This window comes from Streptomyces sp. Z423-1 (assembly GCF_013009255.1).
GTDB lineage: Bacteria > Actinomycetota > Actinomycetes > Streptomycetales > Streptomycetaceae > Streptomyces > Streptomyces gossypiisoli.
In genome coordinates this window covers 5,843,455-5,897,171 of record NZ_CP053109.1, presented here as the reverse complement: position 1 = coordinate 5,897,171, position 53,717 = coordinate 5,843,455, and the positions used below count along the sequence as shown (strand labels likewise).

At 68.0% G+C, this 53,717-nt stretch carries 63 protein-coding genes, 1 tRNA gene, 2 pseudogenes and 1 riboswitch; of the genes and pseudogenes, 33 read left to right on the top strand and 33 right to left on the bottom strand.

Annotation, left to right across the window (positions count from 1 at the left end; all coding sequences use genetic code 11):
• Positions 1 to 117: 117 nt before the first annotated feature.
• A complete protein-coding gene (locus HJD23_RS26455) occupies positions 118 to 585 on the bottom strand; it encodes a hypothetical protein (protein WP_171114064.1) in 468 nt (155 codons plus the stop codon).
• Positions 586 to 974: 389 nt separating this feature from the next.
• On the bottom strand, positions 975 to 1,478 hold the full coding sequence (locus tag HJD23_RS26450) for a YDG/SRA domain-containing protein (protein ID WP_171114065.1): 504 nt from the start codon (positions 1,476 to 1,478) through the stop codon (positions 975 to 977).
• A gap of 157 nt (positions 1,479 to 1,635) precedes the next feature.
• On the opposite strand from HJD23_RS26450, the gene HJD23_RS26445 reads away from it, so the two are divergent.
• Positions 1,636 to 4,797, top strand: a complete 3,162-nt coding sequence (locus HJD23_RS26445) for a DEAD/DEAH box helicase (RefSeq protein ID WP_171114066.1) — start codon at positions 1,636 to 1,638, stop codon at positions 4,795 to 4,797.
• Here HJD23_RS26445 and HJD23_RS26440 read toward each other — a convergent pair.
• The gene (locus HJD23_RS26440) at positions 4,730 to 5,275 is read right to left on the bottom strand and encodes an ATP-binding protein (RefSeq protein ID WP_240980816.1); all 546 of its coding nucleotides are present in this window, start codon (positions 5,273 to 5,275) and stop codon (positions 4,730 to 4,732) included. The genes HJD23_RS26445 and HJD23_RS26440 overlap by 68 nt on opposite strands.
• A gap of 200 nt (positions 5,276 to 5,475) precedes the next feature.
• Between HJD23_RS26440 and HJD23_RS26435 the strand changes: the two genes are divergently transcribed.
• The 13 genes from HJD23_RS26435 to HJD23_RS26375 all read left to right on the top strand — a co-directional run bounded on the left by HJD23_RS26435 (position 5,476) and on the right by HJD23_RS26375 (position 14,801).
• Positions 5,476 to 6,321: a helix-turn-helix transcriptional regulator gene (locus tag HJD23_RS26435; protein ID WP_171114067.1), complete on the top strand. Its 846-nt coding sequence runs from the start codon at positions 5,476 to 5,478 to the stop codon at positions 6,319 to 6,321.
• A complete protein-coding gene (locus HJD23_RS26430; RefSeq protein ID WP_171114068.1) occupies positions 6,321 to 6,551 on the top strand; it encodes a DUF397 domain-containing protein in 231 nt (76 codons plus the stop codon). Before HJD23_RS26435 ends, HJD23_RS26430 begins: the two co-directional genes overlap by 1 nt.
• Positions 6,552 to 6,999: 448 nt before the next feature.
• On the top strand, positions 7,000 to 7,206 hold the full coding sequence (locus HJD23_RS26425) for a hypothetical protein (RefSeq protein WP_171114069.1): 207 nt from the start codon (positions 7,000 to 7,002) through the stop codon (positions 7,204 to 7,206).
• On the top strand, positions 7,190 to 7,711 hold the full coding sequence (locus tag HJD23_RS26420) for a DUF6879 family protein (protein ID WP_171114070.1): 522 nt from the start codon (positions 7,190 to 7,192) through the stop codon (positions 7,709 to 7,711). The genes HJD23_RS26425 and HJD23_RS26420 overlap by 17 nt, the downstream gene beginning before the upstream one ends.
• The gene (locus HJD23_RS26415) at positions 7,701 to 8,534 is read left to right on the top strand and encodes a helix-turn-helix transcriptional regulator (protein ID WP_171114071.1); all 834 of its coding nucleotides are present in this window, start codon (positions 7,701 to 7,703) and stop codon (positions 8,532 to 8,534) included. Before HJD23_RS26420 ends, HJD23_RS26415 begins: the two co-directional genes overlap by 11 nt.
• A gap of 491 nt (positions 8,535 to 9,025) precedes the next feature.
• Positions 9,026 to 10,057, top strand: coding sequence for a radical SAM protein (locus HJD23_RS26410; RefSeq protein ID WP_240980815.1), 1,032 nt, complete (start codon positions 9,026 to 9,028; stop codon positions 10,055 to 10,057).
• Positions 10,054 to 10,698 carry a thymidylate kinase gene (locus tag HJD23_RS26405; RefSeq protein WP_171114073.1) on the top strand — a complete coding sequence of 215 codons (645 nt, stop codon included), beginning with the start codon at positions 10,054 to 10,056 and terminating at the stop codon, positions 10,696 to 10,698. Before HJD23_RS26410 ends, HJD23_RS26405 begins: the two co-directional genes overlap by 4 nt.
• A gap of 19 nt (positions 10,699 to 10,717) precedes the next feature.
• Entirely contained in the window at positions 10,718 to 11,188 is a 471-nt protein-coding gene (locus HJD23_RS26400) for a hypothetical protein (protein ID WP_171114074.1), read from the top strand.
• Positions 11,185 to 11,976, top strand: coding sequence for an STM4013/SEN3800 family hydrolase (locus HJD23_RS26395; protein ID WP_171114075.1), 792 nt, complete (start codon positions 11,185 to 11,187; stop codon positions 11,974 to 11,976). Before HJD23_RS26400 ends, HJD23_RS26395 begins: the two co-directional genes overlap by 4 nt.
• A gap of 32 nt (positions 11,977 to 12,008) precedes the next feature.
• Positions 12,009 to 12,446 carry an NUDIX hydrolase gene (locus HJD23_RS26390; protein ID WP_171114076.1) on the top strand — a complete coding sequence of 146 codons (438 nt, stop codon included), beginning with the start codon at positions 12,009 to 12,011 and terminating at the stop codon, positions 12,444 to 12,446.
• A gap of 216 nt (positions 12,447 to 12,662) precedes the next feature.
• The gene (locus HJD23_RS26385) at positions 12,663 to 12,926 is read left to right on the top strand and encodes a hypothetical protein (protein WP_171111901.1); all 264 of its coding nucleotides are present in this window, start codon (positions 12,663 to 12,665) and stop codon (positions 12,924 to 12,926) included.
• Complete coding sequence (gene tgmC / locus HJD23_RS26380) at positions 12,904 to 14,103, top strand: ATP-grasp peptide maturase system methyltransferase (protein WP_171114077.1); 1,200 nt, start codon at positions 12,904 to 12,906, stop codon at positions 14,101 to 14,103. Before HJD23_RS26385 ends, tgmC begins: the two co-directional genes overlap by 23 nt.
• Before the next feature lie 92 nt (positions 14,104 to 14,195).
• Positions 14,196 to 14,801: a DUF5753 domain-containing protein gene (locus tag HJD23_RS26375; RefSeq protein WP_171114078.1), complete on the top strand. Its 606-nt coding sequence runs from the start codon at positions 14,196 to 14,198 to the stop codon at positions 14,799 to 14,801.
• A gap of 28 nt (positions 14,802 to 14,829) precedes the next feature.
• Here the strand turns inward: HJD23_RS26375 and HJD23_RS26370 are convergent, their stop codons facing one another.
• Positions 14,830 to 15,714: an aldo/keto reductase gene (locus HJD23_RS26370; RefSeq protein WP_171114079.1), complete on the bottom strand. Its 885-nt coding sequence runs from the start codon at positions 15,712 to 15,714 to the stop codon at positions 14,830 to 14,832.
• A gap of 14 nt (positions 15,715 to 15,728) precedes the next feature.
• Positions 15,729 to 16,670 carry an NAD-dependent epimerase/dehydratase family protein gene (locus tag HJD23_RS26365; protein WP_171114080.1) on the bottom strand — a complete coding sequence of 314 codons (942 nt, stop codon included), beginning with the start codon at positions 16,668 to 16,670 and terminating at the stop codon, positions 15,729 to 15,731.
• A 70-nt stretch (positions 16,671 to 16,740) separates the two neighbouring features.
• Here HJD23_RS26365 and HJD23_RS26360 point away from each other — a divergent pair, with 70 nt between their 5' ends.
• Positions 16,741 to 17,652: a LysR family transcriptional regulator gene (locus HJD23_RS26360; protein WP_171114081.1), complete on the top strand. Its 912-nt coding sequence runs from the start codon at positions 16,741 to 16,743 to the stop codon at positions 17,650 to 17,652.
• A 133-nt stretch (positions 17,653 to 17,785) separates the two neighbouring features.
• Here HJD23_RS26360 and HJD23_RS26355 read toward each other — a convergent pair whose 3' ends face one another.
• The 3 genes from HJD23_RS26355 to HJD23_RS26345 all read right to left on the bottom strand — a co-directional run bounded on the left by HJD23_RS26355 (position 17,786) and on the right by HJD23_RS26345 (position 19,732).
• Positions 17,786 to 18,466 carry an NAD(P)H-dependent oxidoreductase gene (locus tag HJD23_RS26355; RefSeq protein WP_171114082.1) on the bottom strand — a complete coding sequence of 227 codons (681 nt, stop codon included), beginning with the start codon at positions 18,464 to 18,466 and terminating at the stop codon, positions 17,786 to 17,788.
• Positions 18,467 to 18,500: 34 nt separating this feature from the next.
• Positions 18,501 to 18,833: a metalloregulator ArsR/SmtB family transcription factor gene (locus HJD23_RS26350; RefSeq protein WP_171114083.1), complete on the bottom strand. Its 333-nt coding sequence runs from the start codon at positions 18,831 to 18,833 to the stop codon at positions 18,501 to 18,503.
• 80 nt (positions 18,834 to 18,913) lie between these two features.
• Entirely contained in the window at positions 18,914 to 19,732 is an 819-nt protein-coding gene (locus HJD23_RS26345) for a hypothetical protein (protein ID WP_171114084.1), read from the bottom strand.
• Positions 19,733 to 19,943: 211 nt separating this feature from the next.
• Here HJD23_RS26345 and HJD23_RS26340 point away from each other — a divergent pair, with 211 nt between their 5' ends.
• From HJD23_RS26340 to HJD23_RS26315, 6 genes and pseudogenes are all read left to right on the top strand, one after another.
• On the top strand, positions 19,944 to 20,360 hold the full coding sequence (locus tag HJD23_RS26340) for a cytidine deaminase (RefSeq protein WP_171114085.1): 417 nt from the start codon (positions 19,944 to 19,946) through the stop codon (positions 20,358 to 20,360).
• A 251-nt stretch (positions 20,361 to 20,611) separates the two neighbouring features.
• Complete coding sequence (locus HJD23_RS26335; protein ID WP_171114086.1) at positions 20,612 to 21,049, top strand: cupin domain-containing protein; 438 nt, start codon at positions 20,612 to 20,614, stop codon at positions 21,047 to 21,049.
• A gap of 35 nt (positions 21,050 to 21,084) precedes the next feature.
• Positions 21,085 to 21,195: pseudogene (locus HJD23_RS44095) on the top strand (VOC family protein); the annotation flags it as partial.
• 83 nt (positions 21,196 to 21,278) lie between these two features.
• The gene (locus tag HJD23_RS26325; protein ID WP_171114087.1) at positions 21,279 to 21,617 is read left to right on the top strand and encodes a hypothetical protein; all 339 of its coding nucleotides are present in this window, start codon (positions 21,279 to 21,281) and stop codon (positions 21,615 to 21,617) included.
• A gap of 508 nt (positions 21,618 to 22,125) precedes the next feature.
• A complete protein-coding gene (locus HJD23_RS26320; protein WP_171114088.1) occupies positions 22,126 to 22,476 on the top strand; it encodes a hypothetical protein in 351 nt (116 codons plus the stop codon).
• A gap of 191 nt (positions 22,477 to 22,667) precedes the next feature.
• Positions 22,668 to 23,096: a DUF4440 domain-containing protein gene (locus HJD23_RS26315; RefSeq protein WP_171114089.1), complete on the top strand. Its 429-nt coding sequence runs from the start codon at positions 22,668 to 22,670 to the stop codon at positions 23,094 to 23,096.
• Between the two features lie 51 nt (positions 23,097 to 23,147).
• Here the strand turns inward: HJD23_RS26315 and HJD23_RS26310 are convergent, their stop codons facing one another.
• A complete protein-coding gene (locus tag HJD23_RS26310) occupies positions 23,148 to 23,639 on the bottom strand; it encodes a cupin domain-containing protein (protein WP_171114090.1) in 492 nt (163 codons plus the stop codon).
• A gap of 178 nt (positions 23,640 to 23,817) precedes the next feature.
• On the opposite strand from HJD23_RS26310, the gene HJD23_RS26305 reads away from it, so the two are divergent.
• On the top strand, positions 23,818 to 24,597 hold the full coding sequence (locus HJD23_RS26305) for an SDR family oxidoreductase (RefSeq protein WP_171114091.1): 780 nt from the start codon (positions 23,818 to 23,820) through the stop codon (positions 24,595 to 24,597).
• Positions 24,598 to 24,647: 50 nt separating this feature from the next.
• On the opposite strand, the gene HJD23_RS26300 is transcribed toward HJD23_RS26305, so the two are convergent.
• Together HJD23_RS26300 and HJD23_RS26295 are read right to left on the bottom strand one after the other, a co-directional pair.
• Positions 24,648 to 25,085 carry a DUF2267 domain-containing protein gene (locus HJD23_RS26300; RefSeq protein WP_171118755.1) on the bottom strand — a complete coding sequence of 146 codons (438 nt, stop codon included), beginning with the start codon at positions 25,083 to 25,085 and terminating at the stop codon, positions 24,648 to 24,650.
• A 148-nt stretch (positions 25,086 to 25,233) separates the two neighbouring features.
• Positions 25,234 to 25,653 (bottom strand): Hsp20/alpha crystallin family protein, encoded by a 420-nt coding sequence (locus tag HJD23_RS26295; protein ID WP_171118757.1) that lies wholly within the window; start codon positions 25,651 to 25,653, stop codon positions 25,234 to 25,236.
• Positions 25,654 to 25,814: 161 nt separating this feature from the next.
• On the opposite strand from HJD23_RS26295, the gene HJD23_RS26290 reads away from it, so the two are divergent.
• The gene (locus HJD23_RS26290) at positions 25,815 to 26,117 is read left to right on the top strand and encodes a hypothetical protein (RefSeq protein ID WP_171114092.1); all 303 of its coding nucleotides are present in this window, start codon (positions 25,815 to 25,817) and stop codon (positions 26,115 to 26,117) included.
• 72 nt (positions 26,118 to 26,189) lie between these two features.
• Here HJD23_RS26290 and HJD23_RS26285 read toward each other — a convergent pair whose 3' ends face one another.
• Positions 26,190 to 27,137, bottom strand: a complete 948-nt coding sequence (locus HJD23_RS26285; RefSeq protein ID WP_171114093.1) for a helix-turn-helix domain-containing protein — start codon at positions 27,135 to 27,137, stop codon at positions 26,190 to 26,192.
• 154 nt (positions 27,138 to 27,291) lie between these two features.
• On the opposite strand from HJD23_RS26285, the gene HJD23_RS26280 reads away from it, so the two are divergent.
• Positions 27,292 to 27,741 (top strand): hypothetical protein, encoded by a 450-nt coding sequence (locus HJD23_RS26280; protein WP_171114094.1) that lies wholly within the window; start codon positions 27,292 to 27,294, stop codon positions 27,739 to 27,741.
• A 3-nt stretch (positions 27,742 to 27,744) separates the two neighbouring features.
• Here the strand turns inward: HJD23_RS26280 and HJD23_RS26275 are convergent, their stop codons facing one another.
• On the bottom strand, positions 27,745 to 28,116 hold the full coding sequence (locus tag HJD23_RS26275) for a VOC family protein (RefSeq protein ID WP_171114095.1): 372 nt from the start codon (positions 28,114 to 28,116) through the stop codon (positions 27,745 to 27,747).
• A 182-nt stretch (positions 28,117 to 28,298) separates the two neighbouring features.
• On the opposite strand from HJD23_RS26275, the gene HJD23_RS26270 reads away from it, so the two are divergent.
• Positions 28,299 to 29,780, top strand: a complete 1,482-nt coding sequence (locus HJD23_RS26270; RefSeq protein WP_171118758.1) for an alginate lyase family protein — start codon at positions 28,299 to 28,301, stop codon at positions 29,778 to 29,780.
• A gap of 85 nt (positions 29,781 to 29,865) precedes the next feature.
• Here the strand turns inward: HJD23_RS26270 and HJD23_RS26265 are convergent, their stop codons facing one another.
• Positions 29,866 to 31,257 carry a DUF445 domain-containing protein gene (locus HJD23_RS26265; RefSeq protein ID WP_171114096.1) on the bottom strand — a complete coding sequence of 464 codons (1,392 nt, stop codon included), beginning with the start codon at positions 31,255 to 31,257 and terminating at the stop codon, positions 29,866 to 29,868.
• 183 nt (positions 31,258 to 31,440) lie between these two features.
• Here HJD23_RS26265 and HJD23_RS26260 point away from each other — a divergent pair, with 183 nt between their 5' ends.
• Positions 31,441 to 32,805, top strand: coding sequence for an SGNH/GDSL hydrolase family protein (locus HJD23_RS26260; RefSeq protein ID WP_171114097.1), 1,365 nt, complete (start codon positions 31,441 to 31,443; stop codon positions 32,803 to 32,805).
• A gap of 73 nt (positions 32,806 to 32,878) precedes the next feature.
• Here the strand turns inward: HJD23_RS26260 and HJD23_RS26255 are convergent, their stop codons facing one another.
• The 4 genes from HJD23_RS26255 to HJD23_RS26240 are packed head-to-tail and all read right to left on the bottom strand — an operon-like array spanning position 32,879 to position 36,261.
• A complete protein-coding gene (locus HJD23_RS26255) occupies positions 32,879 to 33,607 on the bottom strand; it encodes a DUF1707 domain-containing protein (RefSeq protein ID WP_171114098.1) in 729 nt (242 codons plus the stop codon).
• Between the two features lie 33 nt (positions 33,608 to 33,640).
• Positions 33,641 to 34,618, bottom strand: coding sequence for an ABC transporter ATP-binding protein (locus HJD23_RS26250; RefSeq protein ID WP_171114099.1), 978 nt, complete (start codon positions 34,616 to 34,618; stop codon positions 33,641 to 33,643).
• A 10-nt stretch (positions 34,619 to 34,628) separates the two neighbouring features.
• A complete protein-coding gene (locus tag HJD23_RS26245; protein ID WP_240980814.1) occupies positions 34,629 to 35,468 on the bottom strand; it encodes an ABC transporter permease in 840 nt (279 codons plus the stop codon).
• On the bottom strand, positions 35,461 to 36,261 hold the full coding sequence (locus HJD23_RS26240; protein ID WP_171114100.1) for an ABC-2 family transporter protein: 801 nt from the start codon (positions 36,259 to 36,261) through the stop codon (positions 35,461 to 35,463). The genes HJD23_RS26245 and HJD23_RS26240 overlap by 8 nt, the downstream gene beginning before the upstream one ends.
• Before the next feature lie 186 nt (positions 36,262 to 36,447).
• Between HJD23_RS26240 and HJD23_RS26235 the strand changes: the two genes are divergently transcribed.
• Positions 36,448 to 38,811: a transglycosylase domain-containing protein gene (locus tag HJD23_RS26235; RefSeq protein ID WP_171114101.1), complete on the top strand. Its 2,364-nt coding sequence runs from the start codon at positions 36,448 to 36,450 to the stop codon at positions 38,809 to 38,811.
• Between the two features lie 7 nt (positions 38,812 to 38,818).
• Here the strand turns inward: HJD23_RS26235 and HJD23_RS26230 are convergent, their stop codons facing one another.
• The 3 genes from HJD23_RS26230 to HJD23_RS26220 all read right to left on the bottom strand — a co-directional run bounded on the left by HJD23_RS26230 (position 38,819) and on the right by HJD23_RS26220 (position 40,024).
• Positions 38,819 to 39,139 (bottom strand): SMR family transporter, encoded by a 321-nt coding sequence (locus tag HJD23_RS26230; protein ID WP_141314984.1) that lies wholly within the window; start codon positions 39,137 to 39,139, stop codon positions 38,819 to 38,821.
• 35 nt (positions 39,140 to 39,174) lie between these two features.
• Positions 39,175 to 39,237: riboswitch (guanidine-III (ykkC-III) riboswitch) on the bottom strand.
• 57 nt (positions 39,238 to 39,294) lie between these two features.
• Positions 39,295 to 39,651, bottom strand: coding sequence for a co-chaperone GroES (locus HJD23_RS26225; RefSeq protein ID WP_141314982.1), 357 nt, complete (start codon positions 39,649 to 39,651; stop codon positions 39,295 to 39,297).
• Positions 39,652 to 39,694: 43 nt separating this feature from the next.
• Complete coding sequence (locus tag HJD23_RS26220) at positions 39,695 to 40,024, bottom strand: DUF3618 domain-containing protein (RefSeq protein ID WP_171114102.1); 330 nt, start codon at positions 40,022 to 40,024, stop codon at positions 39,695 to 39,697.
• A gap of 94 nt (positions 40,025 to 40,118) precedes the next feature.
• Between HJD23_RS26220 and bcp the strand changes: the two genes are divergently transcribed.
• Positions 40,119 to 40,586, top strand: a complete 468-nt coding sequence (gene bcp / locus HJD23_RS26215; RefSeq protein WP_171114103.1) for a thioredoxin-dependent thiol peroxidase — start codon at positions 40,119 to 40,121, stop codon at positions 40,584 to 40,586.
• 39 nt (positions 40,587 to 40,625) lie between these two features.
• A tRNA-Leu gene (locus tag HJD23_RS26210) sits at positions 40,626 to 40,712 on the top strand.
• A 13-nt stretch (positions 40,713 to 40,725) separates the two neighbouring features.
• Here the strand turns inward: HJD23_RS26210 and rdgB are convergent.
• The 4 genes from rdgB to HJD23_RS26190 form a co-directional block, all read right to left on the bottom strand.
• On the bottom strand, positions 40,726 to 41,328 hold the full coding sequence (gene rdgB, locus HJD23_RS26205) for an RdgB/HAM1 family non-canonical purine NTP pyrophosphatase (RefSeq protein ID WP_171114104.1): 603 nt from the start codon (positions 41,326 to 41,328) through the stop codon (positions 40,726 to 40,728).
• Positions 41,329 to 41,360: 32 nt separating this feature from the next.
• On the bottom strand, positions 41,361 to 41,762 hold the full coding sequence (locus tag HJD23_RS26200; RefSeq protein ID WP_171114105.1) for a hypothetical protein: 402 nt from the start codon (positions 41,760 to 41,762) through the stop codon (positions 41,361 to 41,363).
• Positions 41,763 to 41,919: 157 nt separating this feature from the next.
• Positions 41,920 to 42,657, bottom strand: coding sequence for a ribonuclease PH (rph, locus tag HJD23_RS26195; protein ID WP_171114106.1), 738 nt, complete (start codon positions 42,655 to 42,657; stop codon positions 41,920 to 41,922).
• Between the two features lie 85 nt (positions 42,658 to 42,742).
• Positions 42,743 to 42,991, bottom strand: coding sequence for a PTS glucose/sucrose transporter subunit IIB (locus HJD23_RS26190; protein WP_277347811.1), 249 nt, complete (start codon positions 42,989 to 42,991; stop codon positions 42,743 to 42,745).
• 188 nt (positions 42,992 to 43,179) lie between these two features.
• Here HJD23_RS26190 and HJD23_RS26185 point away from each other — a divergent pair.
• Positions 43,180 to 44,467: pseudogene (locus tag HJD23_RS26185) on the top strand (PTS transporter subunit EIIC).
• Positions 44,468 to 44,604: 137 nt separating this feature from the next.
• Entirely contained in the window at positions 44,605 to 45,870 is a 1,266-nt protein-coding gene (locus HJD23_RS26180; protein WP_171114108.1) for a PTS transporter subunit EIIC, read from the top strand.
• A gap of 69 nt (positions 45,871 to 45,939) precedes the next feature.
• On the opposite strand, the gene HJD23_RS26175 is transcribed toward HJD23_RS26180, so the two are convergent.
• Positions 45,940 to 46,692: an MBL fold metallo-hydrolase gene (locus HJD23_RS26175; RefSeq protein ID WP_171114109.1), complete on the bottom strand. Its 753-nt coding sequence runs from the start codon at positions 46,690 to 46,692 to the stop codon at positions 45,940 to 45,942.
• A 204-nt stretch (positions 46,693 to 46,896) separates the two neighbouring features.
• On the opposite strand from HJD23_RS26175, the gene HJD23_RS26170 reads away from it, so the two are divergent.
• Positions 46,897 to 47,343 carry a type II toxin-antitoxin system PemK/MazF family toxin gene (locus HJD23_RS26170; protein WP_171114110.1) on the top strand — a complete coding sequence of 149 codons (447 nt, stop codon included), beginning with the start codon at positions 46,897 to 46,899 and terminating at the stop codon, positions 47,341 to 47,343.
• Positions 47,344 to 47,370: 27 nt separating this feature from the next.
• On the opposite strand, the gene HJD23_RS26165 is transcribed toward HJD23_RS26170, so the two are convergent.
• From HJD23_RS26165 to clpS, 7 genes are all read right to left on the bottom strand, one after another.
• Positions 47,371 to 48,321 (bottom strand): cysteine synthase, encoded by a 951-nt coding sequence (locus HJD23_RS26165; protein ID WP_171114111.1) that lies wholly within the window; start codon positions 48,319 to 48,321, stop codon positions 47,371 to 47,373.
• A 14-nt stretch (positions 48,322 to 48,335) separates the two neighbouring features.
• Positions 48,336 to 48,614, bottom strand: a complete 279-nt coding sequence (locus tag HJD23_RS26160) for a MoaD/ThiS family protein (protein ID WP_171114112.1) — start codon at positions 48,612 to 48,614, stop codon at positions 48,336 to 48,338.
• 118 nt (positions 48,615 to 48,732) lie between these two features.
• Positions 48,733 to 48,828 carry a putative leader peptide gene (locus tag HJD23_RS45045; RefSeq protein ID WP_322734600.1) on the bottom strand — a complete coding sequence of 32 codons (96 nt, stop codon included), beginning with the start codon at positions 48,826 to 48,828 and terminating at the stop codon, positions 48,733 to 48,735.
• A 79-nt stretch (positions 48,829 to 48,907) separates the two neighbouring features.
• Entirely contained in the window at positions 48,908 to 49,330 is a 423-nt protein-coding gene (locus tag HJD23_RS26155) for a M67 family metallopeptidase (protein WP_171114113.1), read from the bottom strand.
• Between the two features lie 133 nt (positions 49,331 to 49,463).
• On the bottom strand, positions 49,464 to 50,882 hold the full coding sequence (locus tag HJD23_RS26150) for an amino acid permease (protein ID WP_232108291.1): 1,419 nt from the start codon (positions 50,880 to 50,882) through the stop codon (positions 49,464 to 49,466).
• Between the two features lie 353 nt (positions 50,883 to 51,235).
• On the bottom strand, positions 51,236 to 51,829 hold the full coding sequence (locus tag HJD23_RS26145; RefSeq protein ID WP_171114115.1) for a DUF2017 domain-containing protein: 594 nt from the start codon (positions 51,827 to 51,829) through the stop codon (positions 51,236 to 51,238).
• A 9-nt stretch (positions 51,830 to 51,838) separates the two neighbouring features.
• A complete protein-coding gene (gene clpS / locus HJD23_RS26140) occupies positions 51,839 to 52,156 on the bottom strand; it encodes an ATP-dependent Clp protease adapter ClpS (protein WP_141314019.1) in 318 nt (105 codons plus the stop codon).
• 58 nt (positions 52,157 to 52,214) lie between these two features.
• Here clpS and HJD23_RS26135 point away from each other — a divergent pair, with 58 nt between their 5' ends.
• Entirely contained in the window at positions 52,215 to 53,561 is a 1,347-nt protein-coding gene (locus HJD23_RS26135) for a nicotinate phosphoribosyltransferase (RefSeq protein WP_171114116.1), read from the top strand.
• The last annotated feature ends 156 nt before the right edge of the window (positions 53,562 to 53,717 follow it).

The window sequence follows — 53,717 nt, the reverse complement described above, 5'->3', positions numbered from 1 at the left end:
CACACTCTAGTCAAACTTGAACAGAGGGGAGGCGGTCATCGCTGGATACCCACGATGTCCCATGGCCATCGCGGAGACCGCACACGCCAAGCCACGCCTGCGCAGCACCCCACCCTGCTAGCCCATCTGCCGCTCCGCCTGCCGATGGGTGGCGCACCTGGCCCCCACCGCCAGCAGCACGGAGGCCGCCGCGCACGTGACGGCGAGGCCATTGAGCCAGACATAACTCTCGGAACTGGGATACGTCGTCCCGTCGTCCAGAACGCAGTCGAAGGCCGGTGGCAGATACGAGGCACGGTGGCCAACGAGGCGCTCCACAAGGTGGGGAGAGGCATCGCGGCAGGCAGGTGCGGGCGAGGAGTCCGTCCCCGACCGGGACTCGTGGTCGGACAGCTCGACGGCGCCGAGCGCCATGACCAGGAGCATGACCGCACCTGCCGCCGACATACCGGCGCCCCAGCGCACTAGCCGCACGCCCCAGTCGGAACGCCGACCCGGCAAGACAACGGACAGCAGTTTGACGACCACGGCGATGACCCACACAGGGGCGGCGAACAGAGCCGCGAAGGCAAGCAGGACGAACACGCTTCTCTCTCCCCCCACCACCCCGGCGAACAGACGTTCGCACACTCGGGGCAGCCTAGCCACTCCCCTTCTGGATCACTCCGCGAACCAGAGAAAGCCGGCCCCCTGCCGCACCCCGCGCACCCGCACCCGACCCGCACCCGGCCACGAACGGCCACCCCTCCCCACCGTCCCCGCCGCCCCACCCCTGGGCCGCCCGGCCAGGAAAAACACCGCGGTGGAGGGGCGAGTGTCAAGAGTGAAATCGGCAAAGCCGACGCCCGAAGGGCGCTCTTGACACTCGCCCCGGAACCGCCACCCTCACAAAAACCGGGCGGCCATGGGTGCCTTGAAGCCAACGAGCAGTCCAGCGCCGTAGAGGCGGCGGTTCCGCCGCCTACTCAGGCTGCTCACTCAGGCAACTGCTCCAGATCAAACTGGCAGATCTCAACATCGGAGCCATCGGGAGCGGGCCACATGGAGATAGCCGTCCGAACGGCCGTGATCTTATACAAGCCGTCGTACCGATAGCCATCAGACGGCGAGTAGCGCTTATCACCCTCATAGCCGCGAATGACGCGGATCGGGTATCCACGCTCATAGCTACGCTTGAGTGCCGCATTGTCAACGTTCGACCACGACTGACTGCGGAGCAGCCGCCCCGTATCGGAATCCCGATCTTTGCCCTCCGACGCCCCCGTGTAGCGCATCCACGTCCCGTGGTCGTCGTCGTCCACATAGCCACCGTTCAGAACGATGGCATCGGCCACTTGCAGGCCATCCTCATCCCTGAGCCAGGAGATGCCCTTCTGGTTGGCCTGGTGCAGCTTGGCGTGCATTACGTCTAGTCGGCGGTGGAAGACGTCTCCCACAGCGACACCTTCGATTGGACCGATGACCCGTTCGATTTCCACGAGCCCATACTCGATCGGACTCGATCACTCATGTCAAACAAAAAACGAAAGTTGGCCAGTTGCACTCCGTGATCCTTCTGGGCAGCCGACGTGCCTCGGTGTCGGTCCCCTCTGTTAGACATAGAGGCAGCAGTCCGAGTGAGCGGGGGAAGCCGGCGTGACCAAGCCAATCGATCCTTCACAGCCTGTCGCGGGCCTCTACGAGGCGCTCATCACCCTGCGGTTCGAGCAGCAGTTGAAGGAGCTTGCTGGCCTTGGCTGGCGCCCTGTGAGCGATGAGGTCGGAGCTGAGTCGGTCCCGCACGTACTCGCACGACACGTCGCACGAACGGTGCAGCGAGTACTGCAAGGCCTCCCTGCCCAAGAACGTGTGTACGCGGCTAACCACATCCTGGAGTCCATCAGCACACTGGAGGGCGCGCAGGAGTGGGTGGACCTCGTAGCTGACGGGCCCCGCCAGCTCCTCGCACTGACTCGGCAAGAGGCTCCAGGCGTCTTCGCCGTACGCCCCGGCATCCCTCTATCCGACGCAGCACTGATCACCAACTCGCCAGAGGACCCCAGCCTCGGCTTCGAACTGCGGGCGGAACTGGCCACCGCCGACCGCGTAGACCTGCTCTGCGCCTTCGTGAAGTGGCACGGCCTGCGCATGATCGAGCAGTCGCTGAGGGCTGCACACGAGCGAGACGTACCAATACGGGTGATCACAACGACCTACATCGGCGCAACCGAGCGACGTGCGCTGGATCGGTTGGTCGAAGAGTTCGGCGCTCAGGTCAAGGTCAACTATGAGACCCGGTCCACGCGGCTGCACGCCAAGGCTTGGCTGTTCCGGCGTGACAGTGGATACGACACGGCGTACGTAGGCAGCTCGAACCTATCCAAGGCCGCTCTTCTCGATGGCCTGGAGTGGAACGTCCGGCTGTCCTCCGTAGCCACACCGGACGTCTTGCGAAAGTTCGAAGCCACCTTCGACGCCTACTGGAGCGATCCGTCGTTCGAGGCGTACGACCCCGCAGCTGACGGGGAGCGCCTGCGCGAGGCCTTGGCGATTGCAGGGGGTACGTCGTCCACCCCCACCGCCGATCGCGGAATCACGTTGTCCGGACTGGAGGTACGGCCGTATCCGCATCAACGCGACATGCTGGAGCGGCTGGAGGTTGAGCGGGAAGTGCACGACCGGCATCGGAATCTACTCGTCGCAGCTACGGGCACGGGCAAAACCGTGATGGCGGCGCTCGACTACAAGCAGCTCCGCAAGAAGCACGGCCGCGACCTGCGCCTGCTGTTCGTCGCTCATCGCAGGGAGATCCTCCAGCAGTCCATGCGGACCTACCAAGATGTCTTGGTGGACTCGAACTTTGGCGAGGCACTCCACAGCGGTGAGATTCCCGAGCGCTGGACACACGTGTTCGCCAGCGTGCAGTCACTCAACGCGAAGGCGCTGGATCGCCTCTCACCCGACCACTTCGATGTGATCGTGATCGACGAGTTCCACCACGGGACGTCGCCGACGTACCGGAAGATCCTTGACCACTTCAAGCCGTTGGAACTGCTGGGGCTCACGGCGACGCCTGAGCGCATGGACGGCAAGAACATCCAGGACGAGTTCTTCGACGGTCGGATCGCCGCTGAGATGCGCCTGTGGGAGGCGCTGGAAAATGAGCTACTCAGCCCCTTCCACTACTTCGGCATCAGCGACTCCACTGATCTGAGCACAGTGGAGTGGAAGCGCGGGGCGTATGACCCGACCGCATTGAGCAACATGCTGTCGAGCGACGCCAGGCGAGCCCGACTAGTAGTGAAGGCCGTCAACGAAAAGATCGCGGACCCGGGTGCTATGCGTGCGCTGGGCTTCTGCGTTTCGGTCGCCCACGCACACTTCATGGCGGAGGTCTTCCGTACGGCCGGCCTCAACGCCATCGCCCTGTCAGGCGAGACACCGGCCGAGCAACGCAAGCAGGCGCTGACTGACCTGAAGTTGGGCACGCTACAAGTGATCTTCTCGGTCGACCTCTTCAACGAGGGGCTCGACATTCCCGACGTAGATACCCTGCTCCTGCTGCGGCCCACCTCCAGCGCCACCGTGTTCTTGCAGCAGCTCGGCCGCGGGCTCCGACGCACCGAGGACAAGGCGGTCCTCACCGTCCTTGACTTCATCGGACAGCACCGCAAGGAGTTCCGCTTCGAGAACCAATTCCGGGCACTCACCAACCTGACGCGCAAGCGGCTCCTGGATCACATCGAGCACGACTTCCCGCAGCTCCCGTCCGGGTGCCAGATCATCCTTGAGGAGAAGGCGCGGAAAGCAATCATCGCCAACATCAAGGATCAGATAGGCGTCAACGTCACCGCGTTGGCCCGGGAAGTCGCGGACTACGCTGAGCCAAAGCTCGGTCGCTACCTGGAAGAGAGCGGCCGTGAGCTCAAGGAGCTCTACCGGGGCAACGGCAACTCCTGGACGGGCTTGCTGCGCCGCTCAGGACTTCTCAAGGGCGAGGCGCCTGACGGTGAGGCAGCGCTCCTCAAGCGTGTATCTGCGTTTCTCCATGTAGACGATCCGCTGCGGGTGGCCGCATACACGCGGATGCTGGAAGATGACGCCCCCGCGTACAGCGATCTTGACGAGCAGGGACAGGCCTACGCCCGCATGCTCTTCTTCCAGCTGTGGCCACTCGGTGGGGTGACGCGCAAGGGCTTTGCACACTACGACGCCGGGTTTGCGGCGCTACGCAAACAGCACGCGGTGCGCAGCGAGTTGCGTCAGGTGTTGGCGTACAACCTCGCTCACACCGAGCACGTTCCGATCCCGCTCCTGGGGATAGGCGGCGAGGCCGGAATTCCGCTCACCGTGCACGCTTCCTACAGCCGCGAGGAGATCCTCCCTGCTCTCGGCCAGTCCTTCATTGGCGGCTTCATGCCGGGAGACTTCCGTGAAGGGGTGAAGTGGTGCGAGTCCATCAGGACCGACGCGCTCCTCATCACGCTGGAAAAGGATGAGAAGGACTTCTCTCCTCAGACCCGCTACCACGACTACGCGTTGAGCGAGACACTCTTCCATTGGGAGTCGCAGAACCAGACATCGGAGACCTCTCCCACGGGCCTGCGGTATCAGCACCATGTCGCTGAGGACAGCCATGTACTGCTCTTCGTACGCCGCTACAAGTCCACGGACATTGGCGGGGCCCAGCCGTGGATGCTGCTGGGCCCCGCCGAATACGACACACACACGGGCAGTAAGCCAATGGCGATCACATGGCGGCTGAGGCACCCGATTCCGGCGGACGTGTGGACGTACTCTGCGATCGCGGCCGGGTGACGCGTCGAGGCCGTTCGCGACTGGCCTCGCACTCGGCCTCGAAACGCATTGTTTGAGCCGCACTTGGCATGCTCAACCCGGTGGCGAACTCGCACCAGGTCACCTTTCGGTCAGCAAGCAGGTGGATGCCCCAGCGATCAGCAAGGGCATCCACGAGCGCCATGCCGCGCCCTGTTTCGACGTCCGCGTGCGCGTCGACGAGCGTCGGTAGGGCCCGGGTGTCGGGATCGTGGATCTCGATCCGAAGATGGCTACCGAGCATGGACACGGTGAGGGTTGTTGGTGTCCCTGGCCCCACGTGGTTGATCACATTCGAGACGAGTTCGCTCACGCAGACCTGGGCCGGGTCGGAGAGCTCTTGCAGCCCCCAGGCGGCCAAGTTCATCCGCAGGGCACGGCGCAGGAGGGCCACTTCCGCAGGTTCGGCGAGAAACGCGAGGTCCCATGACCTCCTAGGCATGCAGGTGACGCAGTCCACGTACAACCCCTCCACTTGCACCGCAGTAGCCGTTCGCAACTGTCTACACACTGAGAGTTGCATTGAAACTCTCAAAATGGAACTCTCATCGCTAGCCGAGAGGGGTGCACCACGGCTTCACGCGCCCCCGGCGCACGCCACCTTGCCGTCCCCGAAGCACAACCAGCACGATCTGATCCGATCGACGTGAAGGGCTGAACATGCCAGTCGGACCCACCACACGAAGGCGCCAACTCGGCGCTGACCTGCGTCGCCTACGCGAGGCCAAGGGCTTAACTCTTGAGGAGGCCGGCGCTCGGGTCGGCATCTCGAAGGCGACACTCAGCCGCTACGAGACGAAGGAGGGCACCGTCAAGTGGCCAGCGGTGGATGCTCTTTGCCGTGAGTACGGCGCATCAGACGAAGAGTGCCAGGCCCTGGTTGAGCTCGCGAAAGGAGCCAGGATTCAGGGGTGGTGGCGGTCGCTTGCCGACCCGATCCCCGAGTCCATGAATCTCATGCTCACCCTGGAGGATGAGGTCGTCCGCGAGGACCACTACGCGTGCATGTACATCCCGGGGCTCCTTCAGACACGTGCCTACGCCGAGGCCGTTCACCGCGCATCTGAGATGCAGTGCCCTGAACGGGAAGTCCAGCACATGGTCGATATTCGAATGAAGCGGCAAGAGCTGCTGGAGCGTGACGAACCCCCGCACATCTGGTGCGTCATCGACGAGGCGGCGCTCCGGCGATCCGTAGGCGGCCACAGTGTGATGCAGGAACAACTGCGGCACTTGCTGGCCATGTCAGAACGTCCACACGTCACCGTCCAAGTACTGCCCTTCGCAAAGGGTGCGCACGCAGCAGCAGTCGGCAGCTTCGCCGTCCTCCGCGGTCCGGCACGGGAACTGGACGTGGTGTACGTCGACTTGCTCGGCGGAGGGCTCTTCATGGAGAAGCCGAAAGAACTGGAGCGCTATAGGTTGGCATTCGAGTACCTCAGTGCACAGGCGCTCGACCTTGAGTCCTCGGCAGACATCATCGACCGTATAAGCAAGGAGCCCTGATGACGGCGGCCTCTACGCAACAGTGGTTCAAGTCCTCCTACAGCGGCGGCAGTGGGACCGAGTGCGTGGAGTGCGCGCGGGGCGAGGACGCGATGCTGGTGCATGACTCCAAGCGGGATCATGGTCCCGTGGTGATCGTGCGGGCGCAGGCGTGGTGTGCCTTCATAGGTTCGTTGAAGGCCTCGGCTGACCGAGGGGCGAGCCGCTTGCCGCTGGCCGCTGGCCGCTAGTCAGAGCTACCGGTAGGCAACCGGAAAGCAAGCCGAGACATACGCGCACATCCGCCAGCCTCGCCCGCGGTCAGCTCATGTGGGCGACGACGTTCGCCCGTCGACGCTTCTGACCAATCGACGGACGGGTGGCCCCGAGGTGGATTGGACCCCGGGCCGATCCGTTAACACCGAACGTTCAAGGCTGCCAGCCAGCACACACAGCGATTTCGTAGAGGTCGTCTCCGAGCGGCAAGGACGCTCACTGATCACCACCAGCAACCGGGCACCCAGCCCGCCGACCGCCTAGCGTCCGGGCTGGTCGACGTCCTGCCTCACCAGCACAGCCATGCTCAAGATCCTTACCCGACAACGCGAATATTGGCGTTGCCGCATGGACGTCATTGAGCAACCTCCGTACCTTCGTGTCAAGGAGCCCCAACAAGGGTCGACATGAGGGGGTTTCAGTATGGCGCGCGAGGAACTGACCCGGCTCACGGGGAACGGCAATGGGGAGTGCAATCAGAATGACTGCCCCAACGTCTACCGGACCCCACGCGGCTCCATCATCGTGCAGGGCGACGTCTCGCACGCGTTCCAGCCGCCGGAGGGCGAGACTCTGGCAGAGATCCCGGAATCGGTTCTCAAGGAGGCCGTTCGTGCTCTTGGATGGTGAAGCCTGGCAGGCGAAGTTCCATGACTTCCAGACCGAGGCGTGGCGACTCGAAACGCTGCCTGAGTACCGGGTTCCGCAGGAAGAAGAAGAGATCCGGGCCTACCTGGCAGGCGAACGCATCGATCCCCACACCCACTCCAATGCGTACACCGATGATCTCAAGAGGGTGCGCCGCGAGGGAAAGAGCAAGGGGCGCGTACACATTGTGACCCGTCCCCTCACCACGTATCTCCAGTACGAGTTCATGTACTACCGCCCCCATGCATGGGCAGGCGAGGAGATCCGAATCATGGACGTGACCGACCGGGAAAACCCTCTGGCCGGCGTCCAGGACTTCTGGATGTTCGACAAGAAAGAAGTCGTCCTCATGCACTATCAGCCGGACGGAACGCAGATCAGTCGAGAAGTGTACGAGGGTGACGTGACACCGTTCATCGAGTATCAGCGCATCGCGCTGGCCGAGTCGGTGCCCTTTGAGGAGTACGTGAAGGGCCTTGACATTTGAGCCGAATGAGCTGGGCCAGTCCAGAGCAGACCTAGCCGACATGCTGAAGGCGCTTCGCAAGCGAGCCGGGGTCACTCAGACCCGGCTCGCTCAGCGCTGCAATATGTCCCAAACAAAGATCAGCAATATTGAAGGCGCAAAGCTGACGCCGAGTCTTGTCGATGTAGAGCTGATCCTGAGGGCGTTGGACGCCCCGCCTGACCTTGCCTCAGAGGTGGCAGCAATCGCCCGCACCGCTAACACTGAATGGCAGGACGTGTGGTCCCAACGTCGCACGGGCCTGGAGAAAAAGCAGAACGAACTGGCCGGGTTCGAGCATTCCTCAACCGAATTTCGGTACTTCCTGCTATCCATGGTGACTGGCCTACTCGCGATACCCGAATACGTGAGGGCCAGCCTGGCGCATATTCCCGGAGACCACAGCAAGGCGATTTCCAAGAAGCTGGAACGGCAATCCGTCCTTTATGACACGTCGAAGCGTTTCACGTTCATCCTGACGGAACAGGCCGTCCGGTGGCCGTTCCTACCTGTCCAGGCGATGGCCATGCAAGTTGACCGATTGGTGTCGATCAGCTTGCTGCCCAATATCCGAGTCGGGGTGATCCCCTTGGGCGGCCACATGCCTGTGGCGCCATTGAACACCTTCACAATCTACGACAAGCGCATAGCAACGGTTGAGACGCAGACCGGAGTAATGGTCTTCCGAGATCATCGGGATATCTCTGCCTACCTGGGCGAGTTTGCCACGTATGAAAGTTACGCGCTGTTCGAAGATGAAGGAAGGGAGCGACTGACCGAGTGGGCTCACCAGTTCCGCTCATGATCTTTACCCGACAACGCCAATAAGACTGGGCGCCACCCCGATGGACACTCCATGATGAATGGGCAGTCCAGCCGGGGAGGATTGATGACGCGTACACAGAAGCAGCAGGACTACAGACTTACCGAACATCCTGCCGAGCCGAGAGCAGTACCAGGATGTGGGGGGTGTCTCGGCATTTGTGTACGCCGAGAAAATGCTCGATCCAGAGGCGACTACAGCGCTGCAACCGATGCAAATGTGGGTCTGCGCCAGCACCAAGCAGAGGCACATGCATCATGACCGAGGGAAAGCAGCCCGGGTTTCTTGCTGAGAGGTCGTGCGCATAAGGGCGGGCGTGAGCGCCCATCGGACGTCGGCCTGACACTCGCCTGTCCAGCCTCATGGCTCATGCGTTCATGCGGTACCAGCCAGCCCACGTTCCCCCACACCACTGCACTGTGTCCGGTCTGCCGACACGGCTACCAGGCCCGCCCACAAGAGAGGGCAAAACCTTGAACCCCCCGCTCACCTTCACGCCCACACCCCGAGACGCCGTCGACTGGACCGCGCTCCGCAACTTTGCCGCGCTGCGCGGGCAGCTGCGTGTCTCCTTCAGTCCTCGCTGCAACATCGCCTGCTGGTTCTGCCACAACGAGGGCGACGTTCCGCCGCCGCTGACCCGCCAGGACCGTACCCAGCAGCCCCGTACACGATCACTGTGTGCTGAGCACTACCTCGCGATCATCGCCGCCCTGATGGACACCGGACTCAAACGCGTCTACTTCACCGGCGGGGAACCCCTCACCTCTCCCCTGGCCCGACCGGTGCTGGAGGGGCTTCCCGACTGCGGCCCCGAAGGCTCATACACGCTGATCACCAACGGGACCCGCATCCGATCGAATCGATCGTGGCTGGCCACGACGCTGCTGGACAAGGTCAAGGTCTCGCTGCACTACTTCTCCGACGAGTCGCTTCGTGCCATCGCCGGTACCCGCGTCGGGATCGCAGCCGTGCTGGACGGCATCGAGATGGCGCGGGAGACTTTCGATCGGGTCGAACTCAACTGCTTGTTGCTCAGGGACAACGCGCATGAGATCCGCCGCATCCTGGACTACGCGCTTGAACGTCGGCTGCCGGTGCAGTTCATCGAACTGGTCGGTACCGACTTCAACGAGGCACAAGCCTCTTCTGCTGTGTCCGCCGACGACACCGTGACCTATCTGAGGTCGCTCACCGACGACGAGCACACCGAAGTCGCGGGTGTCGGGCAAGGCCGTCGTGTCTTCCGCATCGATGGTGTTGAGATCGACGTCATCCATCGCAACCTGGGCCGACATCACGTCGGCCAGTGCGGTGCCTGCCCTGTGCGTTCGAAGTGCGTCGAGGGCTTCTGGGCTCTGCGTGTAGACCACGACGGCGGCCTTCAGCCGTGCTTGCTGCGCCCGGACCTCCGCGTGGACCTCAAGCCCCTGCTCGGCGCACCGACCCAGCTCGCCGGGTTGGTCGCCGGGCACGTCAGCGCGTTCACGGAAGGGACCTTATGAGCCTGCCTCCCGCCTACGAGCCCACCAGCACTGCAAGCCACCAGGACCCCTTCATCGTCTTCGAGGGTGTCTCCGGGATTGGCAAATCCACCCTCACGAAGGCCGTCGCCGATCGGCTCTGCGCCTCCACCCTGCACACTCTTCTCCCACCGCACTCCGGTTGGTCGTCGGAAGTGAACAGCCGCCTGTGCCCTCTGCCGCAGTTCGCCTTCTACCTCTCTGGGCTCCTGCACGCCGCCGACTGTGTACGCCGTTTCCGCACGACCGGCCCGGTCATAGCCGACCGGTACGCCTCGTCCGTCATCGCCTGTCACAGCGCCGTGCACGGTATCGACATGAGCGAGAGCATTCGCCTCCTCGACCCGTTCCGCGCCTACCTGGAACCCCCGGATCACACCTTCTACCTGCGCTGTTCAGAGGCTGTGCTGCGTCGCCGCCTTGCTGCGAAGGCACAGCAGAACAAGCTCACAGCCGACGACACCGAGCTGTTCACCGTGTCCGGACGCCTGCCGCGCCTACTCGCCAACTTTGAGGCGGCAGCGCACGCCGACCCCACAGCCGTCGTGGTCGACACCGATAACAAGACGCCCAATGAACTCGCGAACTGGGTCCTCAACTACTTGGAGACCACCCGCGCTTAAGCCCATCGACACCAAGCTAGTGATCCGTGACGGCGGCGCGAGCGGTCTCTTCCCCGGCCAGATCCACGAGGGCGTCGCATGGTGGATCGGCGCGTGCCTCGTAGTCGTCCTCAAGACGACTCGCCTCGTGGTCGCCCACGACGGACACCCCACCAGCGCGACCTTTCACGAGCGGCTGTGCCGGGGAGCGATCAACGCGCAGCACTTCGCCTGCCGCGTCACCGACCTGCGGACCACCACCGAAGCCGAGTTGCTCTCCGTCATGTCCGTCCTCGGCAACCTGCCCGGCGCCCTCATCGCAACGACAACCACCGAAGACGGCGAAATCGTCAATATCGCCCTCTACGACGTCGAGGGCAAGCCGCTCACCGAACACACCGGCCTGGCCACCATCAGACGCCTCATCGCCGATGACCATGTCCCCATTCCTGTCAACAACCGGGCAAAAGGCCTAGTAGTCCACCATGCAGAGAGGGAGAAGCAGGCGTGATCAATGCCGCCGAGATCATCCGCAGCGAGATCGGAATCCTGTTTGTCACCCTTGACTCCCTCCGCTACGACGTGGCCCGCGCCGCCTATGACAGCGGGCAGACCCCACATCTCTCACGGCTGCTGCCACACGGCGGCTGGGAGCGACGGCAGACTCCCGGAAGCTTCACGCTCCCCGCGCACATGGCATTCTTCTCCGGTTTTCTTCCCAAGCTCCCCCAGCCCGAGCAGCCGCCCCGCCTCTGGGAGTGCCGCCCGCCTGCTTTCAAGACCGTGCCGCCTGAGACGTTTCTCTTCAACGCCCCCAATCTCCTCGTCGGACTTGCTCAACACGGCTATCGAACCGTATGCGTGGGAGGAGTCACCTACTTCTCCCGAGAGACCCCGCTTGGCTCCGTCCTGCCCGCGATGTTCGACGAAGACCACTGGCGTCCGGAGTTCTGCTCCCCGGAACCCGACTCCACACGCCACCAGGTCGAGCACGCCCTTGAGATCGCGGACAAGCACGCGGGACGGCCCCTGTTCCTGTTCGTCAACGTCTCAGCTACCCACGTGCCCCACGGCCACTACCTTGGGGAGAGCACCGACACCGCCGCGTCCCAACAAGCGGCACTCACTTACGTCGACGAACACCTGGCCCGCCTGATCACGACACTTACCACCGGTCGACGCTGGCTGGTCATCATGTGCGTAGACCACGGCGATGCCTACGGAGACGACGGCTTCCACGGACGTGGCATCGCACACGCCGTCGTGATGAATGTTCCGTACGCGGCCATGGTGTGCTGAAGGCCGCGGGACCGCCACTACGCTCGCCCGCCATGAGCGACGTTCCCAGCGGCGTCACCACGCGCGATGCCTCCGTCGTAGTGGCCCGAGACGAACAAGGATTGGTGGCCTTGCTGAGCGCGGAATTTTCACGTCACGGGGGTGAGTTTCTTTTCCTCCCCGGCGGGCGGCGAGAAGAGGCGGAGAGCCCTGATGAGTGCGCGCGGCGCGAGCTGAAAGAGGAGGCAGGCATTGTTGCCGCGCAGTGGCGCTCGCTCGGCACTTACGCCATCACCCTGGATTCGACGGCGCGGGTTCACCTTTACGAAGCGCGGCGACTGACCGTTGGGACACAACAACTCACCCCCACCGAGCAAGACTTCAAGCTGTCCTGGTGGCCCATGGCCGAAGCCCTTGACGCCGCCGCGCAGGGTCGGTTCCTGCTTCCGGCCGGGCCGCTTGCCCTGCTCCTGGCCGATCGCGCCGACTGAACGGCACGTAGCTGCAAGGCTTTGCCACCATGCCTGCCGGGCTTGAGCGGCTCTACCCGGATGCCGGCGAGGCCTGGCAGCCGAGCGCACTGTACCTCGCCACGCACCCGCACTCAGCCATCCGAGTGTGGGGGGGATTCCTGGCCCCTACGGGCAAGGCGATGCACAGCGTTCCGAACAAGCTGTTCACCGCGACCGTCGATATCACCCCACGGCTTGGAGCAGCCTCTCCACACCGACACCGACACCGACACCGACACCGTCATCGCCGAGCGCTTCGCGGCCCGTCTGAGCGCGTGCGTCGCGGGTCGGCACGACCTCTGGGTCGTGCCGACCGTCCCCTACGGGTGGTGGGCGATCGAGTGCAATCCGAACGGACAGTGGGGCTGGCTCCCGGACGCGCAGGCCATCACCGAGGCGTTCGCCGACATCTTGACCAGGAAGGAGGCAGCGGACCATGAAGATGCCGGCCGCCCCTGAGACCGACGCCACTCGGCTGCGTGATGCCATGGTGAAAGTCCTCGCCAATGACGGGGCTCTGCGCGACTCGGCCTGGCGGGCAGCGGTCGAGAAGGTTCCACGGCACCCCTTCGTACCCGGCTTCTATCTGCCTGCTGACCAGCGCGACGAGCACGGACTGAACGTATGGGAGCCGGTCACCGCCGAGCTCGACTACGGCCGGTGGCTCGCCGCGGCGTACTCCGACACCACGCTGATCACGCAGTTCGACGGCGAGGAGCCCGACTGGACTGACCCGGTCGTCCGGCATGGCGGGGCTCCCACCTCATCGTCGACGCTCCCGTCGCTCGTCCTGCGCATGTGGGCCGACGCCGACGTGGCGGAGGGCCACACAGTGCTGGAGATCGGAACCGGGACCGGCTATTCCACCGCACTGGCCTGCGAACGGCTGGGCTCCTCGCATGTCACCAGCCTGGAGATCGACCCGCGCCGGATGGAGACGGCGGCACACGCGCTGTACGGCTGCGGGTACTTCCCTACGCTGGCCGTGGCGGACGGCCTGTACGGGTACTGGCCCGAGGCTTGGTACGACCGGATCGTCGCCGCCTGTTCGTTCCGTGCCGTACCGCCCGCGCTGATCGCCCAAGTCCGGCCGGGCGGGAAGATCCTGCTCCCCCTGTCGGGCTGGCTCTACGGAAACGCCCGTGTCCTGCTCACCGTGGCCGAGAACGGCACCGCCGAGGGGCCCTTGCTCCCCGGCACGATCTCCTTCATGCCTGCCCGGAGGCACGCCGCGCCGGCGTTCGGCAATCCTGCCGAATGGGCCGCCGGTCTGCCCGAGAAATCACGGTCCGCCAGGCACAGCCCCGAACGGTTCACGACCGCCACCGAGGAGGCGTTCCACCTGCGCTTCCTCGCCCAAACCGCCGTACCGGACACCCAGATGATCACCATCGACGGAGTCGTACGCCTCGTCGATGTCGTCTCCGGCTCCGCCGCCACACTCACGCCCAACGGTGATATGTGGGACGTCCGCGAAGGCGGCCCGGTGAAGCTGTGGGAACGGATCGAGGACGTCCTGGACGCGTTCGACGCGGCCGATCGGCCGGGACCGGAGACGTTCACGATGCACGTGTACGACGGCGGGCAACACCTACGGCATCCGCAGATGCCTGGGCTGCCGCTTCCGAGGGCTTGAGTGATCACTCGATGCGCCTGACGCGTGTTCTGTGTCTCCGGCGGGCACGCATGCCGTTGACCAACCCTGGGGGAAAAGGAGTGAGGACCGGTATGACGAACCTGGTCCCGTGGCAGCAGCGGCTGTCCACTGGTACGGAAGACATTCAGGACGAGGTAGTCCGCGTATACCAGCAGACGCGTCACAGCAAGGCGTACGTGCCCACGATGATTTGGGGCACGCTTCAGACCGAGGCGTATGCGACCGTCGTCCTTCGGCAGGTTGTCGAGTTCCTCGGTGTCCCGGATGACGTTCCGGCGGGAGTGGCCAAGCGGATGGAGCGGCAGCGGGTGCTCTACGACGGTGAACACCGCTTCGACGTGATCCTCGGCGAGCAGGCTCTTTACACCAACGTCGGAGGGCCGACGGTGATGTGTGGGCAGATGGAACGTCTGCTTCGGGACTTCGACCTTCCTTCCCTCAGGCTGGGCATCGTCCCCACCACTGCTGAGGTGGGAATGGTTCCCGAGCCCGGCTTCAACATGTACGACGACAGTCGCGTCCACTACGAACTCGTCTCCACCGGGGTGGACATCACCGACCCGGCCGAACTTGCCCTGCACGACAAGGCCTTCAGCATCCTCAGCAACGCTGCCTGCTACGGAGACGACGCCAAGTCGCTCATCAACAAGGCTTTGAATTTCTGGAGCGGCGACTGAGCATGACTGCTGAGGCGTCGCACCGAGTTCAGCTGGGCAGCGCACCGTCGAGCTGCGTCAGCTCCCCCGCGCTCAGCTTGAGTTCGGCGGCCCGGGCCGAGTCCTGGATGGATGCCGGGCGGCTGGCTCCCGGCACCGGGATCATTGCCGGGGAGCGGTGGAGCAGCCATGCCAGGGCGATCTGCTGCGGGCTGACGCCGCGCTCGGCCGCGATGCGGTGGAAGGCGGTGCCTGTGGAGGTCGGGCCCGACGGGCCGTCGAGGGAGCTGCGGGCGATGCCGCCCAGTGGGCTCCAGGGCAGGAAGGCCAGGCCCAGCTCCGTACTCAGCCGCAGTTCGGGCTCGCTGTCGCGCACGGCGGGGGAGTACTGGTTCTGGACGGAGACGAGCCCGTCGCCGAGGATCGCGTGCGCCTCGCGGATCTGGGCGGTGTTCACGTTGGAGATCCCGACGGCGCGGATCGTGCCGGCGTCGAGCAGCTCGAGCAGTGCGCCGACGGAGTCGGCCCATGGCACGGCCGGGTCCGGCTTGTGCAGTTGGTAGAGGCCGATGGCCTCGACGCCCAGTCGCTTCCGGGATGCCTCGGCGGCGCGCTTGAGGTGTCCTGGGGTGCCGGTGACCGTCCAGCTGCCGTCGCCGGGCCGGCCGCGGCCGCCTTTGGTGGCGACGAGGACGCCGGAGGTGTCGCTGCCGTAGCGGGCGAGGGCGCGGGCGACGAGGAGTTCGTTGTGGCCCCTCTCGCCGGCGTGCCAGTGGTAGCTGTCGGCGGTGTCGATGAGCGTGACGCCCGCGTCGAGGGCGGCGTGGATGGTGGCGACGGCCCGCTCCTGGTCCGGTCGTCCCTCGATGGACAGCGGCATGGCGCCCAGGCCGACGGCGCTGACGGTGGTGTTCCCGATGGTGCGGTACTGCATGGCGGGTCTGTTCCTCAGGCGGCGTGGGTGGCGGATACGTCCAGGGCTTCGGCGACGGCGCTGGGCAGCCAGTCGGTGGTGCGGGAGAAGGAGAAGCCCAGCTCCTTCGCACGGGCGTTGCTCATGGCGTAGTGGCGATCGAAGGAGAAGGGCGAGGCGGCCTCTCCCGTGGCGATGGTCCGGTATACGGGTTCCCGGCCGGTCAGCGCTGCGATGACGGCGGCCAGGCCGCGTACGTCGAGCAGTTCGTCGGAGCACGCGTTCACCGGACCGGTGAAGTCGGTGGCCGTGGCCGCCCACAGCAGCAGGTCCGCCAGCTCCTCGTAGTGGATGAAGACCGTGGGCTGCGCCTCGGCGTGCACGGCGATCTCCGTGCCCTGGCCGATGCGCTCGATGTAGTGCGCCAGGCGGCCGGTGAAGTCCTGCACGCCGCCGCCGAGCACGTGTGCACTGCGCACGGAGGCGAAGGCGAGCCCGCCGTCCCGGGTGAAGACGGCCTCCGCCTGGCGCTTGCCCTCGGCGTAGTGGGCTTCCAGGTACGCCGCGTCGTGCCAGGGCAAGTCCATCTGCACCAGCCAGGCGGCGGGTTCCACGATGTCTTCCGGCACAGGTGTGCCGTACGGGACGGCGGGCAGTGCGGCGGTCGCCGGGTCGTACACCTCGATCGTGGACGTCATGACATACCGAGCGGTGCGGCCGCGGAAGGCGCGAGCGGCGATGGCGGCCTGCACGGGGGTGTAGCAGACCTGGTCGACGACCACGTCGAAGGTGCGGGAGCCGAGGGCGGCGGTGAGGCCGGTCTCGTTGTCGCGGTCGGCGACGAGGTGCTCGACACCGGGCGGTGGCGGGGTGGAGCCGCGGTTGATCACAGTGACCTGGTGCCCGGCGGCCTGCAGGCGCTGGACCAAGAGCTTTCCGACGTACCGGCTGCCGCCGATGACACAGATTCTCTGCATGCCCCCATCCTGGAGATCTACCATCACCAGCAGAAGTGCATACTTACTGGACAGGTATTAAGGAACGCTGTTGATCGATGTGCAGCGCCTTCGCGTACTGCGGGCAGTGGCGGAGCACGGCAGTTTCAACCAGGCGGCAGCGGCCCTCCACCTCACCCCCTCGGCCGTCTCCCAGCATGTGGCAGTCCTGGAGCGCAGCCTCGGCGCCCAGGTCGTGGCGCGCAGCACGCGCGGGGTCACCCTCACCCAGGCCGGTCGGATCATGGTCCAGGCCGCCGAGTCGGTCGCAGCGGAGCTTGCGCACGCAAAACAGCAAGTCGACCAGCTCAGTACGGGCCGTACGCAGCTCACCATCGCCACGTTCACCAGCGGCGGCAGGTTCCTGCTGCCCGGCGCCCTCGCTCGGCTGACGGCAGCCCATCCCCGTACCGTGCTCCATGTCAGGGAGGCCGAGCCCGAAGACAGCCTGCCTCTGGTCCGCGAGGGCGCCGTGGACCTCGCGCTCGCCTATCACTTCGACGGCCCGCTGCCCGGCCAGGTGAGCCAGAACTCCAGCATGGAGTGGACTGCGCTCATGGAAGACCCCTTGTACGTCGTGCTGCCCGAGGGCCATCGACTGGCCGGCCGCGCTGTGCTCGATATCGCCGAGCTGGCGAGCGAGCCCTGGGTGCTCGGCTGCCTCAAGACAGAGGCGTACCTGCAGCGCTACGCCGAGCGCGCCGGCTTCGACCCGGAGATGCGCGGCACGACAACCGACTACTTCTTCGCGCGCTCGCTCGTCGCCGCAGGCCTGGGCATCTCACTGATCCCCTCCATCGCGCTGGCCCCGGAGGTGCCAGGCGTGCGCGCCGTCCCGATCAAGAAGCCGGGTCCGACTCGGCACATCGGCGTTGCCGCGATCAGCCGCCGCCGTGACCACCCCCGGCTCGCGACCCTGATCAATGCTCTTCAGGAGCAGGCAGCAGCTCTGGACGACACGTGACCGCGGGCCAGCTTGCCAGGTGGCCGTCATCAGGCTCCCGGCCCCGGATGATCCCGCTGATCAGGGATGCGTGCGATGCCCTTCGAGGGTGCCGTTGCGCCAAGGCGTGCAGGGCGTGATCCGCTGATGGGGGTCAGCGCACGGTAGTGGGAACATCCGCCGCGATCCGCGCGACAGACTCTCTGACCGCATCCAGCGCCGCTGTTCGTTCCTGGTCGGTCATACGGGCCGGTCCATGGGTGACCACCGGGTCGAGCACCTGGAAGCCGACGAACTCCAGCATCCCGCGGTGGATGTGGAACAGGAAGTCGTCCATCGGACCGAAGGCCCCACCGGGCTGGAACGACTCACTGGGCCCGCCGGTCGTGAACAACAGCATCGCGCGCTTCCCGGCGAGCGCCGCGTCGCGGAAGAGCCCGAAGTCCCCGCCGAAGACCCCGCCCATCACGAAGACCCGGTCCACCCATCCCTTGAGGACCGCGGGCAGCGAGAACCACCACAGCGGGAACGACAGCACGAGCAGATCAGCGGCGAGCAGCAGGTCGAGATGGGCCTTGACGTCCGCGTTGAGTGCCCCCTCCTTGACCGCGCGCATCTGCTCGGTCTGCGGCTTGAACGGGCCGTCCACCGGTGCGAATTCCTCGCGGGCGAGCACCGGCGCCCATCCGGCGGCGTAGAGGTCGAGGACCTCGACTCGATACCCGGCCTCGCCCAGGGACTGAGCCGCGGTGGTCATCTGGGCAGTGCTGAACGAGTGGGGCTCGGGGTGAGCATGAACGATCAGGGCCCTGGGCGCAGCATCGTAGGTCGACATGAAGAGATCATATCGATGTATTGCGATACGTCAATCAGATCGCGGTGTCGATCACTCGCGCCAGCTGCGCCAGCCGCTCTTCATCGCGCCGGTAGTGGGTCCACTTGCCCACCCGCGTGGGACGTACGAGTCCCGCCCGTTCGAGCGTGCTCATGTAGCTGGAGACCGTCGACTGGGCAAGTCCCGACTTCGCCTGGATGTGCGTGACGCACACGCCGACCGTGCACCGGTCCGCGATGGGCTCGTACTCGCCGAAGTGCGTGTCGGGATCCTTCAGCCACTGCATGATCTGCAGACGGGCAGGGTTGCCGAGGGCCTTGAACACCTCGATCAGATCGCCCGGATCCCATCCCGCCGTCGCGGCCATGCGCCACCTTTCTCGCCAGTCAGTTCAACAGACCACGATATCTCGATATCGGATCCGCAGTGCTCTGAGCAGACCCTGGATCAAGCGATGTCCTCCGGGACTTCGATCCGCTCCTTGAACTCGCCCCGGTTCGTTTCCTTCACCTCCTGTGTGTATGTGATGTTGCCGCTCGGCAGGCGGACGGTGAAGCGGAACCAGTGCGTCAGGATGCGGTGCGTCGCGGAGTCCAGGACCAGTTCCTCCTCCAGCCTGACAAGCGTGAGTTGGTCCTCGCTCACACGGACACCCGCCTCGCGCAGTCGGTCCAGGGCCGGTTCCACTTCCCGCCGGGCCTTCGCCGCCCACGGACGGTCCGGTGCGTCGGTGAGTTTCCTCGACGCGACGTCGGCCTTGAGGCTGACCTGGTGGCCGTACGCGCTCTTCGTCAGCGTGACGTCAACGCCGTCCGTCTTCTTCACGTAGCCCCTGAAATCGGCGAGGGCGGCCACCGGGTCCTCGACTTTGTTCGCTATCCCCGGGTCGGTCGCGGACGCCTGCGTCCACTCCGCCGATCCCTCCCTGCTGAGGTAGGCCGTGTTGCCGAACACGAACAGCTCTTCGCCACGCGTGTCCTCGCCGGTGCTCACATTCCCCAGTACGTGCAGCGCCAGGGGGTCCGGGGTGCGCTCCATCATGGCCGAGTACATGGCCTCGCTCTGCTGCTCCGCTTGCGTCAACTTCTCCTGCCCCCGCACTTGGAACCTCCACCCTGGGCCGGCAGTCATCGCCTCTTCCGCCAGGTCGAGGTGGTCCTCCAGAGTCTCCAACGCCATGGGACCCGGCTCCTCGACGGTGCAGGCGGCCAGGGGCAGGGAGAGCATCAGGCCCAGGAGAGCGGCCAGTCCGGAACGTGCCTTCATATGCTCTTCTCCTCCAGGGGCTTCTCGGGCTACTGCCGGAGACTACGACGCATGGCGGCGCGATGGGTTGCAAGCGGCGTGGCCGATCAGGTGCGGGGCGGTACGGGTGTTGCCGCACCGTGTCCCGCGCTCGGCCTCCACGGCGGCGTCGCGTCCATCTCGCCGGCTTCAAGTGGCCCATGGCCGCCGGTTCTTGTGAGAGGGCAAGAAGATGACCACGCAGACCGACCCTGTCGACCACCAACTCGTCCGGGCGGCGGCACACGTCGCTGCCACACGCTGCCGGGGCGACAACCACACCATGGCCGCTGCGGCCCGCGCCCGGGACGGCCGGATCGTCACCGCGGTGAACGCCTATCACTTCACCGGAGGCCCCTGCGCAGAGCTGGTCCTGATCGGTACCGCTGCCGCCCAGGGTGCCTATGACCTCGACACCATCGTCGCCGTGGGTGACCGCGACCGAGGTGTCGTGCCCCCATGCGGCCGCTGCCGTCAGGTCCTTCTCGACTACTTCCCGGCCCTCAAGGTCATCGTCGGGACAAACGACCGCCTTCGGATGGTGCCCGTCACCGACCTGCTTCCGGAGAGCTACATCTGGGCGGATCACCAGGTGATCGACGTTGGTTGATCAAAGGCGCTTGCTTTGCAGATACCTGCCGATGACATGGTGCGATGCGGTCTCGATGCCGTCGGCTCCCGGATTGTGGCGACCGCCGAGGGGAGGCAGGGTGGTCTCGAGACCGTCATCGCGAAACGAGTTGTGTGAGCCGGGAACCGGCGAACTTGGTCACCGCCGAACGAGTGGGTCGGTACACGGTCCGGAATGCGGTGGCCGACGGAAGATGGTCCATTCCGGGCAGGCTTACGGAGGTGTGGTGCATGTCAGAGAAGAACCCGGATCACGGGACCGCCCGCGAGGGCCTACTGCCGTCCGAAGTCCAGTTGCTGCAGGATGTCACTCCGCCTTTCTTTCCTGAAGGTGGTTCGGCAATGACAATCCTCGTCGATTGGCCTCCCGGTCACCCCGGACTCCCTCCGCATCGCCACTCGGGCCCGGCATTCGGCTACGTGATGGAGGGCGCGCTCCGGTTCGAGCTCGAGGGTGAGCCGGAGCGTGTGGTCGAGGCCGGTGGGACGTTTTGGGAGCCGGGCGGTGACGTGATCCACTACCAGGACGGCAACGCCCTGTCGGACGCACCGACCAAGTTCCTGGTGACCATGGTGTGCGCGCCGGGTCAGCCGATGCTCACGTTGGTCGACGAGGAGGAGCTGAAGGAACGGGCGCACCTGCGCTCCCCGCGTCCCTCCGAAGGCTGATCCGCGCGATCGGCGGACTGTGTCGGCGGTCAAGCACTGGCATCGTGGGTGAAGAGCGCCTGGCCGCACTTGAGGCCGAGTGCGCACGACTGGTCGCGCTCGGTGCGGTGCGCGTGCGGCTACTGCGTGCCGATGGCGTCAATGAAGTCGGGCGACCGAGCATTCTGCAGTCTGCGGCGCCCTGCGATACTCCCGGTCAGTCAGGTCGCCGGGGCGACGAGGAGGAGGCATGGGCGGGGACGATCCGCATATTCATGTGGAGTCGAAGGTGGTCCAGGGCGGTGCCGCGGTCGGCGTCTGCAATGTGCTGGCATCGACGTTCGATCTGGTCGGTGATCTGCCGAGCCTCGTCACCGCTGGATGCGGGGTGCGGGTGCCGTATGCCATGACCTCGCCGCGGCCGGATCGCGTCACCTGCCTCGCCTGTCGTGAGCACGCGCGGCTTGAGCACCTGCGCTTTGCGGAGCAAGTCGAACGTCTGAGTCGCATGCCTGGGTCGGTCATTGGGCCTGCCGAGGCGAAATTGGCTGTGGAGCGGCATCGTGACCTTGCGGAGAGGTTTATCTGACGCGCAGGGGTGAGCAAATGACCTCGGCTGTGTTGGTCTACCGTTGGCTTCAAGTGGCCCATGGCCGCCCGGTTTTTTGTGAGGGTGGCGGTTCCGGGGCGAGTGTCAAGAGCGCCCTTCGGGCGTCGGCTTCGCCGATTTCACTCTTGACACTCGCCCCTCCACCGCGGTGTGCAGTGATGGCCGGGCGGCCCAGGGGCGGGGCGGTGGGGACGGTGGGTGGGGTGTTCGGCTCGTGGCCGTGTGGCGGGTGTGGGGTGGGTGGGGCGCGCTGTCGGTTCTGGGTGCGCCGGGGTGGTTCGGCGGGTGAGGGGGAGGGATTGTGGTGGCTCGGGCGGTGGTGGGGACGTGGGCGTGTCGGGGTCCCTGCTGGCTGTCGGCGGTGGTTCCGCGTGTTCGGTCCGGTTGCCAACCGGCTTGAGTTCATTGCGGATTGGAGCTGCCGTCGGATGTCCCCCGCGGGCGGCCTGCCCTACGATGGGGGCACGTCTTGCCGCGGAGGGGAATCATGGGCTACCAGGAACGGCGGGTCGCACTGATCGCCAAGCGCGCCGCACCGCACCTGGAGCCCGGCGAGCAGATCCAGACGGGATTCATCGCGCAGACCGGTTCGTGGATCACCGCGCGGGTGTGGACGTTCGTGGCCACTGACCGCGCAATCCTGATCGTGGGCAAGAAGGGCGTGCAGCGCCTCCCCCGCGACCTCCGCTTCGGCGAGCCGACCGGGATGTACCACGAGATCGAGTTCGACCGCACGTACAAGGTGCACCGGCAGTACTACTCGGAGATCACCGCCGCCGACGAGGCACTGCGCGACATGCAGGCCCGCGGCGACTCGCCGGAGAGCGAGCAGCGCTGAGCCTGGTTCGCCAAGCGCCTCTGGACGCAGGGGGACGTCTGGTGAGTGACGGTTGATTGTGCCTGCGCAACGCGCTTGCTAATCAAGTTTTATTAGTGCGGCAGGGGGTATACGGTTCCCCGCGCGACCAGCTAGACAAGTTTGACTAGCCTGTCCCTCGTCCGACTCCGTCCCCTCCCGAAGGAGCCCGCATGACCGTCCTGCCCGACACCGGATACACCCCGACCCCCGAAGACCGCGCAAGCCTCGACGCCTGGTTCGCGGACTACGACGCCGCGAGCGGCAAGCGTGACGTCGAGCGCATGGCGGAGATGGCCGTGTTTCCGCTCAACCTCGTGAGCGACGATTCCGCGGGCAACGGTCGGTCGGCACAGTGGGACCGGGAGCAGTTCGTCGCGACCATGACCCATGTGATGGGCGAGGGGAGTCAGGACATCACCTTCGAGTCCACCCGGACCCCGGTCTTCCTGACCTCCTCCATGGCCGTGGTCTTCACGGACTCGACCATGACCGTGGACGGCCACTCCCAGCAGCTCCGGTACGCCGACATCCTGCTCAAGCGGGACGGGAAGTGGGCCTTCCAGACGATGATCCAGGGCGGGTGGGGAGACAACCTGTAGTGCCGGACTCGGTCCTTGTTGGCGAGTGACCTGCCTGCAGGGCTGGTTGAGCTACTCGCCGACGACCTGTAGGCCGTATGCCGCCTTGAGGTCGGGAATCCAGTCGTCGAAGAAGCGGATGCCGTGCGGTTCGCCGAGGTGGTTCAGTTCGTCGAGCGTTACCGGTCCTTGTCGCAGCCGGTCTGCGAAGTCCCGGAAGAAGAGTTCGAATCCACCCGGCGTGTACAGCTCGGTGATGCGTGCCGGCTCGTCCCCCGCGTTCCACATGGTGTGGGGGATCCGGCGAGGTTTCAGTACCCAGCAACCGGGGGTCGCCCTGACGACCTCCTCGCCGACCCGGGCGTGCATTTCGCCCTCGTGTACGTGGAGCCAGACGTCGTTCTGGTGGATGTGCGGGGGGAGCAGCAGGCCGGGCTCGAAGAGCTGCTCGATGATCGAGACGGCGCCGTTGGTCTCCTCGCCGTACAGCTTGATGAGGACGCCGTCGACGTCGTCGCCCTCGTCCCTGGCGATCAGTGTCTTGCCCTTGACGCGTCCACTCATAGCGCACCTCGCCATTCCCGACCACAGCGGCGCCGCACTTCCACCGTCACACAGCGGCCGTACCCTCCGCCACCGCCGGGATCGAACATCCGAACATGCGATCTCGTCGGCTCGCGCGGACGATGGAAGCAGAGACAGCGGAGACAGTGCTCCATCCGCACGACCACTTCCGATGCCCATGTTGCTCACAGACAAGAACGCCGTGATCTTCGGAGCCGGTGGGTCGATAGGCGGCGCGGTCGCTCGTGCCTTTGCCCGTGAGGGAGCCAAGGTCTTCCTCGCCGGTCGTACCGAGGCCAAGCTCCAGGCCGTGGCCGGGGACATCGCAGCCACGGGAGGAAGGGCCGAGACCAGCCAGGTCGACGCGCTCGACGAACAGTCCGTCAACGACTGCGTCGCCGCGATCGTTAAGGAGACAGGGAGAGTTGACGTCTCGTTCAACGCCATCGGACTGGACGAAGTGCAGGGCACCCCGCTCATCGAGATGTCCTACGACGACTTCGCCCGCCCCATCACCATCGCTACCAGAACGCAGTTCCTGACCGCGAAGGCGGTCGCACCGCACATGATCGAGGCCGGGTCGGGGGTGATCATGATGATCACGGCGTCGCCGTCCCGGATCCCCTTCCCCCTCGTCGGCGGCTTCGGCGTCACCTGTGCCGCGTTGGAGGGCTTGTCCCGCACTCTGGCGGCCGAACTCGGGCCCAGCGGTGTGCGCGTCATCTGTCTGCGCTCGGCCGGATCGGTGGAGTCGATCGAGGAAGTGCTGGACAAGCACGCCACCGGCACCGGGATGACGCGTGACGAGTTCATCGCCGGTCTCACGGACATGACGCTGCTCAAACGGCTGCCCTCGCTCGACGACGTCGGCAGCGTCGCGGCGCTCATGGCGTCCGATCTCGCCGCCGCCATGACCGGGGCGGTCCCCAATGTGACCTGCGGTCAGGTGGTCGACTGACGGCCACCGCCGGCCCGGCGGAGGGGAGGGCGGCGGCCGTCGCATCCGCGTTACGACGTCGGGTTCAGGTCCGCCCGGCCGAACAGCAGGGCGTAGCCCGAGGGGAGTTGGGCGAGGGTCCGGGCGATCAGGTCGTCACCCACCAGCTTCGGGAGGGCGCTGAGGACCGAACTGACGTCCCAGCGGGCCGTCGCCGGGGTGGCGCCCTCTATGCGGGTGGCCACCGAGTCGACGAATTCCGGGGCCGTCAGGGGACGGGTGGCCGGGATCTGGGAGGCGACGACCCTTGCCGCTTCCTCGGGGAGGGCTTGGGCCAGGGCCACTCGTTCGTCGCCCGTGACGTGGCCGCCGAGGGCGGAGAGGACGATGCGGGTGATGCGTTCCGCTTCCGCTCTCGTCGGGTACTGGCCCGCTTCCTGTACGGCCGTGATCAGGTCCGCCCAGGTCGCGGGCGTCGTCGTCAGAGGTGACGTGGTCGGGGTGGGCATCGTCGGCGCGGTCATCGTGCGGCTCCTCCTCCGTATCCGTAGTCCGTAATCCGTCGTCCGTCGTCCGTCGTCCGTATCCGTAGGGCAAGGGGACGCGCCCCGCAGGCGGCGTGCTGGCCTGCGGGACGCTTCTCGTCTGCTGCTGAGCTCAGCCGCTGAGCTGCTTGCGGCTGTCGCCGCCGGTGATCTGGATGCGGCGCGGCTTGGCCGCCTCCGCCACGGGGACGCGCAGCGTGAGGACGCCCGCCTCGTACGAGGCGTCGATGCGGTCCGTGTCGAGGGTGTCGCCGAGGAAGAGCTGACGGGTGAAGGTGCCCGTGGGGCGTTCGGCGGCGATCATCTCCGCGCCCTCGGGGGCGGGGCTGCGGCGCTCGGCGCGGACGTTCAGGACGTTGCGTTCGACGTCCAGCTCGATCGTCTCGGGGTCGATGCCGGGGAGGTCGAAGTGGACGACGAAGTCGTCCCCGGACCGGTAGGCGTCCATCGGCATCGCGGCCGGGCGGGTGGGGCCGAAGACCTGCTGCGCGAGCCGGTCGAGTTCGTGGAACGGGTCGGTGCGCATGAGCATCACGGGTCACTCCTTTCCAGGGAGGGGATGGGGTGCGATGCCCTACGGCTTCTTATATAACTCCGGGGAGGAAACTTGACAAGATGCGACTCAGGTTCGTCGTTCCCGCCCACGTGAGCGTTAGTCTCGGGCCGGATACGGGGTCGCAGGAGGAGGCAAGGATGGCCAGGGTTCCCAGCGCACTCGTCGCCGCGAGCGGGCTCGTCGGTGGGTACGGCGTCGCCCGCTGGACCAAGAAGCGGCAGCTCGGCGGGGTCGTGCTGGCCGTCGCGGGCGCCGCGGCCGCCCAGCAGTGGCGGGAGCGGGCCGGTGGGAAGGCCGCCGGGGCGCTGAGCGCCGCGTACGTCGCCGCCTTCGCCGGGTCGCATCCGCTGGCCAAGAAGGTGGGCGCCTGGCCGGCCGTGTTCGGGGTGGCGGGGGCCGTCGCCCTCGTGTCGTGGGCGGTCGCCGATCGGCAGGCGTGAGCTCCGAGGTCACGAGGACGCACACGCCACAACGCCGCAAACGCCACAAACGCCACACGCCGCAAGAGGACTTCACGGCGCCGACCTGAACGCCCTCCGATACCCCTGCGGACTCGTCCCCACCACCCGCCGGAAGCGTTCCCTGAACGCCGTGGGCGAGCCGAACCCGGCCTGGGTCGCGATGCGTTCGACGGGGTACGACGTCGTCTCCAGCAGGTACTGTGCCCGCCGCACCCGCGCCCGGTGCAGCCACTGCAACGGCGTCGTCCCCGTCTGCTCACGGAAGCGCCGGTTGAGCGTACGGGTGCTCATGCCCGCCTCCCCCGCGATGTCGTCCAGCGTCAGGTCCCGGTCGCAGTTGTCCTCCAGCCAGGCCAGCAGGGGCTCCAGCGTCGCGCCCGCCGGGGTCGGGGGCTGGTCGTGGACGATGAACTGGGCCTGCCCGCCCTCCCGTTCCAGCGGCATGACCGACATACGGGCGGCGTGCGCTGCGACCGCCGAGCCGTGGTCCATGCGGATCATGTGCAGGCACATGTCCATCGCCGCGGCGGCGCCCGCCGACGTCAGGAACTGGCCGTTGTCGACGTAGAGGACGTTCGGGTCGACCGTCACCCTCGGGTACCGCCGGGCCAGATCCGGTGCCGCGAACCAGTGGGTCGTGGCGCGCAGGCCGTCCAGCAGGCCCGTCGCCGCGAAGATGAACGCGCCGACGCACACCGACGCGATCCGCGTGCCGTTCGCCGCCGCCGCGCGCAGCGCCTCGGCGACCCCGGGCGGCAACGTCTCCGGCGGGTCCGCGACACCGGGCAGGATGATCGTGTCGGCGTCCGCCAGGGCCTCGATCCCGTACGGCGCCCGCACGGTGAACGCCCCCGCGCTCACCTCCCCCCGCTGCGAGCAGACCCGCACCCGGTAGGCCTCGCGGCCGTCCGGCAGCCGGGCCCAGCCGAAGGCGTCGATCGGGGCGGAGAGGTCGAACGGGATGACGCCGTCCAGCGCCAGTACGGCCACGGTGTGCATGGCGGGATCGTAGGCATACGACGGACTCCCGCCAAGCCGGTTCATCGGTCGATCGCGCCCCGGAGCCCCGTACCAGGCGGCTGGCGAGAATCCGTTGAAGCATGGCATTACCGCCACTTCTGCAAGATCCGCCGCCCGCATAGCGTCAACCCCCGTGACCAAGTTCCTCCTCGCCGTCCACGTCCTCGCCGCGATCGTCGCCATCGGCCCCGTCACCGTCGCCGCGAGCAAGTTCCCGCCCGCCGCACGCCGGGTTCTGGCCGCGCCCGACGACCCGAAGGCCGTCGAGACGGTCCAACTGCTGCACCGCATCTGCCGGGTGTACGCCACTGTCGGCGTCGTCGTGCCCGTGTTCGGGTTCGCCACGGCCGGCGCCATGGGCGTGCTCGGCGATGCCTGGCTGATCGTGTCCATCGTGCTGACCGCCCTCGCCGCGGTCGTCCTCGTCGCGCTCGTACTGCCCAAGCAGGGGGCGCTCGTGGAGGGCGGCGGGACGCGTGAGGCGACCGTGCGACTCGCCATGTTCACCGGCGTGTTCAACCTGCTGTGGGCGGTGGTGACGGTGCTGATGATCGTCCGGCCGGGGTCGACGACCGGCGCCTGAGCGCTATCGGATGTGCTGCGTCCGGTGCGTGAGCACGTTCACCACGCGCCCGTTCGGGTCCCGTACGTAGAAGCGCCGTACGCCCCACTCCTCGTCCCGCAGTTCCCGTACGATCTCCGCGCCCGCCGCCACCACCTGCGCGTACACCGCGTCGACGTCCTCGACCTCCACGCTCATGTCGGGGACGACGGGCGCGGTGCGTTCCTCGGTGATGAAGATGAGCTGGGCGGTGGGGTTGGCGGGCGAGGCGAGGGTCATGACCCAGCCCATGTTCATGACCTCCTCCAGGCCGAGCAGGCCGTAGAAGTCGCGGCTGGCGGTCATCGACTCCTCGGAGTCGGTGTGGATGTCGGGGACGATCCTGCGGACGGTCATCGAAATGCCTCCATCGACGGGCATACGGGCTTACGGGGGCTTACAGGGCCTTCGGACATACGGGCATCCAGTTTTTGTTATCGCCCCACCTTCCCCACGTCTCCTCACCGTCCCCTCCACACGCACGCGACTTACGACGTTGAGGTACGAGGCACGTGACACGACACATCAGCCGCCGCGGCATGCTGAAGGCCACCGGCGTGGCAGCCGGAGCCATCGGTATGGGTACGGCCCTCCAGGCGCCCTCCGCCACCGCCGCGCCCGCCACCGCCGCGCCCGCCGCCGGCGCGGCCTTCGCCCACCCCGGCCTGCTGCACACCCGCGCCGACCTGGACCGTATGGCCGCGAAGGTGAAGGCGGGGGCCGAGCCCTACACCGCCGGGTACGCCAAGCTGGCCGCGAACCGGCATGCGCAGAGCGGCTGGACGGCAAATCCGCAGGCGATCGTCTACCGGGGATCGGGCAGCCCGCAGAACTACAGGACCCTCTACAACGACATCCACGCCGCCTACCAGAACGCCCTGCGCGCCCACGTCTCCGGCGACAGCGCGCACGCCGACACCGCGGTGGCCATCCTCAACGCCTGGTCCGCCGAGCTGACCAGCCTCCGGGGCTCGGCCGACCGGTTCCTCGCCGCGGGTCTGTACGGCTACCAGTTCGCGAACGCGGCCGAACTCGTTCGCGATCACGCCGACTTCGACCTGGCCCGCTTCCAGAAGATGCTGCGGGAGGTCTTCCTGCCGCTCAGCGACGACTTCCTCAAGAATCACAACAACGCCGTCGTCACCAACTACTGGACCAACTGGGACCTGACGGCCATGGCCTGCGTCCTGGCCGTCGGCATCTTCTGCGACGACCGTGCCGTCGTCGACCGGGCCGTCGAGTACTTCAAGCACGGCGAGGGGCTCGGGTCCATCAGGAACGCCATCCCTGTCGTGCACGAGGACGGCCTCGCCGAGTGGCTGGAGGCCGGGCGCGACCAGGGGCACGCGCTGCTCGGGGTCGGGCTCATGGGCACGTTCTGCGAGATGGCCTGGAACCAGGGCATCGACCTGTACGGCTACGACGACAACCGGTTCCTCAAGGGCGCGCAGTACGTGGCCAAGTGGTGCCTCGGTGATGACGTGCCGTACACCGCGAACACCCGGAAGAAGGGAGCGATCGGGGGCTGGTCCGGGACCGAGACCGCGACCGGGGCCGCGGGGGTCGATCCGGCGATGACCCGGCCGATCTGGGCCATGATCGCCAACCACTACACCAAGCGGCGGGGGCTGGACGCCTCGTACGTCACCCGGATCGCCGCGAAGTCCGCGCCGGAGGGCGGGGGCGGGCACTACGGGCCGAACAGCGGCGGCTACGACCAACTGGGCTTCGGCACGCTGGCGTTCACGCGGGACCGGGTGTCCGGGGGTACGTCGTCGTCGCCGGCGCCGACGCCGAGTGCTTCGGCATCCGGCGCGCCCTCACCCGCCGCGCAGCCCGCACAGTCCGCACAGCCCGGGACCCCGAGCGCCGCCGCCTCCGCCTCCGCCACCCCGGACGGCGACCTCGCCGCCACCGGCACCGGCGATGTCGCGGGCTGGATCGCCGCGACCGGCATCACCGCCCTGGCGGGCGGCCTGCTCCTGCTGCGACGCCGAGGGCGTACGGGAGGCGGGGCCTGAGTCCCACCCCGCTCCAGCGCACCGACAGACCCGGGCGGCCGCCTCCGGCATGGAACCGGAGAGGTCACGCCCGCACGGTCCGGGCCTACGCCCCCAGCATGTGGGTGATCGTGTAGATCAGCAGTCCGGCCAGGGAGCCCACCACCGTGCCGTTGATTCGGATGAACTGCAGGTCACGGCCGATGTGCGCCTCGATCTTCTTCATGGTGTGCTCGGCGTCCCAGCTCGCCACGGTGTCGGTGATCAGCAGGGTGATCTCGCTGCGGTACGTCGTCACGACGTGCACCGCCGCGCCCTCGACCCAGCTGTCCACCTTGCCCTGGATCTTCGGTTCGGTGGCCATCCGGGCGCCCAGGGACAGCAGCGAGGCCCGCACACGCAGCCGCAGCTCGCTGCGCTCGTCCTCCGCCGCGGAGACGATCATGGAGCGTACGGCGGTCCAGGCGGAGGCGATCAGGTCCTGGACCTCGCCGCGGCCCAGCACCTCGCCCTTGAGCCGCTCCACCTTGGCGCGCGTCTCGGTGTCGGACTGCAGGTCGGAGGCGAAGTCGGTGAGGAAGCGGTCGAGGGCGCCGCGCGCCGGGTGGGACGGCATGTCCCGCATCTCCGCGCAGAAGCGCAGCAGCTCCTTGTAGACCCGCTCGCCGACCTTCCGGTCGACGAACCGCGGGGTCCAGCCGGGCGCCCCGCCCTGCACGGCGTCCATCACGGAGTCGCTGTGCAGCACCAGCCAGTCGTGCGCGCGGGAGACGATCAGGTCGACGACCCGTTTGTGGCCGCCGTCGGCGACGACCTTATCCAGCATCTTGCCGATGCCGGGCGCGATCTCCTGCACGTTCGCCCGCCGGGTGATCGCCTCACCGACCACCGCCTGTACGTCGGAGTCGCGCAGCACGGTCAGCGCGCCTCTCAGGGCCGTGGCCAGTTCGGCGGTCACCCGGTCGGCGTTCTGCGGTTCGGCCAGCCAGGCGCCGAGGCGACTGCCGATGCCGACGGCGCGCAGCCGCTGCCGTACGACGTCCTCGGAGAGGAAGTTCTCGCCGACGAACTCGCCCAGCGAGACGCCCAGCTGGTCCTTCTTGGTCGGGATGATCGCGGTGTGCGGGATGGGGATGCCGAGCGGGTGGCGGAACAGGGCGGTGACGGCGAACCAGTCGGCCAGCGCGCCGACCATGCCGGCCTCGGCGGCCGCGGCGACATAGCCCGCCCAGGGGCCGGCGCCCGCGTTCGAGGCCCACTTGGCCAGGACGTAGACCACGGCCACGAAGAGCAGCATCCCGGTCGCGGTGAGTTTCATCCGGCGCACCCCGCGCCGCTTCTCCTCGTCGGCGGGGCTGAACGTCGTCATCGCCCGGACGGCGGACACGGGCACGCCACGGGTGCCGACGGTTCGGTTACCGGCCGTGTCCGGCCGGGCATGCTGTTCTATGGCAGCTGCTCCCGTTTCGCCTGCTTGATCCGGTTTCGTACGATCCATCCGCTCCACCCGTTCCCGAGCCTCCACTCCACATTGTCCCTTCCTGACCGACTCCTGGAACGGGACAAGAGTTCCCCGCCCCGGCCAACCTCCCCCACCTCCATGGCCCATCATGGGGTGATGCCGTCGGAGCCCCGGGCTCCACTTCCGCCCGAGACTTCCGCCCGAGGAGAAACGCACCGCATGACCAGGCGTCATCACGCCGGGAGTGTGGGGGTGTCCCCCACCAAGCACAGCGCCTTGCTCGCCGCGATCGTCTCGCTGATCGTGGCCATGTCGGTCGCCATATACGTCTCAGTCGCCTCCGACGACGGCACGGCACAGCGCTCCGTCGCGGGTCCCCGCCCCCCGCACAACTCCGCCGCCCCGGTCTCCACCGGCACCTGGGTCGGCTCCTGGTCGACGGCCCCGTCCGCCGCCGAGCCCGGCACCGAGACGGCCGGGCTGCACGACCGCTCCGTGCGCAACGTCGTCCACACCAGCGTCGGGGGCACGGCCGCCCGGATCACCCTGTCCAACCTCTACGGCCGGCTGCCGCTGACCCTCACGCACGCCACCATCGCCCTCGCCGCCGCCGACGGCAGCGCGGCCGCGCTGCCGCAGACGATGCGGCGGCTGACGTTCAACGGCATCACCACGGCCGTGGTCCCGCCGGGAGGGCAGGTGATGAGCGACGCCGTAAGCATCACGATCCCGTACGACAGCGACGTCCTGATCACCACGTACGCCCCGGCCGAGCCCGGCCCGGTCACCGTGCACGCGCACGTACGGCAGATCTCGTACGCCGCACAGGGCGACCACGCCGACGACGTGACCGGCACGCCGTACACCGAGCAGGTCGAGTCGTGGCGCTATCTGACCGCCCTCGACGTGCTCAGCAAGGAGGCGCACGGCACCCTCGTCGCCTTCGGCGACTCCCTCACCGAGGGCCACTCCTCCACCCTGGGCGCCAACCGGCGCTGGCCCGACGTCCTCGCCGAGCGGCTGCGCGAGGCGGCCGACGCGGGGCAGGACGTGCCCCGGTACGGCGTCGTCAACCAGGGCATCGGCGGCAACCGCATCCTGACCGGCGGCAACGGCCGCCCCGCCGACAACCCCAGCGGCCTGACCCGCTTCGCGCGTGACGCGCTCGGCCGGACCAACGTCAAGGTCGTCGTCATCGACCTCGGCATCAACGACATCCTGCGCAACCCCTCCGTCACCGAGCCCGACCAGATCCTCGACGGTCTGCGCACCCTGGTCGGCCAGGCCCACGGCCGCGGCATCAAGGTCATCGGCGCGACGCTGATGCCCTTCGGCGGCCACCGCGGCTACAGCGCCGACCGGGAGGCGGTACGGCAGGAGGTCAACGCCGAGATCCGGGCCGGGCGGGTCTTCGACGCGGTGGTCGACTTCGACAGGGCGCTGCGGGATCCGTACGACCCGCGCCGGTTCCGCCCGGTCTACGACTCGGGCGACCATCTGCATCCCAACGACCGGGGGTACGAGCGGATGGCACACGAGTTCGACCTGAGCGAACTGAAGGGTTCGGTTCCGGCGCTGCTCTGACCGGCTGTCCGGCGCGACTGCGACCGGCTGCCCGGCGCTGCTCTAACCGGCTGCCCGCCGCGGCCGCAACCGGCTACTCGGTGTCCCTGCGCCGCTGGTCGTGCCCCCAGCCGTGCGTCAGGTCCCCATGCCCCAGCATCCGCCGGTCCGACCCCTCGGCCTCCCGCTTCTCGCGGCGCCGCTGGGCACGCGTCCGCTTGCGCTCCACGCCGACGCCGCCCCAGAAGGCGAACCCCGAGACGATCACCCGCGGGGCGCCCGGGTCACCCGGCACACCGTCCTCGCGGTGGTCGAAGCCGCCCATGATGCCGATGCCGCGGACGACGACCTCGACGCCGGGCGGTACGACGATGTTCACGCCACCCATGATCGCCACGCAGTTGATCTCGACCTCGCGGTCGGCGAAGTACGCCTCGCGCAGATCGATCTCCCCGCCGCCCCAGAACGTGAAGCAGGTGAACCGCTTCGGCACCGTCCAGCGCCCCTTGCGCTGGAAGCCGGACATCACGGCGACGCCCCACGTCGAGGAGCCCTCGCGCCCGGTGATCCGCTCGGCCCAACCGCCCCGCTCGGCGGGCTCCTTGACCATCGAGACCGACGGCGCCGGCGCCCCGTTCCCGGCCGGCAGGTCCCGCGTGATCGGCGCCAGCTCCCCGTACGTGCGTGCCTGGTAGGTCGCGTCCAGCCGCTCCTCGAACTCCGCCATGTCCAGGCGCCCCTCCGCGAGGGCGTCCCGCAGGACCTCGGCGACCCGCTCGCGATCGGCGTCGGAGGCACGCAGTTCCGGGGCATCGTCGGTCATGGACAGCAGCCTACGTTTTCCCGGCAGCCGCCACTATGCGGTTGCCCTCTCCTCGTACATTCGCGCGATCACGGCCTCGATGTCCGGCTCCCGCACCGACAGGTCCACCAGCGGATAGTCCGCCGCGATCCGCGCCACCAGCGGCGCCGCCGACTGCGCCGCCGGGAAGGCCAGCCACTGCCGGGGCCCCTCCACCCGCACCACCCGCGCGGGCGCCGGTGCCTCGATCGGCGGCAGCTCGCGCTCCAGGTCCACGACGAGGGTCCGCTCGCTCTCCCCCGCCTCGTGCAGCCCGGCGAGCGGGCCGTCGTACATCAGGCGCCCGTGGTCGATGACCATCACCCGGGAGCAGAGCTGCTCGATGTCCTGCAGGTCGTGCGTGGTGAGCAGCACCGTCGTGCCGCGCTCGGCGTTGAGGTCGCGCAGGAACTCGCGCACCCTGGCCTTGGAGATGACGTCCAGGCCGATGGTGGGCTCGTCGAGGTACAGCACCTCGGGGTCGTGCAGCAGCGCCGCCGCGATGTCCCCGCGCATCCGCTGGCCGAGGGAGAGCTGCCGTACCGGCACGTCCAACAGGTCGGCGAGCTGCAGCAGTTCCACGCACCGGTCGAGGTTCGCGCGGTAGCGGGCGTCGGGGATGCGGTACATGCGGTGCATCAGCCGGTACGAGTCGATCAGCGGCAGGTCCCACCACAGCGTCGTACGCTGCCCGAACACCACCCCTATGCGATGCGCAAGCCGCGTCCGTTCCCGGGACGGGTCGATGCCCGCGACCCGCAGCCGTCCGCCGCTCGGGGTGAGGATGCCGGTCAGCATCTTGATCGTGGTCGACTTCCCGGCGCCGTTCGGCCCGATGTAGCCGACCATCTCGCCGCGCGCCACGCGGAACGAGATCGAGTCGACGGCCCGCACCTGCCGCCGCTCCCGTTTCAGAAAGCCGGTCTTCTTGCGTACGTCGAAGACCTTCTCGACCCGGTCGAGTTCGATGAAGCCGTCAGCGTCCTCAGTCACCGTCACCGGTCTAACTCCCTGTGCTCCGATAGGTCTTCAGCCCCGCCCGCCACGCCAGCCCGGCCAGCGCGCAGCACGCCACCGCCACCAGCGGCGGCGTGGCCGCCACCCACTGCGGCAGGTCCAGCGGATACGGCCGCCCCAGGATGTAGCTCGCGGGCAGCCAGTTGACGAAGGCCAGCGGCAGGACGAAGGTCACCCCGCGCACCAGTTCCTTGCCGAACACGGTCGGCGGGTACTGCAGCAGCGTCGTACCGCCGTAGGTGAACGCGTTCTGCACCTCGGAGGCGTCCTGCGCCACGAACTGGAAGGCGGCGCCCGCGACGAACACCGCGCAGAAGATCGCCGCCCCGCTGAGCAGCATCACCGGCATCAGCAGCACCTTCAGCGGCGTCCAGTCGATGTCCAGCGTCGCCAGCGCGTAGCCGAGGACCAGCGCGCCCTGGGCGACGCGGCCCAGGCGGCGCAGGCCGAACCGGTCGGCGGCGACCTGTGCGAGCACCGGCGCCGGCCGCACCAGCAGCGTGTCCAGCGTGCCGTCCCGCACCCGGCGCCCCAGCCGGTCCATCGATCCGATCGCCAGGTCGGCGAGTCCGAAGGCGACGCTGCTCAGGCCGTACAGGAAGGCGATCTCGGGCAGTGTGTAGCCGCCGAGCGCGTCCACGCGGGAGAACATCAGCAGGATCGCGACGAAGTCCAGCGCGGTCGCCGCGAAGTTGCCGACGGTGGTCATGACGAAGGAGGCCCGGTAGGCCATGGTGGACTTGATCCACATGGCGACGATCAGGCCGTACGCCCGCAGCCCGTCCGCGACCCGGCCGGCCTGCCGCACGTGACCGATATCACCCACCCTGCACCACCACCCGCCGTGTGGCCGCCGACTGCACCAGCCGCCCCGCCGCCAGCAGCGCCACCGCCCACGCCCCCTGGAAGAGGAACGTGCCGACCGGATCGGCGTGCCCCAGCAGCACGTCCGCCGGCGCCTGGAGCAGCGACGACCACGGCAGGGCCCGTACGACCTCGCCGAGCAGGCCGGGGAAGACGTTCAGCGGCAGCAGCATGCCCGAGCAGAAGGTCCCGGTGATCATCAGCATCTGCGTCACCCCGGTCCCGTCGAGCAGCCAGAACGCGCTCAGCGCCACCAGGTACCGGATCCCGAAGCTGACCACCATCCCGAGCAGTACCGCGACCAGACAGGCACCCCACGTGACCGGATCCGACGGCAGCGCGACGTCGAAGAACAGCGCCCCGAACGCGAAGGGCAGCACCCCGCGCCCCAGCAGCTGGAACAGGGCCCGGCCCAAGTCGCCCGCGAGCCACCACAGTTGAAGGTCGGCGGGGCGGTAGAGGTCGATCGCGACATCACCGGTGCGGATGCGTTCCATCAGCTCGGTCTCGAAACCGCCGCCCCCGATCGCGAGCGTCGACAGCAGCGCCTGCCCCAGCCACACATAGGTGACGGCCTGCGCCTGGTCGTACCCGCCGAGCTGGGGTCTCTCGTCCCACAGGGCGAGGTAGGTGTACACGAGGATCAGCCCGAAGACGGTGTTGGTGAACACCCCGGCGGCCGTGGCCGCCCGATACGTCGCGTACCGTCGGAAACCCCCCACCGCGACGGCCGCGTACAACCGTCCCGTGCCCACACCGAACCACCGTCCCCGACCAGCCCGACACCGAAGCGCAGGAGCCTAGTACGCGGCCGATCCGGACCGCGAGGCATTTTCCGGGCGGACACGTGCCGGGATCCGGGAACGGAACGCGGGGTGCGAGAGTCTTCAGATGGGGGCGCAGATGACATCCGAGGGACGACACAGGAGTCCGTGCACGACATGAGAGACGAGCCGCAGCCGCAGCAGCCGAACCAGGGCGGGCCCGGGGAGGGGAAACCCGGGCGGCCGAGGCGCACCGGCTGGCGCCGGATCATTCCGACCTGGCGCATGATGCTCGGCACCTTCGTCATGGGCGTTCTGCTGCTGATCGGCCTGTTCTTCCTCGGCTACTCCATGGTCAAGATCCCGCCGGCGAACGCGCTGGCGACCAAGCAGAGCAACGTCTATCTGTACGCCGACGGCTCCCAGCTCGCCCGGGACGGCGAGGTCAACCGGGAGAACGTCACCCTCGCCCAGATCTCCAAGGACGCGCAGCACGCCGTACTGGCCGCCGAGGACCGCGACTTCTACACCGAGTCCGCGATCGACCCCAAGGCGATGGTGCGCGCCGCCTGGAACACGGCCACCGGCAAGGGCAAGCAGTCGGGCTCCACGATCACCCAGCAGTACGTCAAGAACTACTACCTGGCCCAGGAGCAGACGGTCACCCGGAAGGTCAAGGAGTTCTTCATCTCGATCAAGCTCGATCAGGAGAAGAGCAAGAACGACATCCTGGAGGGCTACCTCAACACCAGCTACTTCGGCCGCAACGCCTACGGCATCCAGGCCGCCGCCCAGGCCTACTACGGCATGGACGCCACCGAACTGGACGCGGCCCGCGGCGCCTACCTCGCCGCGCTGCTCAACGCGCCCAGCGAGTACGACGTCGTCGCCCACCCGGAGAACAAGCCCGCCGCCGAGGCCCGCTGGAACTACGTCCTGGACGGCATGGTCAAGGAGGGCTGGCTCACCCGGACCGAGCGGGCCGGCCTGAAGTTCCCGGTGCCGAAGGAGGCCACCGTCTCGACCGGCATGTCCGGGCAGCGCGGCTACATCGTCGACGCGGTCAAGCAGTACCTCACCGCCAACGACATCATCGACGCGGAATCCCTCGAAGCGGGCGGCTACCGCATCACCACCACCCTGCAGAAGCCCAAGCAGAACGCCTTCGTCAAGGCCGTCAACGACCAGCTGATGTCCAAGCTGGACAAGAAGAACCGCAAGGTCGACAACTACGTCCGCGCGGGCGGCGCCGCCGTCGACCCCAAGACGGGCAAGGTCGTCGCGATGTACGGCGGCATCGACTACGTCAAGCAGTACACCAACGGCGCGACCCGGCGGGACTTCCAGGTCGGCTCCATCTTCAAGCCGTTCGTGTTCACCGCGGCCGTCGAGAACGACTCGACCACCCAGAACGGCACGCCCATCACCCCCAACACCTACTACGACGGCACCAACAAGCGCCCCGTGCAGGGCTGGAGCGGCGCCTACGCCCCCGAGAACGAGGACCAGGTGTCGTACGGCAACATCACGGTCCGCGAGGCCACCGACAAGTCCGTGAACTCCGTGTACGCGCAGATGGCCGTCGACGTCGGCCCCGACAAGGTCATGCGGACCGCGGTCGACCTCGGCGTGCCCGCCGGCACCCCCGAGCTGGGCCCCTACCCGTCGATCGCGCTCGGCGTGGCCCAGGCGAGCGTCCTGGACATGGCGGAGGCGTACGCCACCCTCGCGAACCACGGCGAGCACGGCACGTACACCCTGGTCGAGAAGATCACCCGGGAGGGCGCCGAGGTGATCGACCTGCCCGAGCGGAAGACCACCCAGGCCGTCAGCCGCGAGGCCGCCGACACCACGACGTCGATCCTGCGCAGCGTCGTCCAGAACGGCACCGCCACCGAAGCGCTGGCCGCCGGCCGTCCGGCGGCCGGCAAGACCGGCACGGCGGAGGAGGACCAGGCGGCCTGGTTCGCGGGCTACACCCCCGACCTGGCCACCGTCGTCGCCGTGATGGGCCAGGACCCGGTCACGGCCGCCCACGAGTCGCTGTACGGCGCGATGGGCCTGGACCGCGTCAACGGCGGCGGACCGCCCGCCAAGATCTGGGCCCAGTTCACCAAGGACGCCCTCGAAGGCACGCCGGTCAGCGACTTCGACCTGCGGCTCCAGGAGGGCGCCGACGTGGTGTTCACGCCCACGGCCCCGCCCGCCGACGACCGGGCCACCGACGCCCCGACCGACGGGGACACGCCCGGCACCGACGGCACCCAGACCCCGGGCGAGGCGCAGGGCGGCACGACCGGCGGGGCCACGACGGGCGACGGCGGTACGACGACGGGGGGCACGCCCACGGACGGCGGGACGCCCACGGACGGGGGCACGACCACCGACGGCGGCACGACGACGGACGGCGGGACGACCACCGACGGGGGCACGACCACCGGCGGCGACACCACCACCGGCGGCACCGAGGGAGGCATCACCGGAGGCGGCACCTCCACGGGCACGACGACCGGGGGCATGCCCGGCTTCCGGCGCCAGTGACCCCGGATCAGTGACCGGAGGTCGCCTTCAGACCCACGACGGCGACCAGCAGCAGACAGACGAAGAAGATCCGGGCGGCGGTGGCCGGCTCCCCCAGTACCACCATGCCGAGCACCGCCGACCCGGCCGCCCCGATCCCGACCCACACGCCGTAGGCGGTACCGATGGGCAGGGACTTCGCGGCGTACGAGAGCAGCAGCATGCTGGCGACGATGCCGGCGCCGGTGAACAGGCTGGGGACGAGCCGGGTGAAACCGTCGGTGTACTTCATCCCGATCGACCAGCCGACTTCGAGCACACCGGCGATGATCAGCAGAACCCAGGCCATGAGAGGCACCTCCGAGAGACAGGCGGACTGACGGGGGTGCGTCGTCTTTGCCTTCAACCCGGTACGGCGCGTCTCGTCGGGTGGTTCTCCACCGTAGCAAAGGGCACACGAAAGGGCTGGTGACGACGGTCACCAGCCCTTCTGTACTGCTTCTCTTACAAGTACAGCCCCGTGGAGTCCTCGGACCCCTCGAACCGGTCCGCGGCCACCGCGTGCAGATCACGCTCGCGCATGAGGACGTACGCGACGCCGCGCACCTCCACCTCGGCACGGTCCTCCGGGTCGTACAGGACCCGGTCGCCCGGCTCCACGGTCCGTACGTTCTGCCCCACCGCGACGACCTCCGCCCACGCCAGCCGACGGCCCACGGCCGCCGTGGCGGGGATCAGGATGCCGCCGCCGGAACGCCGCTCGCCCTCGCTGGTGTCCTGCCGCACGAGCACACGGTCGTGCAGCATCCGGATGGGGAGCTTGTCGGGATGGGTGCTGTGGTCGTTTCTGTTACCGCTCACGCCTTGAACCTACCTGCATTCGAAACATCCGTAGGCCGGTGGGTCAGCGCTTACGGCGCCGGGGGCCCAGCACGAGCAGCCCGACGACACCGACGGCGACGAGTGCGGCGGGCAGCACGCGCGTCATCCGGGGCGCGCCGTTCTCGTCCACGAACTGCGCCTTGACATCGCTCACCACCCGGTTGACCTGAACATAGGCACGCCCGAGGGTGTGATCGACATTCGCCGCGACCTTGGCCCGGGCGTCCCCGACGATCGTCTTCGGGTGCACCCGCACCCCGATCTCGTCGAGCGTCTCGGCCAGCACGTCGCGGCGGCGCCTGATGTCCGCCTCGATCTGCGCCGGGGTTCTGGTGTCCGACGTGTCCGCCACGGTACGGCCTCCGAAGTCTGGTGATGCCTGTTCCGGACAGTCTGTCAGCTCCACGGCCGACCGCACCGCCAGGACCCCCGGTTACGCTTGCCGGATGAGCGATCGACTCCAGCCCGGGGACGTGGCCCCCGCCTTCACCCTGCCCGACGCCGACGGCAACGCGGTGTCCCTCGCGGACCACAAGGGCCGCAAGGTCATCGTCTACTTCTACCCCGCGGCACTGACACCCGGCTGCACCAAGCAGGCCTGCGACTTCACCGACAACCTCGACCTGCTGGCCGGCGCCGGCTACGACGTGATCGGCATCTCACCGGACAAGCCCGAGAAGCTGTCGAAGTTCCGCGACAAGGAGTCCCTGAAGGTCACGCTGCTCGCCGACCCGGAGAAGTCCGTCACCGAGGCTTACGGGGCCTACGGCGAGAAGAAGAACTACGGCAAGACGTACCTGGGCGTCATCCGCTCCACGGTGATCGTGGACGAGGAGGGCAAGGTCGAGCGCGCCCTGTACAACGTGCGGGCGACGGGCCACGTGGCCAAGATCATCAAGGATCTGGGCATCTGAGACCCCTGCCCGGCCAGTAGCATGGCCGGGCAGCACCAGGCGGCCGTGGTGGAATTGGCAGTCACGCTGGGTTTAGGTCCCAGTGGGGTAACTCCCGTGAGGGTTCGAGTCCCTCCGGCCGCACCAGCAATTCCCTCGGCTAGCCGAGGAGTTCCCGCACCACCGGCACCAACGCCCGGAACGCCTTCCCCCGATGGCTGATGGCGTTCTTCTCGTCGGGGCTCATCTCCGCGCACGTTCGCTTCTCGCCGTCCGGCTGGAGGATCGGGTCGTAGCCGAAGCCGTGGGTGCCGGTCGGTTTGTGGCGGAGTACGCCCCTGAGACGGCCCTCGACGACCCGTTCCGTGCCGTCGGGCAGGGCCAGGGCCGCCGCGCAGGTGAAGTGGGCGCCGCGGTGCTCCTCGGGGATGTCGGAGAGTTGGGCCAGGAGGAGGTCCAGGTTGGCGCGGTCGTCGCCGTGCGTGCCGGACCAGCGGGCCGAGAAGATGCCCGGCGCGCCGCCGAGGACGTCGACGCACAGGCCCGAGTCGTCGGCGACCGCGGGCAGGCCGGTGGCCTTGGCCAGGGTGTGGGCCTTGAGCAGGGCGTTCTCGGCGAAGGTCACACCGGTCTCGCGGACGTCGGGGACGTCGGGGTAGGCGTCCGCGCCGACGAGGTCGTGGCGCAGACCTGCGTCGGCGATGATCGCCTTCAGCTCGGTGATCTTTCCGTGGTTGCGGGTGGCGAGGATCAAGCGGGTCATGCCCTCAGTATCCAGCGCCGCCAGGCGTCCGCTTACGGCGTGCAGACCTTGGTCAGTTCGCCGGCCGCGTCCGTGACCGGGCTGATGTCGGGGGTCTGGTCGCCGTTCGCCACCCCCGTGCGGACGTTGTCGACGGCCTTCTGGAGGTCGTCCACGGCCTTGTTGACGTCGGCGTTGTCGGTCTTGTCGCCGATCTCGCCGAGGTTCTGCTCGATGGAGTCGAGGGACTCCTGGAGCTGGGTCGGGTCGTTCGCGGCGCTCTCGACGGCCTGCTGGAGGTCCGTGACGCTGTCGGCTATGGCGTCGGCGGTCTGGACGCAGTCGAGTGCCTTGTTCACGGCGTCGCAGCCGGTGGTGAGCCCGGCGGTCAGCGCGATCGCTGCCAGGGTGGCGGCGACGGCTGCGGTACGGCGTCGGCGGCGGCTCGCGGCCATGGAACGGTCCCTCCCTCGGAATCGGGCCCGACGGGCCCGGATGCTGGCCGGGCGCACAGGGATGAGCCGTGCGCCCGTATCTCATGAGACGCGCCGGTGGTCGGTACGGTTGCCCGCGCCGACCACCGCTTTTGGTGCGCCCTTTACCTTCGGCCGGTCACTTCTCCAGGGCCGCCGCGAGCGCCGTGCGCTGCAGCTCGGCGAGTTCCGTACAGCCGGCCACCGCCAGGTCGAGCAGCGCGTTGAGCTCCTCGCGTGCGAAGGGCTCGGCCTCCGCGGTGCCCTGGACCTCGACGAACCGTCCGTCGCCGGTGCAGACGACGTTCATGTCGGTCTCGGCGCGCACGTCCTCCTCGTAGCAGAGGTCGAGCAGCGGGACGCCGCCGACGATGCCGACGGACACGGCGCTGACCGAGCCGGTGAGGGGCTGGCGGCTGGGCCGGATCAGCTTCTTGGCCCGGGCCCAGGAGACGGCGTCGGCCAGGGCGACGTACGCGCCGGTGATGGCCGCGGTGCGGGTGCCGCCGTCGGCCTGGAGGACGTCGCAGTCCAGGACGATGGTGTTCTCGCCGAGCGCCTTGTAGTCGACGACCGCGCGCAGGGAGCGGCCGATGAGGCGGGAGATCTCGTGGGTCCGGCCGCCGATCTTGCCCTTGACCGACTCGCGGTCGCCCCGGGTGTTGGTGGAGCGGGGCAGCATGGCGTACTCCGCGGTGACCCAGCCCTCGCCGCTGCCCTTGCGCCAGCGGGGGACGCCCTCGGTGACGGAGGCGGTGCAGAAGACCTTCGTGTCGCCGAAGGAGACGAGGACGGAGCCCTCGGCGTGCTTGCTCCAGCCGCGTTCGATGGTGATCGGGCGGAGCTGTTCGGGAGTGCGGCCGTCGATTCGAGACATGGGTCGAGCCTATCCGCCCGCCGATCCGGCTCGGTCCCCCCATGTTTTTGGGGGGACCGACCAGCACCGTCACACGAAGAGGGGCTCACATCATGTCTTCGATGTCCGCCGCGATCGGGTCGGCGTCGGTGCCGATGACGACCTGGATGGCGGTGCCCATCTTCACGACGCCGTGGGCGCCGGCGCCCTTGAGGGCGGCGTCGTCGACCAGCGAGGCGTCGGACACCTCGACCCGCAGCCGCGTGATGCAGCCCTCGACCTCTTCGATGTTGTCGATGCCACCGAGCCCGGCAACGATCTTCTCAGCCTTGCTGGCCATGTCTTTCTCCCTGATCCAACCTGATCCGACCTGATCCGACCTGGTCCGAAGCGCTCTGTCGCAGTAACCCACAGTCGGCCCACGTTCGCGAGCGGTCCTGGCGTACGTACCGAATGATGGCGTCACGACAGCGGAACCTTCCGCCGACTGGTCTACACCACCTGGCGGACGGTCGCCAAACCCGGTTCTCCGGGAGGAGTCCGATGAGTGCCGACAGCGCCGCCCGTCCCGCTCGCGACCGCTGGAGCACCCTCTATCAGGGCCTGCAGAAGATGGGCCGCAGTCTTCAGCTCCCCATCGCCGTCCTCCCGGCCGCGGGCATCCTCAACCGGCTCGGTCAGCCGGACCTGTTCGGCGACGAGGGGCTCGGCTGGACCAGCGTCTCCAAGGTGATGGCGGGCGCGGGTGGGGCGCTGCTCGACAGTGCGCTGGGTCTTCCCCTTCTCTTCTGTGTCGGTGTGGCGATCGGCATGGCGAAGAAGTCGGACGGTTCGACCGCGCTCGCGGCGGTGGCCGGGTTTCTCGTCTACTACTCGGTGCTGCGTGAGTTCCCGGAGCCCTGTCCGGTGGGGGGCGGAGGTGATCGGCACGGGCTGCCAGGCCGCCGACGGGACGGTGTCGGCGTTCACGTACCAGAACCCCGGGGTTTTCGGCGGCATCGTCATGGGCCTGCTGTCGGCCTTCTTCTGGCAGCGTTTCCACCGTACGAAGCTGGTGGACTGGCTCGGCTTCTTCAACGGCCGGCGGCTGGTGCCGATCATCATGGCGTTCGTGGCGATCGTGTTCGCCGCGCTGTGTCTGTGGATCTGGCCGCCGGTCGGGGACGCTCTGGAGAGTTTCAGCGACTGGATGAGCGATCTGGGCGCGTGGGGCGCGGGCGTCTTCGGCATCGCCAACCGGGCGCTGCTCGTCGTCGGCCTGCATCAGTTCCTGAACGTGCCCATCTGGTTCCAGTTCGGCACCTACACCGCGCCCGACGGCACGGTGGTGCACGGGGACATCAACATGTTCCTGGCGGGCGACCCGAACGCGGGCCAGTTCACCACGGGCTTCTTCCCGATCATGATGTTCGCCCTGCCGGCCGCCGCCCTCGCCATCACGCACTGCGCCAGGCCGGGCCGCCGCAAGGAGGTCGGCGGTCTGATGCTGTCGGTGGCGCTGACGTCGTTCGTCACCGGCATCACCGAGCCCATCGAGTACTCGTTCCTCTTCGTCGCCCCGGTCCTCTACGGCATCCACGCGCTGCTGACCGGGGTGTCGATGGCGGTGTCGTGGGGGCTGGGCGCGAAGGACGGGTTCAGTTTCTCGGCCGGTCTGATCGACTACGTCATCAACTGGAACCTGGCGACGAAGCCGTGGCTGCTGATCCCGATCGGACTGGCGTTCGCCGTCGTCTATTACGTGATCTTCCGGTTCGCGATCACCAGATTCGACTTGAAGACTCCGGGCCGGGAGGCCGAGGAGGAGGTGCAGGACGTGACGAAGGCCTGAGGGGCGGAGGCGAGGGTTCCTTATGCGCCCTTCATCGTGCTACAACAGGTCTACACCACTGAGTGGTGTAGACCACCGGACGCCGCCGTCCCCCTTCCCTTTGTTCCCGGGCGGCGCCATGCCCACTGGAGGAAGTTGTGTCCACGGCCAGCGCCGCTCCCGCGGCCGAGAAGAAGAAGGGCTCCGGCGCGATGGCTGTACTGCAGCGTATCGGCCGCAGCCTGATGCTGCCGGTGGCCGTGCTGCCCGCCGCCGCGCTGTTGGTCCGCCTCGGCAACGAGGACATGCTCGGACGCCCCGAGTTCCCGGCCTTCCTGACGAAGATCGCCGGCTTCATGGCCGCCGGTGGCAACGCGATCCTGGACAACATGGCGCTGCTGTTCGCGGTGGGCATCGCGATCGGTTTCGCGAAGAAGTCGGACGGCTCGACCGCGCTCGCCGCCGTCACCGGCTACCTGGTCTTCAAGAACGTGCTGGGCACGTTCACCGACGGCAGCCTGCCGAAGAAGGAAGCCATCGTCGACGGCAAGATCGTCATGGTCGAGCAGGCGGTGGACGCCAAGGTGCTCGGCGGTGTGGTCATGGGCCTCGTCGTCGCCCTGCTCTACCAGCGCTTCTACCGAACCAAGCTGCCCGGCTGGGCGGGCTTCTTCGGCGGCCGCCGCCTCGTCCCGATCCTGTCGGCCTTCGCGGGTCTGATCATCGGCATCGTCTTCGGCTACATCTGGCCGGTCCTCGGCGCGGGCCTGCACAACTTCGGCGAGTGGCTGGTCGGCTCCGGCGCGGTCGGCGCGGGCATCTTCGGTGTCGCCAACCGCGCTCTGATCCCGATCGGCATGCACCACCTGCTGAACTCCTTCCCGTGGTTCCAGGCGGGCGAGTACGAGGGCAAGAGCGGCGACATCGCCCGCTTCCTGGCAGGCGACCCGACCGCGGGCCAGTTCATGACCGGCTTCTTCCCGATCATGATGTTCGCGCTCCCGGCGGCCTGCCTCGCGATCGTGCACTGCGCCCGCCCCGAGCGCCGCAAGGTCGTCGGCGGCATGATGTTCTCCCTCGCGCTGACCTCGTTCCTCACCGGCGTCACCGAGCCGATCGAGTTCACCTTCATGTTCATCGCGCCGGTGCTGTACGCGATCCACGCGCTGCTCACCGGTGTGTCGATGGCGCTGACCTGGGCGCTGGGCATGAAGGACGGCTTCGGCTTCTCGGCCGGCGCGATCGACTTCGCCCTCAACCTGGGCATCGCCACCAACCCATGGGGCCTGGCCCTGGTCGGCCTGTGCTTCGCGGCGGTCTACTACGTGGTCTTCCGCTTCGCGATCACCAAGTTCAACCTTCCGACACCGGGCCGCGAGTCCGACGAGGAGCTGGCGGAGCTGCAGAAGGCCGAGGCGAAGTAAGCACGGCCCGCCGCCCCGACCGTGCGAAGGCCCCCGGAAGTTCCGGGGGCCTTCGTCATGCCGTGCGTGTCAGATCTCGTACGACTTCCTGGGCACCGCCAGTTCCGCCGGACCGTCGTACACCGCGCGGGCGTCGGCGAGGTTGACCTGTGGGTCGGTCCACGGGGGGATGTGGGTGAGGAGGAGCCGGCGGGCGCCTGCCCGGGTGGCCGTCTCGCCCGCCTCGCGGCCGTTGAGGTGCAGGTCGGGGATGTTTTCCTTGCCGTGCGTGAAGGCCGCCTCGCACAGGAAGAGGTCGGCGTCCCGGGCGAGTTCGTCCAGGGCCGGGCTGACTCCCGTGTCGCCGGAGTACGTCAGGGTCCGTCCGGCGTGCTCGATGCGGATGCCGTACGCCTCCACGGGGTGGGCCACTCGTTCGGTGTGCACCGTGAACGGGCCGATGTCGAACGTGGACGGCTTGACCGTGTGGAAGTCGAAGACCTCGCTCATGGAGGAGGCGGAGGGCGTGTCGGCGTAGGCGGTGGTCAGACGGTGTTCCGTGCCTTCCGGCCCGTAGACCGGCAGGGGGGCGCAGCGGCCGCCGTCGTGCCGGTAGTAGCGCGCCACGAAGTAGGCGCACATGTCGATGCAGTGGTCGGCGTGCAGATGGCTGAGGAAGATCGCGTCGAGGTCGTAGAGACCGCAGTGGCGCTGCAGCTCGCCCAGGGCGCCATTGCCCATGTCGAGGAGCAGCCGGAAGCCGTCGGCCTCGACGAGGTAGCTCGAACAGGCCGATTCCGCGGACGGGAACGACCCCGAGCAGCCGACGACGGTGAGCTTCATGAAGCAGAAACCTCCGCGGGCGGGTGTGGAGAAACGGGGGTCGTGCGGTCCGTCGAGCGTAAGGCGCAAAACCTCGGGTCGCTCCTCCGCCAGGGGCCGTTGTGGGGGAACTCACCTGCGCTGTCACCGGTTCGGCTGGACGCGGGGCGCACGCGTCGCGGCGGAGGGCGCGCGTGCGGGTGCGTACGCCGGTAACGTCATCGTATGGACACGTCCTGGTGGTTGGCACTCGCAGCGGTGGTGCTGCTCGCGCTGGTCGCCGCGCTCGTGGACGGCTGGGGGCGGCGGCGGCCCGCGGGTCGCCGGACGCGGCCGCCGGGGCACGCGGAGGGACCGGCCGCCCGGCCGCGGGCGGCGGAGATCTGGTGGGCCAGCGTGCCCTACGAGGACGGGCCCGGCGCCAAGGACCGGCCGTGCCTGGTGCTGGCGGTGCACGGGCGGCGGGCGACGGTCGCGAAGATCACCAGCAAGTACCACGACGAGCGGGCCGGGGTGATCCCGCTGCCGCCGGGTTCGGTCGGGGACACCCAGGGCCGGGCGAGCTTCCTGGAGACGGACGAGCTGCGGGAGCTCGCGGTGTGGGACTTCCGGCGCAGGGTGGGGGTGGTGGACCCGGTCCTGTGGGACCAGGTCCGTCACCTGGCTACATAGCCCTCACGCACCTGGCCACGCGGCCCCTTACGCCCAGAGCTGGCCCTGGAGCGTCTCGATCGCTTCCTCCGTCGTCGCCGCCGTGTAGACGCCCGTCGAGAGGTACTTCCAGCCGCCGTCGGCCACGACGAAGACGATGTCCGCGCTCTCCCCGGCCTTCAGCGCCTTGTTGCCGACGCCGATCGCCGCGTGCAGCGCGGCACCGGTGGAGACGCCCGCGAAGATGCCCTCCTGCTGGAGGAGTTCACGGGTGCGGGTGACCGCGTCGGCGGAGCCGACCGAGAAGCGGGTGGTCAGGACGGAGGCGTCGTACAGCTCCGGTACGAAGCCCTCGTCGAGGTTGCGCAGGCCGTACACCAGGTCGTCGTACCGCGGTTCGGCGGCGACGATCTTCACGTCCGGCTTGTGCTCGCGCAGGAAGCGGCCGACGCCCATCAGGGTGCCCGTGGTGCCGAGGCCCGCGACGAAGTGGGTGATGGAGGGAAGGTCGGCGAGGATCTCCGGGCCGGTGGTGGCGTAGTGCGCGCCGGCGTTGTCCGGGTTGCCGTACTGGTAGAGCATCACCCAGTCGGGGTGCTCGGCGGCGAGTTCCTTGGCGACGCGTACGGCGGTGTTGGAGCCGCCGGCGGCCGGGGAGGAGATGATCTCCGCGCCCCACATGCCGAGCAGGTCCCGGCGTTCCTGGGAGGTGTTCTCGGGCATCACGCACACCATGCGGTAGCCCTTGAGCTTGGCCGCCATGGCCAGCGAGATGCCGGTGTTGCCGGAGGTGGGCTCCAGGATGGTGCAGCCCGGGGTCAGCCGGCCGTCCTTCTCGGCCTGCTCGATCATGTGCAGCGCGGGACGGTCCTTGACCGAGCCGGTCGGGTTGCGGTCCTCCAGCTTGGCCCAGATCCGGACGTCGGCGGACGGCGAGAGCCGCGGCAGGCGCACCAACGGGGTGTTGCCCACCGCGGCCAGCGGGGAGTCGTAACGCATCGGGGTCAGAGCCTTCAGGCCATGCCGCCGGCCACGGCCGGCAGGATCGTGACGTTGTCGCCGTCGGCGAGCTTGGTGTTGATGCCGTCGAGGAAGCGGACGTCCTCGTCGTTCAGGTAGACGTTGACGAAGCGGCGCAGCTGGTCGCCGTCCACGATGCGGGCCTGGATGCCCGCGTGCCGGGTGTCGAGGTCGGCGAACAGCTCGGCGAGGGTCTCCCCGGTGCCTTCGACGGCCTTCTGACCGTCGGTGTACGGGCGGAGGATGGTGGGGATGCGGACCTCGATGGCCATGGCTCAGGGCTCCTGTCGGGAGAAGTCAGATCGAAAAGACGCGCGGCAGCGCAGATACGGCAGGTCGTGCGTAGGGCGCCGCGGCTCACTCACGGCCGTACGGCGGCAGGGGTCGGCGTCAACAGATGGCGCTGGCGAGCCTGCACAGGTCGACGTGCAGCCGCGCCACGAGCAGCGTGCCCGGCGTCTTGTCGCTCACGTCGAGGAAAACCATGGGCTCATCGTATCGATTCCCGGTCCGGCTCCCGGAATGTGATCTCGGATAGTGGATGAATTCTGACCGAATCCCGGGATCAGTAGGCCTCCACGACCTTGACCTCCTCCTCCGTCACCTCGCCGTCGACGATCCGGAAGGAACGGAACTGGAAGTCGCCGAGGCCGTCGGTGTCCGCGGTGGAGACGAGGACGTAGTGCGCGCCGGGCTCGTTGGCGTAGGAGATGTCCGTGCGGGACGGGTAGGCCTCGGTCGCCGTGTGCGAGTGGTAGATGATCACCGGCTCCTCGTCGCGGTCGTCCATCTCGCGGTAGAGCTTGAGCAGATCGCCGGAGTCGAACTCGTAGAACGTGGGCGAGCGGGCGGCGTTGAGCATCGGGACGAAGCGCTCGGGGCGGCCCTCGCCCACGGGGCCCGCGACCACGCCGCACGCCTCGTCGGGGTGGTCCTCGCGCGCGTGGGCGACGATCTGGTCGTACAGGGCCTGGGTGATGGTCAGCATGACGGTCAGGATAAGCAGAAGGGCCGTCCCGTACCGAGGGGTGGTACGGGACGGCCCACATGCCGGACGTCCTGAGCGGCGGCGGCAGGGGGTGCCACGAGTACTCCCTGCCGCCGGACGTCCTCGGCGTTGGTCAGCCGACCTTCTCGAACTCCGCCGTGCGGCGCTCGGTGACCTGCGGGTTGCGGGTCTTGAGGATCGCCCAGCCGATGGCCAGGGCGGCCGACCAGCCGGCCATCACGTACAGGCTGATCCTGGCGTCCTTGTCGATCGCGATGAGGACGGTGACGAAGAGCAGGAACGCGATGGCGATGTACGAGCACACCGAGCCGCCCGGCGCCGGGAAGGAGGAGGCTGGCAGGCGCCCGGCCTCGACGGCGCGGCGGTACAGGACGTGGCTGATCAGGATCATCAGCCAGGTCCAGATGCCGGCGCCGGTGGCGACGGAGGTGACGTAGCCGAAGGCCTTCTCCGGGACGATGTAGTTCAGGACCACGCCGATGCCCATGAAGAGGACCGAGACGAAGATGCCGAGGGCCGGGGTCTTGGTGGCCGACAGGCGCGTGAAGACCCTGGGGGCCTCGCCGCTCTCGGCGAGGTTGCGCAGCATGCGGCCCGTGGAGTACATGCCGGAGTTGCAGGACGACAGGGCCGCGGTCAGCACGACGAAGTTGACGATGGCCGCGCCCGCCGGGATGCCGATCACCGCGAACGCCTTCACGAACGGGCTGGCGCCCCCCGCGAACTCGGTCCACTTGACCACGCACAGGATGACGGTGAGGGCACCGACGTAGAACAGGGCGATGCGCCAGGGCAGGGTGTTGATCGCCTTGGGGAGGGTCTTCTCCGGGTTCTCGGACTCACCGGCCGTGACACCGACCAGCTCGACGGCGAGGTAGGCGAACATGACGCCCTGCAGGGTCATCAGGGAGGAGCCGATGCCCTTGGGGAAGAAGCCGTCGAAGGCCCACAGGTTGGAGACTGCGGCGGTGTCACCGGCGTTGCTGAAGCCGAAGGTGAGCACGCCGAGGCCGATGACGATCATGCCGATGATGGCGGTGACCTTGACCATCGAGAACCAGAACTCCAGCTCGCCGAAGAGCTTCACGGAGATCAGGTTGACCCCGAACAGGATCACCAGGAAGACCAGGGCCGTCACCCACTGCGGGATCGACGGGAACCAGTAGTTGACGTAGATCGCGGCGGCGGTCAGCTCCGCCATGCCCGTGACGACCCACATCAGCCAGTACGTCCAGCCGGTGAAGTAACCGAAGAACGGGCCGAGGAATTCGCGGGAGTACTCCGCGAAGGAGCCCGAGACCGGGCGGTAGAGCAGGAGCTCGCCGAGCGCCCGCATGATGAAGAAGATGATCACGCCGGCGAGGGCGTACATCAGGATGAGGCTGGGGCCGGCCTTGGCGATGTTCGCCCCGGCACCCAGGAAGAGCCCGACGCCGATCGCGCCGCCGATCGCGATCATCTGGACCTGACGGCTGCCGAGCCCGCGCTCGTATCCCTCTTCAGGAGCGTCGGTGACCTTCTCAGAGGCCATGTGTTGTGCGCCTTTCTCCATGCCGACCCGGGCCTCTCGTCGGCCTCGGATCGGGTTTCGATCCCCCCGGATTGATGGAGTTGAGTGGCCCTCCCAAGGCCCCTCGTGCCTGGCCGGCGGTCGCCGGCTCGGTGGCGCACCCGGCGCGACATAAGGGTGGTGTTCGCCGGGCGGTCGTGAAGATTTATCACGGGCGCAACACGGATCGGCCGTACGACATGTGGCGCACGGCACAGGGAGAAGTGGACAAACGCCACCCTACGGACCCATAAGCGGCCGTAGCGGTGACGAGATCGTTATCCGGATTTGAGCGTCCGCTGAGCGAACACATCGCCTTCACAAGGCGGGAGAAATCACGGCATAAGGGTGGAGACCAATGTCTCCTGCAGCCCGCCCAGCCAGAGGTACGCCATCACCATCGGCTTGCGCGGGTCCTCGTCGGGGAGCCGGTAGAGCAGGTCGGTGTCGTCCTCGTCGACGATCTCCAGCCGGGAGCCGATCGCCAGGCGCAGGTCGTTGAGGGCGCCGAGCCACTGCTGGGACTGCTCCGGCGTCAGCTCCAGGACCGCCCCGCCGTCCCCGGCGGAGGCCAGCTCGTCCAGCGAGCGGATCACCGCGAGGGCGTTCTCGCGCTTGCCGGCCCGCAGGTCGTTCTCGGTGTAGCGGCGGAACTCGGCGGAGTGCGCCTGCTGCTCCTCGTCCTGCGCCGGCTGCTCGGGGTCGCTGTAGGCGTCCGGGAACAGGCGCCGGAGCACCGGGTCGGAGGGCGGTTCGCTGGGGCCCTCGGCGAACAGCTCGGCCAGCGGGTCGGCGGGGGCGTCCTCGCCGGGGCCGGGGCCGATGAGTTCCAGCAGCTGGACGGCCAGCGACCGGATGATGGAGATCTCGACGTCGTCGAGGGCGACGGCCGCGCCGCCGCCGGGGAGCGGTTCGAAGGTTCCTGGCAAGGCGATTCGCTACTTCCGGTCCTGCTGGAGGGTGGCCCACAGACCGTAGCCGTGCATGGCCTGCACGTCGCGTTCCATCTCCTCGCGGCTCCCGCTGGAGACGACCGCCCGGCCCTTGTGGTGGACGTCGAGCATGAGCTTGGTGGCCTTGTCCTTGGAGTAGCCGAAGTACGACTGGAAGACGTACGTCACATAGCTCATCAGGTTGACCGGGTCGTTGTGGACGATCGTGACCCAGGGGACGTCCGGCTCGGGTACGGCAGAGACCTCCTCCGCCGATTCGGTGCGTTCGATCTCGATGGGAGCGGCTGACGTCACAACTCCCATGCTGCCATGGGCCCCACAAATCGTCACACTGACGAAATGGGATGTAGCATCGGTTGCCATGAACACAGCGGAGCTTGGGCTGCCGGTGGACGTCCCCTCGACCGCCCTCTTCACGGACCAGTACGAGCTGACGATGCTCCAGGCCGCACTGAAGGCCGGCACCGCCGGGCGGCGCAGTGTCTTCGAGGTCTTCACCCGGCGGCTGCCGGAGGGGCGGCGGTACGGCGTGGTGGCCGGGACCGGCCGGGTCCTGGACGCCGTCGAGAACTTCCGCTTCGACGCGGGCGTCCTGCGCTTCCTGCGCGAGCGCGGCATCGTCGGCGAGGAGACCCTCGACTGGCTCGCCGACTACCGCTTCTCCGGCGACATCTGGGGCTACCCCGAGGGCGAGGTGTACTTCCCGGGCTCGCCGATCATGCGGGTCGAGGGCAGCTTCGCCGAGTGCGTGCTGCTGGAGACCGTGATCCTGTCCATCCTCAACCACGACTCCGCGATCGCCGCGGCCGCCTCCCGGATGTCCTCGGCCGCCGGAGACCGCCCGCTGATCGAGATGGGCGCCCGCCGCACCCACGAGCTCGCCGCGGTCGCCGCCGCCCGGGCCGCGTACGTCGGCGGCTTCGCCTCCACCTCCGACCTGGCCGCCGGTTTCCGCTACGGGATCCCGACGGTGGGCACCTCCGCCCACGCCTTCACCCTGCTCCACGACCGGGAGCGCGACGCCTTCCAGGCCCAGGTCAACACCATGGGCCGGGGGACGACCCTGCTGGTGGACACGTACGACGTCGCGGAGGCCGTCCGTACGGCGGTGGAGGTCGCCGGTCCCGAGCTGGGAGCCGTGCGGATCGACTCCGGCGACCTGCTGCTGGTCGCGCACCGGGTGCGGCAGCAGCTGGACGAGCTGGGGGCGACGAACACGAGGATCATCGTGACCTCCGACCTCGACGAGTACGCCATCGCCTCGCTGGCGGCGGCGCCGGTGGACGCGTACGGCGTCGGCACCCAGCTGGTCACCGGCTCGGGACATCCCACCTGTTCCATGGTCTACAAGCTGGTCGCCCGCGCCGAGTCCGCCGATCCGAAGGCGCCGCTGGTGCCGGTGGCGAAGAAGTCGACCGGCGGCAAGATATCCATCGGCGGCCGCAAGTGGGCCGCGCGCCGGCTGGACGAGCAGGGCGTGGCCGAGGCCCAGGTGGTCGGCACCGGGCCCGTCCCGGCCGAGCTGGTCGACCGGCAGCTGCTGGTGGAGCTGGTCAAGGGCGGCGAGGTGGTCGCCCGCGAGCCGCTCGACGCCCCCCGCGAACGGCACATCACCGCCCGCGCCAACCTGCCGCTGTCCGCTACACAGCTCTCGCGCGGGGAACCCGTCATCCCGACGGAGTACGCCACCGGGGGCACGGGCGGCTAGCGCAAGCCCAGGGGGCGCCCGCCGTGCGCCCCGCGGTGCCCCCTCCCCTTGGGCACCGGAAGTCTCTAGGCTCGGAGGTTCAGGTTCACGCACCGGCCCGGGCCCGCGCCCCCTCAGCACCAGGCTCCGCACCGACCCGTACCGAACCGCCGAGAC

Excerpts from the sequence above, each read along its gene's own strand:
- HJD23_RS26435 (WP_171114067.1), top strand. The coding sequence starts at position 5,476 with ATGCCAGTCGGACCCACCACACGAAGGCGCCAACTCGGCGCTGACCTG.
- HJD23_RS26430 (WP_171114068.1), top strand. The coding sequence starts at position 6,321 with ATGACGGCGGCCTCTACGCAACAGTGGTTCAAGTCCTCCTACAGCGGC.
- HJD23_RS26425 (WP_171114069.1), top strand. The coding sequence starts at position 7,000 with ATGGCGCGCGAGGAACTGACCCGGCTCACGGGGAACGGCAATGGGGAG.
- HJD23_RS26405 (WP_171114073.1), top strand. The coding sequence starts at position 10,054 with ATGAGCCTGCCTCCCGCCTACGAGCCCACCAGCACTGCAAGCCACCAG.
- HJD23_RS26390 (WP_171114076.1), top strand. The coding sequence starts at position 12,009 with ATGAGCGACGTTCCCAGCGGCGTCACCACGCGCGATGCCTCCGTCGTA.
- tgmC (WP_171114077.1), top strand. The coding sequence starts at position 12,904 with ATGAAGATGCCGGCCGCCCCTGAGACCGACGCCACTCGGCTGCGTGAT.
- HJD23_RS26375 (WP_171114078.1), top strand. The coding sequence starts at position 14,196 with ATGACGAACCTGGTCCCGTGGCAGCAGCGGCTGTCCACTGGTACGGAA.
- HJD23_RS26370 (WP_171114079.1), bottom strand. The coding sequence starts at position 15,714 with ATGCAGTACCGCACCATCGGGAACACCACCGTCAGCGCCGTCGGCCTG.
- HJD23_RS26365 (WP_171114080.1), bottom strand. The coding sequence starts at position 16,670 with ATGCAGAGAATCTGTGTCATCGGCGGCAGCCGGTACGTCGGAAAGCTC.
- HJD23_RS26355 (WP_171114082.1), bottom strand. The coding sequence starts at position 18,466 with ATGTCGACCTACGATGCTGCGCCCAGGGCCCTGATCGTTCATGCTCAC.
- HJD23_RS26350 (WP_171114083.1), bottom strand. The coding sequence starts at position 18,833 with ATGGCCGCGACGGCGGGATGGGATCCGGGCGATCTGATCGAGGTGTTC.
- HJD23_RS26345 (WP_171114084.1), bottom strand. The coding sequence starts at position 19,732 with ATGAAGGCACGTTCCGGACTGGCCGCTCTCCTGGGCCTGATGCTCTCC.
- HJD23_RS26340 (WP_171114085.1), top strand. The coding sequence starts at position 19,944 with ATGACCACGCAGACCGACCCTGTCGACCACCAACTCGTCCGGGCGGCG.
- HJD23_RS26335 (WP_171114086.1), top strand. The coding sequence starts at position 20,612 with ATGTCAGAGAAGAACCCGGATCACGGGACCGCCCGCGAGGGCCTACTG.
- HJD23_RS26325 (WP_171114087.1), top strand. The coding sequence starts at position 21,279 with ATGGGCGGGGACGATCCGCATATTCATGTGGAGTCGAAGGTGGTCCAG.
- HJD23_RS26320 (WP_171114088.1), top strand. The coding sequence starts at position 22,126 with ATGGGCTACCAGGAACGGCGGGTCGCACTGATCGCCAAGCGCGCCGCA.
- HJD23_RS26315 (WP_171114089.1), top strand. The coding sequence starts at position 22,668 with ATGACCGTCCTGCCCGACACCGGATACACCCCGACCCCCGAAGACCGC.
- HJD23_RS26310 (WP_171114090.1), bottom strand. The coding sequence starts at position 23,639 with ATGAGTGGACGCGTCAAGGGCAAGACACTGATCGCCAGGGACGAGGGC.
- HJD23_RS26305 (WP_171114091.1), top strand. The coding sequence starts at position 23,818 with ATGTTGCTCACAGACAAGAACGCCGTGATCTTCGGAGCCGGTGGGTCG.
- HJD23_RS26300 (WP_171118755.1), bottom strand. The coding sequence starts at position 25,085 with ATGCCCACCCCGACCACGTCACCTCTGACGACGACGCCCGCGACCTGG.
- HJD23_RS26295 (WP_171118757.1), bottom strand. The coding sequence starts at position 25,653 with ATGCTCATGCGCACCGACCCGTTCCACGAACTCGACCGGCTCGCGCAG.
- HJD23_RS26290 (WP_171114092.1), top strand. The coding sequence starts at position 25,815 with ATGGCCAGGGTTCCCAGCGCACTCGTCGCCGCGAGCGGGCTCGTCGGT.
- HJD23_RS26285 (WP_171114093.1), bottom strand. The coding sequence starts at position 27,137 with ATGCACACCGTGGCCGTACTGGCGCTGGACGGCGTCATCCCGTTCGAC.
- HJD23_RS26275 (WP_171114095.1), bottom strand. The coding sequence starts at position 28,116 with ATGACCGTCCGCAGGATCGTCCCCGACATCCACACCGACTCCGAGGAG.
- HJD23_RS26270 (WP_171118758.1), top strand. The coding sequence starts at position 28,299 with ATGCTGAAGGCCACCGGCGTGGCAGCCGGAGCCATCGGTATGGGTACG.
- HJD23_RS26265 (WP_171114096.1), bottom strand. The coding sequence starts at position 31,257 with ATGGATCGTACGAAACCGGATCAAGCAGGCGAAACGGGAGCAGCTGCC.
- HJD23_RS26260 (WP_171114097.1), top strand. The coding sequence starts at position 31,441 with ATGACCAGGCGTCATCACGCCGGGAGTGTGGGGGTGTCCCCCACCAAG.
- HJD23_RS26255 (WP_171114098.1), bottom strand. The coding sequence starts at position 33,607 with ATGACCGACGATGCCCCGGAACTGCGTGCCTCCGACGCCGATCGCGAG.
- HJD23_RS26235 (WP_171114101.1), top strand. The coding sequence starts at position 36,448 with ATGAGAGACGAGCCGCAGCCGCAGCAGCCGAACCAGGGCGGGCCCGGG.
- HJD23_RS26230 (WP_141314984.1), bottom strand. The coding sequence starts at position 39,139 with ATGGCCTGGGTTCTGCTGATCATCGCCGGTGTGCTCGAAGTCGGCTGG.
- bcp (WP_171114103.1), top strand. The coding sequence starts at position 40,119 with ATGAGCGATCGACTCCAGCCCGGGGACGTGGCCCCCGCCTTCACCCTG.
- rdgB (WP_171114104.1), bottom strand. The coding sequence starts at position 41,328 with ATGACCCGCTTGATCCTCGCCACCCGCAACCACGGAAAGATCACCGAG.
- HJD23_RS26200 (WP_171114105.1), bottom strand. The coding sequence starts at position 41,762 with ATGGCCGCGAGCCGCCGCCGACGCCGTACCGCAGCCGTCGCCGCCACC.
- rph (WP_171114106.1), bottom strand. The coding sequence starts at position 42,657 with ATGTCTCGAATCGACGGCCGCACTCCCGAACAGCTCCGCCCGATCACC.
- HJD23_RS26175 (WP_171114109.1), bottom strand. The coding sequence starts at position 46,692 with ATGAAGCTCACCGTCGTCGGCTGCTCGGGGTCGTTCCCGTCCGCGGAA.
- HJD23_RS26170 (WP_171114110.1), top strand. The coding sequence starts at position 46,897 with ATGGACACGTCCTGGTGGTTGGCACTCGCAGCGGTGGTGCTGCTCGCG.
- HJD23_RS26165 (WP_171114111.1), bottom strand. The coding sequence starts at position 48,321 with ATGCGTTACGACTCCCCGCTGGCCGCGGTGGGCAACACCCCGTTGGTG.
- HJD23_RS26160 (WP_171114112.1), bottom strand. The coding sequence starts at position 48,614 with ATGGCCATCGAGGTCCGCATCCCCACCATCCTCCGCCCGTACACCGAC.
- HJD23_RS45045 (WP_322734600.1), bottom strand. The coding sequence starts at position 48,828 with ATGGTTTTCCTCGACGTGAGCGACAAGACGCCGGGCACGCTGCTCGTG.
- HJD23_RS26155 (WP_171114113.1), bottom strand. The coding sequence starts at position 49,330 with ATGCTGACCATCACCCAGGCCCTGTACGACCAGATCGTCGCCCACGCG.
- HJD23_RS26150 (WP_232108291.1), bottom strand. The coding sequence starts at position 50,882 with ATGGCCTCTGAGAAGGTCACCGACGCTCCTGAAGAGGGATACGAGCGC.
- clpS (WP_141314019.1), bottom strand. The coding sequence starts at position 52,156 with ATGGGAGTTGTGACGTCAGCCGCTCCCATCGAGATCGAACGCACCGAA.
- HJD23_RS26135 (WP_171114116.1), top strand. The coding sequence starts at position 52,215 with ATGAACACAGCGGAGCTTGGGCTGCCGGTGGACGTCCCCTCGACCGCC.